Below are 56,009 nucleotides of genomic sequence, written 5' to 3' on the forward strand. Positions count from 1 at the left end.
GCTGCCGCCCTCTCCACGGCCGCCGTCACGTCCGCCTGGCGCACCTCGGCCCCCATCACGCGAGCGACCAGGTCCGCCGCCGCCATCGCGGCCACCACCACCAGGCCCGCCGCCAGGACCGCCGGGGCCACCTCGACCACCGCCTGGGCCACCGCGACCGCCACCGGGGCCGCCGGGACCACCGCGCCCGCCGCCGCCACGTCCGCCGCGGCCGCCAGGACCGCCAGCGCCGCCACCGCTGCGCGCGCTCCGGCCGGGACCACTGCGCGCAGCCGGCGCACCAGCTGGACGCTCGTCGCCTGCTGGCGCTGATCCTTCCTGATTCTCTTCAGCCATTGCCTAAAACTCCAGCCCGCCTTCGCGGGCTCCGTCGGCCACTGCTTTCACGCGGCCGTGATACTTGTAACCGCCACGGTCGAAAACGACCATCGTGATGCCGGCATCCTTCGCCTTCTGGGCGATACGCTTGCCGACTTCGGCGGACTTCTCTGTTCTCCTTCCTTCCAATCCTGTATCTGAAACCGTCATCAGCGTCCGCATCGACACATCGTCCACGAGCTGCGCGTAGATGTGCTTGAGCGAACGATAGATCACCAGCCGCGGCCGCTCGCCCGTGCCGTTCACCTTCTTCCGAACCCGGAAGTGGCGGCGCGTGCGCAAGCCCGACCGGGTGCGCGGAATTGCCATCTTGCCCATTACTTGCCTCCGGCCTTTCCGGCCTTACGCCGAATCTGCTCGCCTGCGTACTTGATGCCCTTGCCCTTGTAGGGCTCGGGTGGGCGGAGACTGCGAAGCTCGGCGGCCACCTGCCCAACGATTTCCTTGTTTGCACCCTCGACCAGGATCTGCGTCGGCAACGGGGCCTTGAGGGTGATTCCCTGCGGAGCCTTGTACTCGACAGCATGCGAGAAGCCGAGGGCGAGCTGCAATCCGTACGGGCGGGTTTCTGCCTTGTAGCCAACGCCAACGATGTCGAGTTGTTTGACGAAACCCTTCGTCACACCTTCCACCATGTTGGCGATCAGCGTACGGCTGAGGCCATGAAGGGACTTGTGGCGCGCTTCGTCAGACGGGCGTGCAACCGTGAGCTTGCCATCTTCATGGGTGACCTTCATGTCGCCGGGGATCGTACGCGACAACTCGCCGCGCGGCCCCTTTACAGTGACCCTGTTACCGTCGAGCGTAATCGTGACGCCGGACGGAACATCGATCGGATTTTTTCCAATTCTTGACATTATATGGGCTCCCTTATTACCAGACGAGAGCGAGGATCTCGCCACCGGTGCGCTTCTGGCGCGCCTGGCGGTCCGACATCAGGCCCTGCGAAGTGCTGAGAATCGCCATGCCAAGCCCGTTCCGCACCCGCGGAATCTCGCCAACTCCGACATACTTGCGGAGTCCCGGCGTCGACACGCGCTGAAGCTGGCGGATAACCGGCTGACCACCCTGCGCGTACTTGAGTACCACGCGCAACGTCTTCCGCCCCGTCTCTTCCTCGAGGGTTCTGTAATCCTGAATGAAGTGGTTCTCCTTCAGGATCTTGGCAATCTCGACTTTCATTTTCGAACCCGGCATATCTACACGGCGGTGCTTTGCCCCCTGGGCATTGCGGATGCGTGTCAACATGTCGGCTATCGGATCTGTCATGCTCATGTAATTCGTGTCCTCGTTCTGACGTTTCTGTTACCGTTAACCAGTCCGCAGTTCGCAGTCAGTCCGCATTCCGCAGTCCGCAGTCCGCACCTGCTATTAGTCCGCAGTCCTCGGTCAACCCGCCCCAGACAATCAGAAAGTGATTGTTTACCAACTCGCCTTGCGCACGCCCGGGATCAGTCCCGAAAGTGCCAGCTCGCGAAAGCAGATTCTGCATACGCCGAAAGTTCTCAAAAACGCGCGCGCTCGCCCACAGCGTCCGCACCGATTGTGCTGGCGCGCCATGAACTTCGGCTTGCGCTTGCTCTTCTCCACCATGGCTTTGCGTGCCATCAGATATTCTCTCTGCTGAAGTGTGTGCTGCGCATCAGGCCTGCACGATCACGGGCTTTTCATCGCCCTTGAAAGGCATGCCCAGCTCGCGCAACAAAGCGAGGGCCTGATCGTCCTTGCTCGTCGTGGTGACGAAGGTGATGTCCATTCCGTGAACCTGATCGACCATGTCGTAGTTGATCTCGGGAAAAATCATCTGCTCCTTTACACCAAGGCTGTAGTTGCCCCGACCGTCGAACGACCGCGTATTGATGCCCCGAAAATCACGAATGCGTGGAATCGCGACAGTGATGAAACGATCCATGAACTCCCACATCCGGGCGCCTCTCAGCGTAACCGCCGCGCCGATTTCCTGACCCTCGCGTAGCCCGTAGTTGGCGATCGACTTCTTCGCCTTCCGGCGAACCGGACGCTGCCCGGTTATGATCGCCAGCTCCTCTACAACCTTGTCGAGAACTTTGGGATTCTTGATTGCTTCGCCGACACCACAGTTGACCACGATCTTCTCGACCGTCGGAATTTGATGGATGTTCTTGAGGCCCAGCTGCTCCATGAGGCGCGGACGAATGGTATCCTGATAGTATTTTTTGAGGCGCGGCGCAGGAATGGGAAGTCCAGCGCCCGTGTGCTCGGGCTGCGTGTACTCCTCGCGTTTCTTCGCCGCGGCCTTCGCGGTCTTGCTCTGCTGCGCTTCCTTGGGCGCGCCTCCGCCCTTGGCCCCGCCCTTCCCGCCAGCCTTGGAATCCTTCCCGCCCTTCGCGCCTTTAGCGCCCTTGCTGTCTTTAGTCGCCATTTATTCCTCTCCGGTCAGCGTGTCCGGGGGATAGGCTCCCCCGTACGCACGCCGACACGTTCTTTCGTACCATCGGTGTCAATTCGAGCCTTGGTGCGCGTCGGCTCCCCGGTCTTCGCGTCGATCAGCATCAGATTCGACGAGTGCACCGGTGCCGGTGCCTCGATGATCCCGCTCTGATCCTCAGGCCCGCGAGCCTTGCGGTGCTTCTTCACGATATTGATGCCCTCGACGAGCACGCGGCCGGTCTTGGGATAAGTGCGCAGCACCTTGCCATCCCTGCCCTTGTCGTCTCCGCGCATCACCCGCACCGTATCGTTCTTCGACACATGCATCTTCACCCGCTCGGCGTTGATACCGTGGCGGACGCGGCTGCGCTTGCCCGCTGTCTTTCTGTGCTTCAGATCTCTCATGCTAGATCACCTCTGGCGCAAGCGACACGATCTTCATGTACTTCTTCTCGCGTAGCTCGCGCGCCACTGGTCCGAAAATGCGGGTGGCACGCGGCTCACCTGCTTCATTGATGATGACAATGGCGTTCTCGTCGAAGCGGATATAGGAGCCGTCCTTGCGGCGGGTTTCCTTCGCCGTACGGACGACAACGCCGCGCGCAACCTCCGACTTCTTCACCGTTCCGTTCGGCAGGGCGTTCTTCACGGCGACGATAACGATATCGCCCAATCCCGCATACCGTCTTCGGGTGCCGCCAAGCACACGGATGACGAGCGCCGTCTTGGCACCCGAATTATCCGCGACCTTGACCACCGATTCCTGTTGAATCATTGCAAATCCTGGGTTCTTTGAGCGTCAGTTGAATCGAACGGCTATCTGGCCCGCTCGACGATTTCGACGACGCGCCACCGCTTGTCTTTGGACATCGGACGGGTCTCCATGATCCGAACCGTGTCGCCGGTCTTCGCATCGTTCTGCTCGTCGTGCGCCTTCAGCCGTTTCGTCCGCCGCACCATCTTGCCGTATACCGGGTGTTGAACCCGGCGCTCGATCGAGACGACAACGGTCTTCTCCATCTTGTCGCTGACCACGAGACCGATCCGCGTCTTGCGCGCGGAGCGTGCTGCAGCCGTCGTGTTCTGCTGTGTCTCAGCCATTCTTCCCTGCCCTCTTGCTCGTGCGAGTACCAGCAGTCCTGGCGCGGCGGATGCGGCGCGTCTTTGCGCCCCTCGCCTTCGGAAGCGATGCCGATGTGCCGGCTTCCCTGATTCCGATGATCTTCTCACGCAACACCGTCTTGAGCCGCGCGACGTTCTTTCGAATTACACGCAGCCGAAGCGGATCTTCGAGAGTCTCCGTTCCCGCGCGAAACTTGAGACGAAACCGTTCCTCTTCCATTTCAGAGATGCGGGCGAGAATGTCCGCCTCGCCCATCTCGCGAATATCCTTACTCAGCATCTGTATGCGCCTCCTCACGAGCCACGAACTTCGTTTTCACGCCGAGCTTGGCACCGGCGAGCGCCATCGCCTTCTTCGCTATCTCGGGCGTCACGCCTTCGAGCTCGAACATCACACGGCCGGGCTTCACCACCGCCACCCAACCCTCAGGTGATCCCTTACCCTTGCCCATGCGCGTCTCGGCAGGCTTTTTGGTGATCGGCTTGTCGGGGAAAATCCTGATCCACACTTTTCCGCCACGCTTGATGTGGCGCGTAAGAGCCACACGAGCCGCTTCGATCTGACGGTTGGAAATCCATCCTGGCTCGAGTGCCTGCAGGCCGTACGCGCCGAACGCCACGGTCGAGCCGCGCGTCGCAAGGCCCTTCATGCGCCCCTTGAACATCTTTCGGAACTTCACTCTCTTCGGACTCAGCATCGCTTCGTTCTCCTAGACGCCGGTCGAGTAGGTCTTGCCGCGACGGTCTTCGACAATCTCGCCCTTGAAGATCCAGACCTTCACTCCAATGGTGCCGAAGGTGGTCTTCGCCGTGGATGTCGCGTAATCGATGTCGGCCCGAAGCGTGTGCAAAGGCACGCGCCCTTCGTGGTAACCCTCGGTTCGCGCGATTTCAGCGCCACCCAGACGTCCGCCGCACTTGATCTTGATTCCACCGGCGCCCATTCGCATGGTGCTCTGCACCGCGCGCTTCATGGCTCGGCGGAACGAGATGCGCTGCGCAAGCTGATTGGCGATGTTGTCCGCCACCAGCTGCGCGTCGAGCTCCGGACGCTTTATCTCTTCGACATTGATACCGACTTCCTTGCCACTGATCTGCGCCAGCTCGTCGCGAAGCTGATCGACTTCGGTGCCCTTCTTACCGATGACGACGCCCGGACGTCCGGTGTGAATCGTGACGACGACCTTGCCCGGCTTCCGCTCGATGCGGATGTCCGCGATCGCAGCATGCCCAAGACGCTGCTTGAGATAGTTGCGAAGCAGCTCGTCCTCGCGCAGCAGCGCTGGAAAGTCACGGTTGTTCGCGTACCATGTGGAGCGCCACGTCTTGGATATTCCAAGACGGAAGCCGATCGGATGTGTCTTCTGTCCCATTACTTGCCTTCCTTCGCGCCGACGACAATGTGGATGTGGCTCGTGCGCTTCTGAATTGGAGTTGCGCGCCCCTGGGCCGCGGGCATGAACCGCTTGATCTTCGGACCTTCGTTTACAATCGCGTGCTTGATGAAAAGCGTATCGACGTCCAGTGACTCATTCGCTTCACGCGCCTTGTACTCGGCATTTGCGACCGCGCTGTTCAGCGTCTTTGCGATCTGAACCGCAGCGTGCTTCTTGGAGAACTTGAGAAGGCCAAGTGCCTCATTCACGTTCTTGCCGCGAATCTGATCGATCACGAGACGCATCTTGTACGGCGACTGGCGTGTGCCACGCTGAATTGCGCGGACATCGGCCATTACAGGAGCGGACTTCGCCACCTTGCGAGCGCCCGTCTTCTTCGTCGTCGTTTTCCGGGCGCCCGTCGCTCCGGCTGTCGACTGCTTAGCCGCGGTCTTGCGGGCGGCGGATTTTCCGGTGCTCGCTTTCTTCTCCGCGCCCCCAGTTCCCTTCCTGCCTCCCTGCTTACGCGCCGCCATCGCTACTTCCCGCCCTTGTTCGGCACGCCGCCAGCCTTCTTGTCGGTGGCCTTCGATCCGGTATGGCCACGAAACAACCGCGTCGGCGAAAACTCGCCAAGCTTGTGGCCGACCATGTTCTCCGTGACGTACACTGGAATGAACTTGTTGCCGTTATGCACCGCGAAGGTGTGGCCGACGAAGTCAGGGATGATGGTGCTCGATCGCGCCCAGGTCTTGATCACCCGCTTCGCGTTGTTCGAGTTCATCGTGTCGACTTTTTTCAGCAGCGCGTCCTGAATGAACGGCCCCTTTTTAACGCTTCTCGCCATTTACGATATCCGTTGTTTGTGGCTACTTCGTCGCTTTGCCGCGCTTGCGGCCGCGTACGATGAGACGCTCTGACGGCTTCTTCTTGTTGCGCGTCTTCACGCCTTCCTTATTCCCCCACTTGTCCACGACGTTGCGTCCACCGCGCGTACGTCCACCGTGCGGGTGATCGACCGGGTTCATGACTTCACCGCGAACCTTCGGGCGCTTGCCAAGCCACCGGCTTTTGCCGGCTTTTCCGTGCGAGAGCAACTCGTGCTCGGAGTTGCCGACGACACCGATAGTCGCGAGGCAGCTGCCGTGGATGAGACGCATTTCGGTCGAGCGCATGCGAACCGTGACGTAATCGCCTTCCTTGGCGACGACCTCGACCGACGTCCCCGCGGATCGTGCGACCTGGCCGCCCTTGCCCGGCTTCAGCTCGACGTTGTGCACGTCGGTACCCAGCGGTACTTCACGAAGCGGAAGCGCATTGCCCAGCCGTGTGTCAACCCCGGAGCCCGAGACAATCTTGTCCCCAACCGAAAGACCTTTCGGATGCAGCACGTAACGCTTGTCACCATCCTCGTAGACCACGAGCGCAATCCGCGCCGAGCGGTTTGGATCGTACTCGATGTGCTCCACCGTCGCCTGCATGCCGTGCTTGTTGCGCTTGAAGTCGATGATGCGGTACTGGCGCTTGTGACCGCCGCCGATGCGGCGCATCGCGATGTGACCATGATTGTCGCGTCCGCCCGATTTCTTGAGAGGCGCGGTAAGCGACTTCTCAGACGTCGTGCGCGTAATCTCGGCGAAATCCGAAACGCTGCGGAAACGCGAGCTCTTGGTCACTGGCTTGAACTGACGAACTCCCATGACCTAACCCTCGAAGATGTCGATGGAATCACCGTCGCGAAGCTTGACGATGGCCTTCTTCCAATGCGGCCGCCGACCGGCGGACTTGCCAACCTTGCGAGCTTTGCCACGCTGGTTGGATGTCCAGACACCGGTGACTTTCACGCCGAACAGCTGCTCGATAGCAGTCCTGATGGACGTCTTCGTCGAGTCACTGGCGACGCGGAACGTGTATTCGCCGCGCTCCTGGTACGCCACCGATGACTGCTCGGTGACGATCGGGCGGACGACCGTGCGATAAAGTGAGCTCACTGTCTACCTCCCCTTCTTCTTGGCCACGCGCTTCGTGGTTTTCTTTGCGACGCGTTTCGTAGCTGGCTTCTTCTTGGCCGCGGTTTTCTTCGCAGCCGTCTTGCGGCCGACAGTCTTCGCCACCGCCTTCCGGGTTGCCTTTCGCGCCGTCCTGGTCGCCTTCTTTGCGGTCCGCGCAGTTTTCTTCGCGGCCGTAGTAGTCTTGGTCGCGGATTTCGTGACCTTCTTTGCCGCTCTCGTGCGCTTTGCAGACTTCTTTCGCGCCGGTTCCGCCTTTACCGCTATTTCCGCCTTGTCTGCTCTTTCCCCTTGAGCTTCCTCGGTGGTCTCGGTGGTCTCGGTGTCCGTAACACCCGCCCCAAACGCTCCAGACTCGACGATCACCACGTCCGACCAAAGCAGGTGATATGTCGACACATCCGAGTACGGGAGCACGTGAGTGCGGGGCAGGTTCCGCCCGCTCATGTAGACGTTCGGATTCACTCCATCGGTCAGGATGAGGACTTTCCTGTCCCCGACGCCGAGCGTGTTCAGCAGGCCGAGCAGCTGGGAGGTCTTGGGAGACTTGTAATCGAATGCGTCGATGACGATGACCGCGTTCTCGCGAGCGCGGGCATTGAACGCGCTCTTCCGGGCAAGTGCTCTGACTTTGCGCGGGACCGATTGCGCGTAGCTGCGCGGCGTCGGGCCGAACACGGTGCCACCGCCAACCCACTGCGGCGCGCGGATTGAACCCTGTCGCGCACGACCGGTGCCCTTTTGCTTCCAGGGCTTGGCATTGCCACCGATCACGAAACCGCGGGTCTTGGTCGAAGCGTTGCCTTGGCGCTGGTTCGCGAGGTACGCTTTGACCGCCTGGTGCATCACCGGCATGTTGATCGTACCGTCGAACAGATCGCCGGGCAGTGCGAACGCATCGCGCGCACCACCCGCGGAATCGTATGAGGCTGCATTCATTGAAGTATTCTCGGCCATTCCTCTAACCCTGCTTCTTCACGAGAACGATGCCGTTGGTGGGGCCGGCGATCGAGCCGCGGATGTAGATCAGATTCCGTTCGGTGTCGATCTTCTCGATGCGGAGGTTCATCTGCGTGTGGCGGTGATCGCCGTAGTGACCGGGCATGTGCTTGCCCTTGATGACTCGTGACGGATTCGTGCCCGCGCCGATGGAACCCGGCCGGCGGTGCTTGGTGTTACCGTGGGTATTTGGCCCACCGTGCATGCCCCAGCGCTTCACCACGCCCTGAAATCCGCGGCCCTTTGAAGTACCGGTGACCTTCACCTCGTCGCCGATCGCAAAGATTTCGACCGTCACCTTGTCGCCAAGTGCGTACGTGGGAATTTCTGCATTCTTGCCGCCCGGGCCGTCGTCGATCCGGAAGCTGCGGAGCACACGCGGCGCGGTGGTGAGACCAGCCTTCGCGGCGTGACCCACTTCAGCCTTGTTCGCCCTGCGGCCGCGTGGAGTGCGCTCGTTTTTCTTCGACTCGCGCGCCAGGCGCTGCTCGCCATAACCCAGCTCGACTGAGGCGAAGCCCGCCTTCTCCTTCTCGATCACCTTGGTGACCGGGTTGGGCGGCGCTTCGACGACCGTGCACGGGATCTGCTGGCCGAGTGCGTTGAAGATCTGGGTCATCCCGACCTTCTTTCCAATTATGCCAATCATCGTTCTCTACTCGACCTTGATTTCGACGTCGACGCCAGCCGGGAGATCCAGCTTGGTGAGCGCATCGACTGTCGCAGCGCGGCTGTCGAGAATGTCGATGAGCCGTTTGTGCGTCTTGAGCTCGAACTGCTCGCGGGATTTCTTGTCCACGTGCGGGGAGCGCAGCACCGTCCAGCGCTTTGTCTTCGTCGGGAGCGGAATGGGCCCCGATACCTGAGCACCCGTCTTTTCCGCCGTACGGACGATGTCTGCTGACGCCTGGTCGATCACTGCGTGATCGAACGCCTTGAGACGGATGCGAATTCTGCCTGCCATGTGGATTGACCTCGGGATAGCTTCACTGCGTGATGGCGCTTGCTCTGGCCACATTCAACAAAAACGCGGCTGGACCTGGCGCCCTATAAAGGGCCGGTATCCATCCGCTGCCGCCGGGTGCACCCGCAACTGGAACGCGGATGGGGACTCGAGGCGCGCCGGTGTTCGTAGCTTCCGGCGTTGAGTTGTGGTGTAGCCTTATCAATTTACTCGGCTTCGGATGGGAGTCAATGGACGGGGTGTCAATAGTCATACGCCGTTAGAAGTGTCACCCATCAATCTGGCTGTATGTAGTCCGGAGTAATCCGCAGCGGTTCGTAGCGGCCGGTATTGACAGTGAACTGAGAACCCATAACAGGCCATGAATTCTCAGTACGAAGTCCCTCTTTGAGATCCGAACTCGGCCCCGACGCTTGCCGATTGCACTCCGGGCTTTAATGGAGCGATCGATCCACGCGCCCTGAATTCACTGCCTTGTCTTAACAGATGCTGTTGGACAATCCACCGCTAACTGTTGAGTTGTCCTGCCCAGCCACCCTCAACCGGCCGGGTCGTTGAGTCGGCCCATCAGAGCCGCCATGTTGGCCCTGACAACTACGGTCAGCAGCTCGCGTGCCGTCTCCGACGAAAAAACCCTCTGATTCACCGTAGCGCGCCCGGCAAGCGCTGTCCCGGCGATACTGGCTACCGCGCTTCGCATGACCATCACCGGGGCCCCTTCCGGAACGGTGGGCAGTCCGGCCCCCACAATCACGAGACGGACATTCTTCTCGAGTCCCGCGGGAGCAAAAATGGTGTGGAGGGCTTCGCCGAATCTCGGATCGGTAGCCAGGAAGTAGACCGGCCCCTTTTTGAGGCTCTGGGTGAGATTGCTCATGATATCCCTCCGCAGCCGCGTGACCACGACCGGCTTTCGCCACTTGGCTCCGAGTTGTTGCGCAAGCGTCGCGTGCAGGGACGTGGCGACGATCAGGTCTGTTCGCGTCAGCGTTGTCTGAGCTGCCCGGCCCTCTAAGGTTTCCGCGTCGATCGAGTCGCTCTCGATACCGTAGTCCTCTCTGAGCTCCGAATACAGTTCGTGATATTGGTCATGATTTCCGGTAATACATGCGGCCCGCATGCGGAGAGTTTCGAGGCACCGGCGGACGCGCTCCGGAAACCCAATCGGCGGGATCTCGCGGCCACGTGCCTCCACGAGCACCTCGACCAACCAGCCGGCGAGCTGCGTGAGCATCGCACCTTCAGGCACCCGCGCGGCCGCAATGTAGATTCCGGACCGCTCCCGGCGCTCTATAAGGCCTTCGGTTTCGAGGGTGCGGTAGGCCGCCATCGCGGTTCGTGGCGCGACCCCAAACTCCTCGGCGATGTCACGCGTACTCGCAAAGCGGTCTCCAGGGCTCAATATGCCCAGATGAAGCCCGCTTACGATCCGCTGTCGAAGCACATCGGTGATCTCTCTGCGTTGATCCATCAAGTCATACCTCTCCGCTTGGTGGGCACTGCGTTTCAAAGTGTAAATAGCTTGCAGGGGCGATATCGCTCACCCCTCGTTACATCACCAGATCCGCTAATTCATCCCAATCTGATACACTTCTACATCACCAGAATGGCCCGTCACTTGCAAATGCGTTGCAGGGTTCCCCCATTCGCGCGCCGCTGCGACACCATGGGTACCCCAGACTTCGCCAGCACCCACTTCAAAGGAGGCCACATGCTCACGATTCAGACTCGACGCTTGACTCGTCCGATGTTTTTTGCTTCGATCATCGCGATGGCAGGATGTGCATCGGGAACACAAGGCGGTTCCGGCGGAGGCGTCAATGGCATGGCCAATATGCTCTCATCGTGGCCGGAGAAGCAGCGCGAGACAATCACGATGATGACGACAAAATACGGACAGCCGGCCGTGATTGCCGATCGCATGGTCGTCTGGCATGGCACGGGTCCCTTTACGAGCACCATGGTACTTCGCGATGCCGTGCCTCACAACTTTCCGATGCCGCACATGGACTATCTAACCCAGACGGTGAGACACACAGTGCCGTCGGGCAAGGTGAATCAACTCCACGAATACGATGGCAGCGTCTGGGTACACCGCACACGAGGGGAGATGTCGGCACAGTGCGATCTCGAGCCGATGAACTTCCTGGCTCTCAACCTCGCGCACGATATCATCACTGGGCAGCGGACCGTGGCCGACGCACGGGCCTTCTACGCGAAAACAGCGATGGCATTCAAGGGGGGCGACCGCTCGAGTCCCTATGTCAACGGCCTGCGGTTCCAGGCGGAACCAGGTGCAGCAGATCCGGACAAACCGCACAGTATGTGAGACGAAACCCGACAGCCGCTGGACTTGACTGAACTGCTCGCGGAGGCGCCGACGCTCGGTGAACCCAGTCACGCAGGTGTCGGTATTTTTTCACATTCGAGGAGGAAGCATGAAAACCGGAAGAGCTATCCTCGCCGGCGCGATCGGCGGTCTCGTGATGACGGCGCTCGCCTGGACAGCACGACAGCTCGGCATGGATCTGAACGCTGAAATGATGCTCGGCACCATGGTCGTGAGCCCGCCCGGCGGTGCCGCGTGGCTCGCGGGTTTCGTAATGCATATGGTGCTATCGGTTCTGATCGCACTCATTTACGCATGGGGATTCGAGCGTGTAACTCATCGCGCCGGCGTTGGGATCGGGCTGGCGTTCGCTTTGGTGCACATCGTCATCGCCGGAATGGTGATGGGGATGATTCCGGCCGTGCATCCAATGATTCCCGAGCAAATGCCAGCTCCTGGAGCATTCCTCATGAACATGGGAGCGGTGTTCACCGCGTTGTTCGTTGTCGAGCACCTGCTTTATGGAGCGGTCGTCGGCGGTATGTACGGTGCGGTAGAGAATCCACGGCGAGTCGGTACGAATGTACCGGGTACGGTATCCTGAATCGCGCCGGATCATCGGCGAGGCCCGATCAAGGCCTCACGATGACTCACCAGGGACTCTCACTTCTGCGCCTCAGAACGTCAGTCCGATGGCGCCGCTCATGTTCGATTCGTTCATACGATTCGATCAGCGCGCCGAAGACCCTTCGTGGCCGAGTGGGGCGATCCTGTCTCATTCCCCCCCCCGGTATCGCGGCTACTGCGAAACTCTATTTGCGAGCGTCGCACACCGGAACGCCGTTCCGGGAGCGGGCGTATCCGACCATCAGAGCATCCACCGTCACAAGCGGAATCCCGTGTAACTGCGCTGACGAAATCAGTATCCTGTCAGCGGGATCACCGTGGAGCTCGCCTTGCAGCTGCGCGCTGAGAATCAGAATCGTCCGATCAGTCGGCAGATAGCTGACGCCTGGCGCGTTCTCAGCCTGGCGAAGCCATATCGCCGGATCGAGCGATAGCAATAGTTTCCCCTTCGCGGCCTTCACGGCCACTTCCCAAAAGGATATGTCGGAGACGTAAAGCTGTCTGGATGCAGCGGCCCGTTCCATGAGGGCGACCGATTTCGGTGACATTCGGCCGATGTTGCCTTCGAGCATCCACACCCACATGTGGGTGTCGAGCAGAAGTGGACCATCGTAGTCAGGCCGGGCGGCCGGTCGCCACACCATATCGCCACGGGGTTTCCCGCGGGTGTCCCTTGTTTTCGCGGTGACTCCGGTCTCAGCCAGCGGCCAGCGGATCGGACACCGACTCGGTCCATGCCTCGAAGTCCGGCTTCACAATGTCACGTGAGTCGAGGACCGTCCCACGCAGGAAACCGAATGGGCTCGGCGACACGGAGTCGACCGGGCCGAGCTTTGCAACCGGCTTGCCCCGCTTGGTGACGATGTACTCAGCGTGACGCTCCTTGACCTTGTCCATCAATTCGAGACATATGGCCTTGAACTCACCCGCGGCTATTGTCGGCGTCTGGGGCTTGCGGGTCACTTTCGGCTTGGTTTGGCGCTTCTGGCTCACGGAAACCCTGGATGTCTATGGTCATGACATCATAGTCATATTTGCCCGGTTGAAGTTACGCGAGCCTCTGTTTTGCTGTCAACCGTCAACAACGGCGATTCGGCGGTGAGGTGCGTAACAAAAGCGGCATCGCGGGCTCTAGCTCCGGTGGCGGCGTCGGCCGCGGAATCTTCGAAGTAGCGCGCCCTCGGTAACCGCTGCCCTGCCCGCCTCACGTCCCGCGGCGGCACTAAGAGGTAGAACTTTTGACTTGTGAACGCGCGGAGGTCGGCTGAACTCCGACTGGTGGATCTCAGGCTAGCGGAGCCAGCCCCTTCTGGATGGCTGCCGCTCGGGTTGCCGCAAGGGTTGCCGCAAGGGCTGCCGCAAGGGCTGCCGCTCCAGCTCCCTCTGTAATTCCTCGATCCGCGAGGCACCGGCGTCCCCACTCTGTTCCAGCTCCTCGATGCGAGCCGATTGAGCATTCAACTCTCGTTTCAGCGCTTCGGTGACGGGCACCCGGGAGTCAAGATCGCGCCGGAGCGTCTCCATTTCCGCCTCTCGGGCGCTAGAGCTCTGGAGCAGCTCCTGCTGCAGTTCATCAATTCTCGCCTTGCCGGTGTCGAGCTCCGTACGCAATGCATCGGTCTCGATCTCGCGGGCCCGTGAGATTCGCTGCATGTCTTCCTCCAGCTCGGCCATTCTTTGCAGACCCGCGTTCAGTTCCCACTTCAGCGCCTCGTTGTCAGCGTCGCGCGCCCGCAAGGCGAGATGCAACTCTTCTGTCTGAAGCGCCTGAGCGACTGGTGTCTGCTCGTTCAACCTCCGCTGAATTGCTTCGCTCTCGGCTTCCCAGGTGCTGGAGGCACGCTGCAATTCCTCAATCCGGAGAACGCGTTCAGCCAACTCCTGCTTCAGCCCGCCGGCCTCTGCAGCGTGAATATCGCTCTCCCGCTTCAACGCATCGAACTCTGCGGCGCGAACCTCGCTCTCCCGCTTCAACACGTCGAAACCCGCGGCGCGAACCTCGCTCTCCCGCGTCAACGCATCGATCTCCGCGGTGCGAGCATCCAGCTCTGTCTGAAGCGCCTGAGCCAGTGGTGTCTGCTCGTTCAACCTCCGCTGAATCGCTTCGCTCTCGGCTTCCCAGGTGCTGGAGGCACGCTGCAATTCCTCAATCCGGAGAACGCGTTCAGCCAACTCCTGCTTCAGCGCTTCGACCTCTACATCGCGGGCACGTAAGTCACTCTCGAGCTCGCTTATCCGGGATCCACGAACCTCTAGTTCCTTTTTGAGATCATCGATCTCCACTGTGCGGTCGACCAACTCTTTCTGCAGCAGAAGAGCGATGAATGTCTGCTCGTTCATCTTGCGCTGAATTGCATCGCGCGTGGCCTTCAGGGCGCTCGAAGCCCGTTGCAACTCCTCAAGACGGGCCTCGTGAGCCTGATGCTGCTGTTCGAGCGCATTGGCCTCGCTCTTTCGCGCCTCCGAGTCGGGCCGCAACTCCTCGCGCCGCAGTTCCTCGAGCCTGGACTCGTGGGCGGCAACTTCAGACCGCAGTTCCACCGCGAACTTCGCGTGGGCGGCAAGCTCCTGCTGCAGCTCCTCGATCCTTGCGTTGCGGCTGGCGAGCTCGCGGTGCAGCGAGTCGGTCTCGTGATGCAGCTCAGTGAGGAACTCGCGTCGCGCCGTCGCCTTTTCGAGCGCTTCATCAGCCTGCTCAGCGACCTTCAGGTAGGCGCGCGCAAGCTCCGGGAGCGCTTCGCGCGCAAACGCGACGTATTCCTGCTGATAGTCAGCGCATACCTCGCATTTCGTGAGGTCATGCCTGATCGCCGACGACAGTACGTCGAGTTCGAGCGCCTGTTGCGCGAGAGACTGGTGGTTTGTTCCCATGGCGTGAGTGCGGAAGAGTATATCACAAACGTAGCCTTCACGCAACGCCATCCCCGTGGCCGCGGCTCCTCTCGGGGCGGCGGAGCAGTGCTGCAAGTCTCTTGTACTACATGACGGACGACTGTCCCATCCTGCTGCAACACCGCTCGCCAGCTAATGTAATTAACGTATGTTATTAGACCCGGGTGACCCTCTCCTCATCCCGACCGGGGCACTGACCGACTAAGGGAGGCTGGTGTCTGCCGAACCGGCCAGCGCCGCACCCAGCGTCAAGCACCCATTTTCCGGCGATGTCGCGTGAAGTCCAGTCCGTTGCCGTCCAGAACCGATTCGCGGAAATCGGGTGCCCCCAGTGGCTGTCCAGCTGGGTGTGCGGGAATTTGTTCCACACCATTCCGAAGCTGTCCGTATAGTTCGACGCCACGACGAACCGTGGAACGAAGTCCCGCGCTGGACAGTGATGCCGTCGATCCGCCGAGGCAAGCCATCCTGTATGGATGCGTCCGTCGCGGTACTTTGCCTGCTCCCGAAGGAGCTGTTGCCCTGTTTCGGGGCAGCGCAGAAGTTCGGTTAATTCAACGTGGAAGCTTAGCCTGGACTTTGCGACTATTGGCAGTGGCGTTGAGCCGCGATGGAAGCTTCCCAAGGGCAAATTCGGTGCAGTGCTCGTGGACGAGCCGGCTGACCAAATAGGTGGGAATCATCAACGAATTCACAATCGGCTCATCGAGCGGCCGCGCCAGGATTGGAAGAAGATCTCGGGAATCGGTGTCCGCGAAGCGATTCCTAGGATGCCGCACATGACCGCGTCATCCATTGCCGCGCGAGCAGCTTCGGCAGCGAAGAGCCGAACAGCCTATGGGCTACGAGGGACGTGACGTGCCCCGACCGGAGAAGACGCACACCCGATTTTACCGCGCCCGCCAATCTATGTTCAGTGCCAAAGAATTCCGCGCGAGCATCAATCCACGCTCGACTTCTTTCATATGCCCGCTCCTCGAGCAGTCGTTCGTCCAGCCATTTCATAAACTCGCGCCAGGCCGTTACATCGTCGCTCGTGGAAGGGTCAGTGAATCCATGTCGCCGAAGAAAGTGACAGGTCACCGCGACGATGCCGTACCGGGTCTGAAGATCTCCTCCGTCGATGTTGGAAATGTTCTTCCCATGCTTTCTGCATTTTACGAGCGGCTTAGTCAACGCTCCAAGCCTTCCAACCTCCGAAAGGCGCAGCCACAGGTCGTAGTCTTCCGACTGGACGAATCTCGCGTTGAACCCCCGGACCCGCGCCACTGCGTCCCGGCGGTATATCATCGACGAATGAGGCAGGAAAGGCTGTAGCGCATGCAGGCGACGCACGAGCGCCCGATGATTTGTGGGATAGCTATGCTGCTTTATCATCTCGCCACGACTGTCCATGGAGATGAAGCCGGCGCCTATCATCACCACGTCGTTCCCAGATTCTGCGAGTGCCAGCTGTTCCTCGAACCGGGTGGCGATGGCGACGTCGTCCGAATCCAGAATACCCAGCCACTTTCCGCAAGCCGCCCGGATTCCTGCGTTTCGCGCTGCCGCCGGACCCGAATTAACCGGGAGCGATATCACGACAACGCGGCCATCTGCTGCCGCGTGCCGTCTGGCGATCTCAAGTGTGTCGTCGGAAGAGCAATCATCTATGACGATCAGCTCCAGATCTCGCAGCGTCTGGCCCCGCACGCTGCTGATGGCTTCGTCGAGGTATTCGGATGAGTTGTAGCAGGCCATAATGGCCGTAAGCCTGTTGCTTCGAGGGCTCATGAGGTTTAAAAGCGGATTACGCCGAGTTTTTCGTGCACTATCTCCGGCTGCCGGTAGTTCTCTCCGCACCATTCAGTGTACGCCTGAAGGGCGCCGTCAAAGACGTTGTCCGGATGGCAGTCGTCGACGACGATCCTACTACCCGGCGTCATGAACTGCGCGATCGAGTTCAACGCCCGCGACACGGGTCGGTATAGGTCTACGTCGATCAGCGCAAATGCGATCGGCGCGAACTGGCCATAGTCGAGAGCCCCAGCGTCCCCTTGAACCAACTCCACGTCCCCGTGTCCGCTGAGCGCGAGTGAACGCTCGACCCAGCTTCGGCGATTCATGCTAAATCCCGTGTAGTCCAGGCTTCGGCGCTCGATGACCGGCGCGCGCACGCGGATCTCGTGGCCGACGTCGGCCGCGAGGAACCCGTCGAACGTGTCGATCGCGACATAGCGCCTGCGCCTGCCGAGGTCCGCGAGATGTTCTCGTAGATAGATCGTCGTGGCGCAGGCGAAACACCCTACTTCAACCACCGCGCCGTCTACGGACCTTACCTCGTCGAGCATGGATACCAGAAACCCGAGCTGGGCGGGTCGGAAATTGTAGTGGTAACGGGGCATGAGAAACCGCGCCGCTGGAGTCCGAAAGGCGAGATCCTTGAAAGCGCGCTGAACACCTCGAAGCAGCATGAGCCAATGGGTCGTTGTGGGTATCAGTTCGTTCGATCAGCCAACGTAAGAACCCCCCGATGCACCGCGGGGCAACACGTGTCACGCAGGGTCTCCAGCGGCAGTTATCATTGTCGGCGAGCCCGTGTGGAATCTACGCCGTGTCAACGCGATCCGGCGGCATCAACGGATTCATTCCTGCGAACGGCGAGCCAGTTGGAGTATTTGAACGTATCTAGACTCTGTCTGTATTTCTCCATGACGGGGCCTTTGGGATACAGTTTTGACATGGCGATTCCATGCTGTTCCTGCAATTCCCAAATATCCCTTAGGCTCACGCGTGCATCCAGATGCAACCCCCGTATTCGAACTGTATTCTGCCTACACGCGCCCTGGCCAGCACCTCGCCCGCGCCTTCGAATACAACCATTCGTGCCCCTCGACGACAACCTTGAGGAGGTCGATCCGGGGCACCGCATTGCGCCGGCAGTATGCGTCGATCGTGGTAGCGTTAATTCTCTCGATCGAGCGGTTTTCGACCCCCTCCACCCCCCGCCGTAGATACACGGAATTCATTCCTGATTCCAATTCTACAACATTTAGGTCCAGTACGCCCTCGGCATCTCCCAGGCCAACATTGTTCAGCCGCACATCTTCCGGCCAGTGTCGCTGGGCCAGCCTCGCGTAGGTCGCCCTGCTCGGCTCGAAACAGTGGAGATTGATGCGTGGATTGATGCCCAGCGCGAACCTCGCCCAGTTTCCAACGTTGCCCCCGCGTCGAATACGATCCCCCGGTTCAGCTTCGGCAACTCGCTGCGCACAAACAAGTACTCTCCGTTCACTTCCGGATCCGTCTCATTGTCGCCGTTGAAGCGATCCACATAGCGCGAACAGACTGTGTTTGAGACTCGGTGTGAGGGAATCAGGGCGAACAGTCGCGGGGTAAACTTCCTTGGACTTCACTTTCCGCACCTGTCTGATGAAGCTTCTTGGGGAGGAGGCTTCCTGCCCCACACCAGTTGGATTTGCCATAGTCGAGAGCTCCAGCGACCCCTTGAACCAGCTCCAAGTTCCCATCTCCACTGCGCATGCGTACGCTAGAACCCAGCTTCGCCGGTTCATACTGAATCCGGTCTAGTCCAAGCTTCGCCGGTTCATGCTGAATCCGGTCTAGTCCAAGCTACGCCGCTCGGTGGCCTGCATGCTGAACCTGTCGAAGCGGCATGAGCGAATGAGGCGTTGTTGGGCGAAACTCATCGGGCCTCCTGCACCGAGCTCGGGGAGCGGCACCTCTCCTGAACTGTTTTCGGACCCAAGACCTCCAACTGCTCCCACCGCTCGGGAATCGTTTCCGGATTCGGGAAGAGATCAGCCGCCCAGACTCTTACTTCCGGCAGCGTCTTTTCGGCCAGCCAAGCGCCCCACCAGTAGAACGAGCTATTCGAGATAACGTGGCACCGGAATCGGGTCAGCAACCAAAGCCTGTTGAGCTCCCCGGTGTAGCCGTCGTCGTGCGTGACGTAACGGATATCACCGGGAAGGTCGAGTTTGCCGTCTATCGGCTCGCGCATCGTGCAGAACAGATAGAACACCGGGTTCTCGACATCATTTGCGACCCTGCGCGCCGCCTGTTCGTAGAACGAGAAGGGTGCCGCGTCGTGCGCGCCCGGCGGTGCTTCCTCGTAAAGACGAATCCCTATCGCGATCGCGTTTCGCTGCCTTATCTCACTGACGAGCGCGACGAATTTCTCTTCCCGGGGTTCGGGGATCCTGAACCTGTCCGCGACCGGCTCACCCATCTCTTCGAAGTATTTCTCGGTTTGCCAGCCCCCATCGAGCCAGATGCTGCGATCGTATCTCCGCGATATTAGTTCCGGGTAAATCTGGAATTGCTTCTCGACGATGTGCAGACCCCATGGCCGGTTCCCGGAGAAATCTCGTGCTCGAGGAATAAACCGGTCGGCGATCGCCTCCAGCCAGAAAGGCATTTGCTCATAGAATGACGCGTGGCGATCACTGACGTTGAACTTGTCCAGGGAAAAACTCCGCCGATACAACCGGTCCCTGGCGAACCCGGTCCTCGTGTCGACCACCAGCTCCATGCCATTTCTTGCGGCCACGGCAAAAGCGGCCGCATACTGGAACATCTGGTTACCCAGCCCTCCCTTGAGCCTGACGACTATCTTGCGTGGCTTACGCATGGCGTCCGTACCAGCCCTCCACGATGTCCTCGAAGATTCTTTCAAGAGTGATCGTGATATCCCAGCCGGGATAATGATTTTTCATCTTTCCGAGATCGGATATGTAACAGATGTGGTCTCCCTCGCGATTTTTCTCGACGTATTCGTAGATCATTTTCTTGTCGGTCAGGAGCTCCACCATGTCGAACGCTTCCAGAATCGAGCATGAATTCCGGCGTCCTCCACCGAGATTGTAAACCTCGCCGCTGCGGGGGTTCGCCGCAAATGCGGCGATGAACGTGGCGACATCGTGAGAGTGGATATTATCGCGAACCTGTTTGCCCTTGTACCCAAAGACCCGGTATAGCTTTTCTTCGAGATTGACTTTGACCAGATAGCTGAGGAAACCGTGCAGCTCGACGCCTGAGTGACTCGGACCAGTCAGGCAACCGCCGCGAAGACAGCAGGTCTGCATTCCGAAATAACGACCGTACTCCTGAACCATGACATCGGCGGCTACCTTCGAGGCACCGAAAAGCGAATGCTTCGATCGGTCGATGCGGAAGGTTTCGGGAATTCCCTTTGCGTAGGCGGGATCTGCGTAGTCCCACCGCTTCTCGAGCTCGACAAGATCGATCTCATTGGGGGCGTCGCCGTAAACCTTGTTGGTCGACATGTGGACAAACACTGCCTCTGGCGCGTGTCTCCGGGTTGCCTCAAGCAGGTTTAGAGTTCCGACGGCATTCACGTCGAAATCGTCGAAGGGCCGCGAGGCTGCGAGGTCGTGGCTTGGCTGAGCAGCGCAGTGTACAACAAGCTCTGGTCGCAACATCCGCAACAGGGCGACGACCGTTTCCCGGTTTCTCAAGTCGATTTCGTGGTGCCGGTAATTTCGGTACTGGCGGAGAAGGCGCGCCTGATTCCAGCGAGTGTCTCCCTGCGGACCGAAGAAGTCCGCCCGCATGTTATTATCGAGGCCGTGAACATCGTGTCCTTCGAACGCGAAATGAGAAACCACCTCGCTTCCAATGAGACCATTGGCGCCCGTGACCAGCGTTTTCTGTATCAGGTTCTCGGGTCTCCGTCGAAGGTCAATTCGCCGGCTCTGCATGAATTTGCCGGCACCTACCTGCGTTCTCCTCCAGCCTCATGTTTCGAAAGCGCCGCCATCCACACAAGATAGGATATGGAGAAAACGATTGCGGCGCCGACGACACCGGCGACCCCATACCAATATGCACCGGCGAAGTTCGCAGCGATACCAAGCATGCCGGTGACGACCTTGACCGGGATCAACTTGCGGGTTTTCATCTGGCTCATCAGGTCAAAGGAAATGGCCTGTCCGGCCGCAAATGCTCCTCCAGCAAGCATCATCCAGGGGAGCAGATGCGACACCGACCGATATTCGGGCGCTACGAAAATCCGAAAGATCAACCCGTGCAGTACAAGAGATAGCAGAAAGGCGACGCCGGTCACGCCCAGCGCCATCCAGCCAAGGCGCCAGCTGAGCCTGTTCACGCCAGCATTTCGGCGCCTGTCTGTGCCATCCCCCGCTCGCTGGTACAATATGGGAATGAACAGCTGCATCGCCATCGTGGTGGCCATCGCAACCGGGTAGGTACCAAGCTGAAAGAGTACGGCGTACAATCCCACGTCTCCGGTGGTCGAAAAAAGCTCCAGCGCCCATCGATCTGAAGCCAGCTGAGCCCATGTGAACATTCCATAGGCCGAGAAAGGCCAGGAATACTCCCACATACTCCGCCGCCAGGCGCGCGCGGATGCGTCCACACTGCCTTGATCTCCCTGGTTGATCTTGCGAAGGAACAGGTACTGCGAGCACAGCACGAGAGCGCTTCCCATCGCATAGCCGGCCATCGCCGCGGAACTCGTGGCCCCCACCGACAGCATCAAAACTGCTGCCGCGCCGAAACGAGCCCATGACTCAGCCCCCTGATGAAGCGCTACGATGGAACGCCGCCGAGCGGCATTCTGAACGGCGTTCAGAATGGAGCTGTATCCGCTGAGCATCGCGAAGACGAACGCCGCCGCCGCGAGGGCGATCCACTGCGCCCGGCCCGTGATCAGCAGCCCCGCGAATGTCAGGACGGCTACCAGCGCAATGATCCCTGCTGACTCCGAGAAAAGACGGCGGACGGCGCGCAGATAACCTCGCAGCTCGCCTTGCTCGGCCGCCGGTGTGTAGAACCGGGTCACCCCGTTGAGCAGAGGTCCGAGAACAATCTGGTTGATCAGGATGGCCAGAGTCATCCCGAGTGCCAGCTCGCCGTATTCGCCGGCATCGAGCATTTCGGTAGTCAGGCGCACGCCAACCAGCAGACCGGCGACGGCCAGTACCTGGCCTAGTAGGATCCAGACGCCCTCTCTCGAGAGACGCCGGACCCGCTCGGTTCGCAAGGGCTTGATACTTCTTTACCCGTGGCCGCTCTACGCTCGGCTCAGCTGATCGGTCTGCCTCAAAATCGTGCGTACCAGTCGGATCATCGAAACCACGAAGATTAGAGGGAGAATGATCTGATAGATCTGCAGAGCGATGTCGGATACCCAGATCTTCGGTTCCATGTAAGCCCAGGGCTTGAAGACCGCGACCATTAGCGGCAGAGCGACAAGGCCAAGCTTGGAGAAAAAATGCGCGCAAAGAGCGACGTAAGTCCCGGAGATCGCGCTGAGGATAAGTACACCCGCGACGCCAAACTCCCAATAGAAATGCCCACCTGTCGGGAAGTCGACCATGGAGTCGGAATCGTGTCCGTTGATCTCCCTGTAGATCAGGTAACTGCCCTGCGAGTAGATATCATAGCCGTCAAGAGTGCTCGGATGAGGCTTCTCCGGATTGAGCGACCGAGGGAGGAATCCCAAGAGCGAATTTGCGATCGGATTGAACCCCGCTGGATTGCCGCGATCATACATCCGTATGAAAGCGGTGCCATGCCGGGTTGCTGCACCGAACCGCCATTCGACCTCCTCCATACTGGAACGCGCGCCCTTCTTTTCAGAGGCAATACCGGTTGTAACGGCCACGCCTCCCTCTTCATCGACTACAAACGCGCCGGTGATCAGCCCGCCAAACGTGAAATAGACCGCAGTCAGGAGAACGAGCGCGCCAGCGAAAACGAACTTCGCCGTTCTCTGGCGCAGGACAAACCAGGACAGAAAGATGCTGAACATCGCGAAGGATACAACGGCTGCACGCGTGGCAAGCGACAATAGCCCGAAAATCGAGGAGATGACGCCCAGGAGGAACAAGGCTTTTCCGTAATACCTAAGACCCAGGATCATGAGAAACGGCCCGGCTGCCAGGCCCGCATAGACGAATAACCCGCTGAAAATCGCGAAGAAGGGATTGAGCTCGCGCCCAGCCAAGGGAAGTATGATTGCCGCTAGAACACCCAATGTCAGCACCCAGAGCAGTATTCTCGATTCCGCAAGCCGAGCATAGAAAAAATCGCCCTCCGCTATTTTCCGGCTTCCTTTGCCGACGATCTTGAATACCGCGATCAGTGCAATCATCCAGGCTGCCCACGAGATGACCTCGATCAAATAGACAAGCGGGAGCTCCGTAATGGCGACTCGATCTTCGCGTTCGAAGCGGTAGTCGCTCGCGATCCTGAGAAGTGTCGGCAGAGCGTAGAACAATGCTACCTTGACGATGACGAAGAAGAAGATCAGGTTCACGATGATCGGCACGTCGAATCGACGTCTGGCGATCCGCCACCCCCCAAAGGTCAGGCCGAGCAGCGCGCCGCTAAGAAACAGCAGGCTCAGCGAGGAGAGGAGGTACTCGCTCATCGCGGTTGAGACACCGCCGGGACGCTCGTGACGTTGGCGACACTGTCGTGCCGCAGCCTCCGCGCGAGCCGGTGGCAGGGCCGTTCCACGGCGCGGAAGCACAGTTCCGCCATTAAGAGGACGAGCCCCAGCGAGCCCCACCGTACCACTGGTGCAGACGCCGCGCTCCACCACCAGATAAAGAGGACGAGGACCGGGGTATGAACCACGTACAGGCTGTAGCTCCGCTCGCCGATCCGCCCGCAGACTTCCAGGAGCCGGCGCCAACGCGAATCGGTTTCAAGGCGTGTTTCCTCGAGCACCAATAGCCCGAGGGTGATGGAGGCGCAGATTGCGAGGAGAAGCGTACCACCGAAATGAGCACCCCTTACCTCTATGAGGAGATTGTAGGCGAGATAGGCAGATGCACTGACAATGGCCGCCACTCTCCACCTGCCAGTTCTCCTGACCGGTGCTCGCATCTCGTAAATGGCGAACTCCACCGCTACGGCGCCAAGAACCCAATAGAGGAGGAATTCGAGAAACGTACCGTGCAAGAGCTCAGCCGATATGCCGTGAAATGCAAGGGATGCCCAAACTATATAGAGAAGTAGGGCAAGAGCGCTGACCACCGTTGCTCCGATTCGTCGAGCGAGAACGAGCAGACCGGGATACGCGCAGTAGAGAAGCATCTCCACGGCCACGGTCGACAATGGCCCGTTTCCGGCCCAGACGTCCTTGGGCCAACTAGAACCGGCGATTGCAGCAAGCTGGGCCAGCGCTCCTGTACCAGACCACGAAATCAGGAGACCGTCGCGTGTGATCGAAGGCTCTGCGACTATAAGCGCGGACATGAGTCCCAGCGCCAAGCCCACCACGTAGACAGGGTAGATTCTCACAAAACGCCTGAGCGCAAAATTGCTCCAGAATCCACTGCGCTCCGTCCGCTCCAGACCAGCCGCCACCGGGAGATGGATGCAGAACCCGCTCAGGACGATGAAAATGACCACGCCCGGGTGAATTCCAGCGCCTTTCCAGCCAAGTGACAGCACCCGCGCCAGGGCGCTGATTGCTGTACTCTGCGCGTCACGGCCGACCGCCTGACTCGTCCAGAGACTCCAGTGCAGGACCAGAACAGATGAGGCAGCGAGGCCGCGCACTACGTCCAGGGAGTATGCTCGCTGGCGTGTGAAAGGTGTCGTCAAAACAGACTGCTGTCTCCGTCGTAGAGCGACGTGTACCACGCCTCCTCGACTTGCAGCGCCGCCCGCAATTGGGGGGAATGCGCTATGTAGTGAACTGGAAAACTGGAGAACCGGCGCGTGAACGGGTTGTGCCGGCAGAGCTGCGTCCGAACAGTTGCGGGGAACCCCACCGCTTCCAAAACGTGACAATTGCCATTTCTCGCAACAGCAATTGCGGCTGAAAGAAGGCCTTCGACTACCACAGATTCGTCTCCGGCGACGAATAAATCGAGGATCTTCGCTCGAATCAAACCAATGCTCTTTACCTCCTCGCGGATCATGACGAGATAGCCCTCGAGCTGGCCTCCGCGGCGGCAGCGCAGGATTGTCAACGTCCCCGCCTCCGCATGGGGTCCGAAATGCCACCGCAGGTCAGCCGCCTCGCGAGAGGCATAGAGTCGACCCTCGCCGCCCTTGCGCTGCCACAACTCGTCAAAATCGTCGCCAACGTCCGCGAGCGCGATCATCTCGGGCTCAACCACTCCGATCCGGCGGCCTGCGCGGTGCCGCTTAAGGCCTATCACGGCAGCCATGGCTGGTGCTGCCAATATTGAGGCGGCTACTGCCAGTTTGCTGTGAGTCTGCTTGCGCCTGAGCGCGGCACGCAGAAATCCCGCAGCGTCGAGTACCCAGAAAAGGACCTCGGCATAGGTTGGCTGGGGCATGGGAACCCCACCGTAACGAGCGAAAATTCGCGCAGTCGGCTTTATGGCTGTTGTAACCAGAAGCATATCAGCCCGCGGTTGATCGAAATACCGCTGCGCTAACTCATCGGTGTGTGAGCGAAAGGGCTTCTCCACCGCCCAGGAGCTCGCGACCGCCGCGACGAGCGTTCGATCCTTCATGCGGTATCGCATGGGGATTGTACCGAAAAAACCGACCGGCGTATGTTCGGATTCCATCACCCATCCAATCGGCGAGCCCGGAGACCAAGCGGGGTTATTTATCCACAGTCGTTCCCAGATTCGGCGGGGGGCGTCAGGGTCGGAGGGAAACTCGAGCCCGAGCCTGCGAAGAAGCCGCGTGATCTCCACAGCATCCGCAAGCGCGGCTTCTCGGACAGTGACTGGACGCCCAGCGGCTTCTTCGGGGGCCGTTTGAACTTTCACTTGCCCTCGCTACCGGGAGAAAAAGTAACGGAGTTGAGCAGTTCCCCACTCGGCCAGCAGATGGTCCCGTTCGAGCAGGAAGGGCCGACTCATTCGATGGATACTGCCTCGTTGTGTGGTCAGAAAAGACCGGTACCCCACGCGCTCCGCAATTCCGGGCTCGCGGTCCGGCATGAAATCGAAACCAGGCCTGCCGCGTGGACAGGAAAAGTGATCGCACGGCTTCCTGACTTCGCGCTCGATGGTGGTCTTCGAGTCGCGCAGCTCCCGCTCGACCGCCCCCTCTGCCATCGCCGAGAGGATGACGTGGTTGACGGTGTGTGAGCCGATCGTCATGCCGGCAGCCGCCATCGCGCGGCATTCATTCCAGTTCAGGAAATCCGGCACACTGTCACCACCGTTACTGACTCGGCGAATCAAACCCGGATCATTGACCGGGCTGTCGATGAACCTGGTCGGCAGAAAGAAGGCTGCTGTAGCTCCCATGTTCGAGAGGGCCGGAACCGCGTTCGTCAGGCAATTTTTAAACCCGTCGTCGAAGGTAATGCAGAAGTATCTTCCATCTATTCGTTGCCCGGACTTAAGGCAAGCCACGGCATCGTCGAGTGAAATGAACTCGCCCCGATTGCGGAACCAGCGGAGCTGCGTCGCGAAACCGACCCGCTCATCGTCAAAAACATAGTGATAGTATGGGAATCGTATCCAGCTAGTGACCTGGGCACGCGGCACCAGAGAAAGCGCATTGATGACAGTGTCGCGGGCGAGGCGGCGGAGGCTGTCTCGCATGGTCGAGCCCTTCCGGAAGTGTTTCAGAGTGCGCACAGGAGCCCGTTCCGGTGTTGGGTCGGCGTCGTACATAAGTTTTGCGGGCTCGGTCCCCTTCGGAGCACACCGAGGAGGTTGGCGCGGAATCCGGCCAGCAATTCGGAGCGGTTAACCACCCGCTCGTACAACATGAAAGTGAGAAACAGCACGCGGGAGGAACGCCCGTACCACGGCTCCTTTTCCAACAGGCGAAGAGTGTCGACTTCAAGGCCTGCCGCGGCAACCGCCTGCAGGATTGCACCGCGGGAATTCATCCGGTAGTGGGTAGGGTAGGGGTCGTGGCTTCCGCGAGGAAGGTTGCGCAGCCGGTTCGCTATGAGCTCGTGAAACCAATGCGGAGTGAGCCGGGCCGCAAGTGCCACATAGTGGAACCGGTTCGGCGTGCGGAACACGTAGACACCGTGCGGCTTAAGTATCCGACGCACTTCGTTAAGGTGGCGGAGCGGATCCTTCATATGTTCGATGACATAGTCGGACACGCATGCGTCAAAAGCAGCGTCGGGGACGGGATACGTGTCGTTGCTCAAGACGAGCGCCGTATCGAGAGCATCATTGGTGAGCACCTCCCGATCGACGTCGACGCCCGTCACTCGTCCCAAGGTGCTCAAGAAGCGGGAAGTCGGGTTGGATGGGCCGCTTCCGATTTCCAGGATGGCGCTTCCGGCCGGGATCGAGGCGGTACACAGCCGGTGAAACTCGGTAATGCCGTCGAGCCAGCCAGGCTTGCTGGAGTAGAATCTCTCCAGATACACTTCCTGCCACGACTTCTCCTCCATTTCTACGAGGCGACTTCCGCACGAAGACCGAATCTCGACTTGCGAGTGCAGTGGGAACCGGTCGTCAGACCGGAGCGAGGGACGACTCCAGTCACGTCGAAGCTGCATCTTTGTAGCCCTGAGGGGATGAGTAACCGCACGCCCTGCGAACTGTCACCCAGGCATGTCGCCGAATAGCTGAGCAGACTCTTGCCCGCAGGCGCGATCACTACAGCCCGGCTGACCCTCCGGTAAGTGGCGTAGCGTCCGACGGCCAAGAAGGTCGGCAGGCAAGTGTGCATCAAAAGCCCTGGCGTTGAATTGGAGCAGCCCCAGATTTTGGTGGCTGCTCAATTATCATAGTTGCACCACGGGGAAGCAAGGATTCCTGTCACTGGCGCACCTGCGTACGCCGTGCGGACCTCCACCTGGCGCGAGTCGACCTGCCGCGAGTGTCATGTCAGCCGCCCCGACTCGACGGATGCGTTCTGGCGTTACGAAGACGCACTCGTGACCGCAAGATTGCGGACATACCACTCCATGGCCTCTTTCATCCCCTCACCGGCCCGGTGGGTCGGCTCATATCCCAGATCTGCCCTGGCCCGGTCGATACACGCCAGCGAATGGCGCACGTCCCCACCACGAAAATCACGATACTCAGGCTCGGCGATCCGCAGACCCGGTACTCGCAATTCGAGCTCAGTCCTGATCATGCGATAGAGCTCGTTCAGGGTCGTAGATTCACCAACTGCGACGTTATATACGCCGTTGACCGCTGCTCCATTCCTCACCGCGGCGAGGATGTTGGCCTGCACGGCGTTTGCGATGTAGCAGAAGTCACGGCTGGTGTCGCCATCCCCGTTGATATGGACCGGCTCCCCGTGGAGCATGGCTGACGTCCACTTGGGAATTACTGCGGCGTACGGTCCGTTCGGGTCCTGGTGAGGTCCAAAGATATTGAAGTATCGCAGTCCGACCGCTTCCACGCCGTATGTCTTCGCGAATACGGCGGCGTATAGCTCGTTCGCGTACTTCGTGACGGCGTACGGAGAGAGGGGCTTGCCGATCCTGCCCTCTGTCTTTGGCAGGTCGGGGTGATCACCATAGGTCGAGCTTGAAGAGGCGAACACGAAGCGCTTCACACCCGCGTCGCGGGACGCCACCAGCATGTTGAGAAACCCGTCAATGTTCGCCTGATTGGTACGGATGGGATCCTCGATAGAACGCGGGACCGAACCAAGAGCGGCCTGATGGAGAACGTAATCCGCTTCACGAACTGTTTCCCGGCAGACATCCAGATCTCGTATGTCGCCGCCCACGAAGCGAAAGTTCGCCCACTGCTGCGGTTGCACGGTGGCTTCGACCTGCTCCAGATTTTTTCTCTGTCCGGTCGCGAAGTTGTCGAGTCCGACAACCCGCTGATCCAGCCTCAGCAACTCCTCGAGCAGGCTGCAGCCAATGAAGCCCGCAACCCCGGTGACAAGCCACGTCCGCGGCTCCAAAGCAAGTTGCCTCCTCAAACTTTGATAGGACTGCATGCGCGAGCCTCGTCTGGAAGCTTTCGTGAAAACCTCGACCGACACGCCTGCTGCCAGTCACGCCGAACGCATACCGAGCAGGTCCGCAGGGTGGCTCGAAAATGACACTTGCGTTCCGCGTGGTAGCGGGGTAGCGGGGTAGCGGGGTGGCGGGGTGGCGGGGTGGCGGGGTGGCGGGGTGGCGGGGTGGCGGGGTGGAATATATAGTCAGGGGTACGCTGGACACCAACCTGCTCGCGACCGAGAACGTAGGAACGCCACAGATGCCTGCTCGCGAAAGCTGGTATTCCCACAGAAGCCCCATCGGGCGGCAAAGAACGAGGCATCCATGTGTGGCATCCTAGGCATCGCGTCGCAAACCCGCATTTCCAGCTCAACCTGGCTCGCTGCAGGTTGCGATGCTGTCTGCCGTCGCGGACCTGACGATTTCGGAGAATGGTGGTCAGAGGACCAGCGGGTCGGCCTTGGCCATCGACGGGTTGGCGATAATCGATCTCTCTCCGGGAGGACATCAGCCGATGGACGACGCAGGGGGCGATCTCCGCATCGTCTTCAATGGCGAGATCTATAATTTCGTCGAGCTCCGGGCCGAACTAAGATCGAAAGGCTACGCTTTTCGATCCGAGTCCGATACTGAAGTTATTCTGGCCTCATATCGCGAATGGGGCCACGATTGCCTGTCCAGGCTTAACGGGATGTTTGCCTTCGCTCTCTACGACGGCCGCCGCGCTCAGCTTTTCATGGCGCGCGATAGAGCGGGGGAAAAGCCGCTCTTCTACTCGCTGACTGATGGCGTTCTGCGATTTGCCTCCGAACTCAAGGCGCTGATGGCAGATCCTGCGTTTGTACGGCACATCGAGCCTGAGGCGCTTGATTGTTATCTGACCATGGGATTCGTTCCCGGCGACCTTTGCATACTGAAGGGCGTGAAGAAGCTTCCGCCCGCCCACGCGTTCGTGTTCAATATCAGGACCGGAGAGTCACAGGCATGGCGCACTGGAACGTTCCTCGGCTGAACGCATCGGGGGAGTCAGGCGAGGCTGACGAGGGCGCACTTCTCCATGAGCTGGAATCCTTGCTTGAGGACGCGGTGTCTCGCCAGTCGGTAGCCGATATCCCGGTTGGGGTCCTGCTCAGCGGTGGCGTGGACTCCAGTCTGGTGACCGCAATGGCGGTGCGGGCCATCCCCAAGGTGAAAACGTTCACAATACGTTTTCTGGGTCATGGCGCATACGACGAGACGGAACATGCGCGGCTGATCGCGCGGCACTTCGGCACGGAGCACTTGGAGTTGACGGCCGGAGATTCCACATTGGATCTCCTTTCGATTCTGGCACGGCAGTTCGATGAGCCCATTGTGGATTCATCGATGATTCCCACTTATCTGGTCAGTCGGCTTGTTCGCGAGCATTGCACAGTGGCGCTCGGCGGAGACGGTGGCGACGAGCTGTTTGGCGGATAGCCGCATTACAACCGTCTTCTCTGGATGCAGCAGAAGCTGGGTTGGATACCGGGATCCTTGCTGAGGCCGGTGAGCAGGACGGCCGAAACGTTGTTGCCGGTTGGGTACAGGGCACGTAACTGGTTGCAGGGATTGAGCGTCGATCTGCGGACAGGACTCCCGCTGATTGCCTCGTACTTCGACCCCGGCACGCGACGGCGTCTGATTAACGAAGGCGGAGACTGGAAAACCGTTGCCGAAGGCGTCTGGAAACGGCGGATTCCTGATTCGCGGGACCTGCTTCAAAGGGCAACCCGAATGGACTTCGAAAAACTTTCTGCCCAGCGATATCCTGGTGAAAGTAGATCGTGCAAGCATGCTCAACTCGCTCGAGGTACGGTCGCCTTTGTTGGACTATCGCCTGATCGAGTTTGCCTTTGGCAAAGTTCCATCGCGGCTCAAAACCACTGCCAACAGTCGTAAAGTCCTCTTGAAAACGCTCGCCACCCGGCTTTTGCCGCCGGAGTTCGACCGTCACCGAAAGCGTGGATTCGAGATTCCCCTTGCTTGGTGGCTTAGCTCGGGTGCCTGGCTCGCGTTCTTCAGGGAGGTTCTGCTGGGCTCCAGCCATAACCTGTTCAATCGTAAAGTGGCGAGCGAATTGCTTGAGGGTCAGGCAAGGGGTCGGATGAACGGCGAAAGACTTTTCGCGCTTGTAATGTTCGAATTGTGGAGTTGGGAATACCGCGTCACTGTGAGACTATCCGGTGCGGGCTCCACTTGGCGCGAGTTGACCGGGAGCAAGTGTTATAATTAGCCGCCCGGCTCGGCGCATCAGTTGTGGATGCCTCGCGCGAAATCATCTGATTATCCAAAATACGGGCTTCCGGTAGAATTTTGATCGCGGCTCTTTTTCGTGTCCAATGAGCGTAATTCTAGGGATTAACACGTTTCACGCCGGGTCTTCGGCGGCGGTTATCGTTGACGGCGAACCCGTCGTCGCACTTGCCGAAGAACGGCTGAACCGCGTCAAATATTTCGCAGGATTTCCGAAACTGGCTATTCGAAAGTGCCTGGAAGTTGCAAATCTGGATTTCTCGGATCTCGATGCGATCGCCGTGGGCGCTGACACCTCGGCAAATCGCCATCAAAAGGTCGGATTTGCTCTCCGAAACCCTTCAAAGCTTCTGAACTTCGCCAGGATGCGGATGAAGAAGAAGACATTTGACGATATGAAGTCGCTGGTCGCGAACGAATGCGAAGTAGATCCCGCAATGCTCAACTTTCGAACGTTCAACATCGAACACCATCTTGCTCATACTGCGAGTGCTTATTTTGCCTCCGAATGGGAAGACTCGGCCGCAATAACGATTGACGGTTCGGGCGATTTCGTCTCGTGCCTGCTCAGCCGCTGCACCGGCAGTGAGATCCGTCCCCTGAAGCAGGTTTTTGTCCCGCATTCCCTCGGCACGCTCTACACGGCTGTTTGCCAGTTTATCGGTTATCCGAAATACGGCGACGAAGGCAAGGTCATGGGCCTTGCACCGCTCGGCAGCGACGTTTACGAAACGTTCTTCGAGAAAATGCTCAACACAACCGCAGACGGTTTCGAACTGAATCCCGCGTATTTTCTGCCGTTCGGTTCAGATCAGGGCAGAGAGATCACGGAGTCCGGCGAGATGGTTGTCCACCGGCTTTACTCCGATCTGTTCATAAAGGAGTTTGGCGAACCGCGTGAGCCTTACACGGAGATCACTCAGCGTGATATGGACCTGGCATTCGGAATTCAGAGAATATTTGAGAAATACTATTCGTATATGCTCAATTCGCTGCACTCGATTGTTCCGACCGAACGTGTCTCAATGGCCGGCGGATGTGTCTTAAACAGCGTTGCGAACGGGAAAGCCCTTCTTGAGACCCCGTTTCGCGAAACCTGTATTCAGCCCGCAGCCGGTGACGACGGCCTTGCACTCGGTGCCGCACTCTATGTAAGCAACTGCGTTCTCAAAGAAAAGAAGCGTTGGGTGATGAGAAACGCGTATCTCGGTCCCGATTATTCCGATAGTTTTGTTAAATCGGAGCTGGACAGATATAAGATCGAATACCGCGAGCTTGACCGGGAGAACCTGCTCGACACTACCGCCGACGAGATAAAGCACGGGAATGTCGTCGGCTGGTTTCAGGGGCGCATGGAATGGGGCCCGAGAGCGTTGGGCAACCGTTCGATTCTCGCTCATCCCGGATATCCGAACATGAAGGACATCCTGAACGCCCGCATCAAGCACCGTGAATCGTTCAGGCCGTTCGCGCCCTCCGTGCTGGTCGAACGCCAGAGCGACCTGTTCGAACAGGACCATCCTTCGCCGTTTATGCTGCACGTCTACAAGATACGTCCCGAATGGCGTGAGCGACTTTCCGCCGTCAATCACGTCGATGACACCGGTCGGCTTCAGACCGTGGCACGCGAGGAAAACCCGCTTTATTACGATCTGATAAGGGCCTTCGATTCGAAAACGGGTATTCCTGTGATCCTGAATACGAGTTTTAACGAGAACGAGCCGATCGTGTGCGAGCCTTCGGAGGCGATCGAATGTTTTCTTCGCACAAAGATGGACACGCTCGTTATCGGTTCGTTTTTCTGTAAGAAGGTGTAAGTCCGCGTTTAGGGTTCACAGGCAAAAACTATCGATGAAATGGAAAGTCGAACAATTGCGACAGCTTCGCGGTTACGCTGTCGAATGCGCGGAGCCGGGCAATTTTCTCCTTTCGCGACGCAACTGCCTTTTCCACTCGACGACGCTTGAGCCGCCCTTCGAACTCGTCGCGGGCATCGACGCTCCCTTCTGGAAACGGCTAGCGTCGAATTCCCGCCTTGCCCAGCGTTTACTGCGGTTCATGGTGACGAATGTGATTCCTCTCGCAAATGGCGAGATCTTCGTTACGTTCGATAAATCGGTCGGTGTCGTCCGAAGCGGCAAATACTGTGAAGTCAAAGGTCTATTTCGCCCGTGCCGTGTCTTGCGGGGCGCCTGTGCAGTGGACAACGCCGGAAACGTCTTTTTCGGCGAGTATCTTGCCAACAACGAACGCGGTGGGATGCGTGTATACAAATATTCGCCCGGTTCAAGCAGGCTCGAAAGCATCTTCACATTCCCGTCGAATTCGATAAAGCACATTCACGGGATCTACTTCGACCGTTTTACCAACTCGCTGTTTTGCCTGACTGGGGACGACGACAAGGAATGCCGGATCACTCAGACCTTCGACGAGTTTCGCACACTGGAAACGGTCGGCGAAGGCGACGAAACCTGGCGTGCAGTCAGCCTTCTTTTTTCCGCGGAATCGCTGTTGTACGGAATGGACGCCGAATTTCGCGATAACCACATTTTACAGTTCGACCGCCAATCCAGGGAACAACGGAGCTTAGGGCAGGTGAGCGGCCCAGTCTATTTCTCGAAGCAATTCAGCGGCGAGATGTTCTTTACCACGACCGCCGAGAACGCACCCAGTCAAAAGGAGAATGTTGCAGCGATTTGGAACGTCGATGCCCAGGGAAAATGCGAGGAAATCGCTAAATTTCGCAAGGATCGGTGGCATCGGGCGTTGTTTATGTTCGGAACCATCCACTTTCCGTATACAAACACGGTAGAGGACGGGCTGTATTTCTATGTCGTGGGTGCAAAAGGGGACGGCCGGAGCTACAGAATCCGCCGAAGTGAAACGCAATCTTAGAGAATTTTACTGCCACTACCGCAGCGCTTCAGGCAGGGTGTACGGTTGGCCCTTGGGAGGAATACGTGGTGCCCGTTCAACAGCCAGAATACCTTCTCGATGTAACGCCGAATGCACGCTGAATTGCTCGAGATTCTCCGCTGCCCGGCCACTGGTGACCGGCTTGCTCTCGAACAACCGGAATATCTCGATCGGCAAATCCGTTCCGGTTGTCTGGTTTCGGAAAATGGGGGACATCGTTATCCGATCCGGGATTTCATACCTCGATTCGTCCCTAAGTCAAATTATGCCGATAACTTCGGCATGCAGTGGAATAAGTTTCGGCAAACCCAGCTCGACAGCTACACGGGCCATTCGATTTCCGCGAATCGTTTCTGGAAGGCGACCGCGTGGCGAACCGAGGATATTGCGGGACAATGGGTACTCGACGCCGGATGTGGTGCCGGACGCTTTGCGGAAGTGGCTTTGAAGGCAGGGGCAAAGGTTATCGCACTGGATTATTCAAGTGCTGTCGATGCCTGCTTCGCCAACCTGAAGCAGCATCCCAGTGTGCATGTGGTGCAAGGGGATATCTATGCTTTACCGTTCACCCGGGATTTCTTTCCGTTTGTGTACTCGCTGGGCGTTCTGCAACACACCCCGGACGTCGCCGCGGCGTTCGAGGCCTTGCCGCCAATGGTCGCCGCAAAGGGGGGCCAGCTGTGCGTCGATTTTTATGAGCGATCGTGGAAGACCTGGTTGTGGCCGAAATACTGGCTCCGTCCCCTGACCAAACGACTGTCGCAAAAATTCCTGTTCCAGCTATTGGAGCGGCTGGTTCCCCCATTGCTCTCCATCAGCATGACGCTGGGGCGAATTCCCTTCGTCGGGCCATCGATCAAGCATCTGGTGCCAGTGGCCAACTATCAGGGCGTTTATCCATTGTCCCAACAACAGCTGAGAGAATTCGCACTGCTCGACACCTTCGATATGTTCGCTCCCAAATACGATAGTCCCCAGACAGCGGCCACTGTCGAGAGACTTCTCCGGCAGTCTGGATTGCGGGAGACCGCAGTCCTGAAGGCCGGGCACCTCGTAGGGCGCGGCCGGAAAGTTTAATGCTCCTAGGCATCGATGCCTCCAACCTTCGGGCGGGCGGGAGTCTGACTCATCTAGTCGAACTTCTGCGGGCGGCGGTTCCTGCGGCCCACGGCTTTGAGAGGATCGTCGTGTGGGCGGGAGCCGCGACCCTCGAGGCGATAGAGGAGCGCCGGTGGCTGCGGAAGTCGCACGACCCTCTGCTGGACCGTGCGCTACCGTATCGCCTCTTTTGGCAGCGATTCAGGGTGCCCCGACTGGCGGCCCTGGCGGGGTGCGATGTGCTGTGGGTTCCTGGTGGGTCCACGGCCAGCAGCTTTCGGCCCATGGTCACCATGAGCAGAAACATGCTGCCGTTCGAGTGGCGCGAAATGCGACGCAACAGATTTGCATGGAGAACCTTAAAAAACCTGCTGCTGCATTTCGCTCAGCGAAGCTCCTTTCGCAGGGCAGAGGGCCTGATCTTCCTCTCGCGGTATGCCCGCGACGCCGTGATTGGCTTCGCGGGCGACAAAACGAAGGTGACCATCATCCCGCACGGGATCGAGAGTCGTTTTTCCTGCCGGCCGCGGGCACAACAGCCGATCGGGGAATACACCACCGACAAGCCGTTCAGGCTGCTCTACGTCTCCATAGTGGACGTCCACAAACACCAGTGGCACGTGGCGGACGCTGTCGCTCGCCTGCGCACATCCGGTCTCCCGGTTGCAGTCGACCTGGTCGGTCCGGCCCATGGGCCAGCTCTGGCGAAGTTGAATGCGACCCTGAGGCGGGTGGATCCGACTCGCCAGTTCGTTCGTTACGTCGGCGCGGTTCCACACCGGGAACTCCATCGATTTTACGCGGCGGCGGATCTGAACATCTTCGCGTCGAGCTGCGAGAACATGCCTAACATACTTCTCGAGGCCATGGCCGCCGGGTTGCCCATCGCATGCTCACGAAGGGGTCCGATGCCGGAGATTCTTGGCGAAGCCGGAATCTATTTCGATCCTGAGAGGCCGGACGAGATAGCCGATGCGATTCGAAGGTTGATCGAGTCTCCCGATCTCAGGAGAGAGAAGGCTGAGGCTGCATTCGAGCGGTCGGCGGATTTTTCATGGGCTCGATGCGCGCGAGAGACCCTGGCGTTTCTTGCTGAGGTTGTGGACGTGGACCATCTCCGGTCGAAACGCTGACAATATAAACAGCTTCGTCGCCTGAAACCCCGCTCAAAGGTTCCTTTCGAAATTGGGAGACGCACAGGGCTTGCAAAATGCCGGGCGCCTATGACATTGTCACGCGAACTGTTGTTTAAAAGTGGCTTCGGGACCAACCGCCCGAACAATATCTGATGTCGCAGATGACGCCTGCTGCACCGGAATCCTAAGAATTGGGGGTTGCGGGGTCGAGAAGTGACTCGTCATTCTCGGGTGGAATTGGAATTGCTTGTTTTTAGGATTTTTGGCTGTGGCTATTTGCGATAACGCCGACTAAAGGGACCGATGAACATTGAGCTGATGGCATATCGCGGACATCAGGGCGTCTCCGGCCTTGATGCACAAGACAGGAGACGCGGAAGGCCGGCGGGTGTGACCGTCGCATCGATCGAGCCATTATGAGGCTCCTTGTGCTAGGCGCCAACGGCATGCTCGGGCATCAACTCGTCGAGTCGCTACGCAGTAGGCACGAGGTCCAGGGGACCGTGTGGCTCGGTGAGGCTGCATACTCCGGGATTCGTAAGTTTCTGCCTGAAACGGTTCACTACGGGATCGACGTCAGGGACTACTCGACAGTTGACGATCTCCTTCATCGCGTGCGGCCTGATGCAGTGATCAACGCAGTCGGCATCATCAAGCAGCGTGACGATGCGCATGACGCCGTCCTATGCGTGGAGGTGAATGCCCTGCTGCCACACCGCCTGGCTGCGACCTGTGCCGAAATCAGTTCCCGCCTGGTCCAGATGAGTACCGATTGCGTGTTCTCCGGGCGGAGTGGTATGTATTCCGAGTCTGATCTTACGGATGCATGCGACCTCTACGGACGCTCCAAGCTCCTCAGCGAGGTCGTCTCGCCGGGCGCCCTGACTCTCCGCACTTCGATAATCGGTCTGGAGCTGTCCCGGAAGGTGAGCCTGATCGAATGGTTTCTCGCCCAGCAGGGTCCGGTCAAAGGGTTTAGAAAGGCGATCTATTCAGGCTTCACCACTTTGGAGATGGCTCGCATCATCGAGCACGCGCTCGTGAGGCATCCGACGAAGAGCGGGCTTTATCACGTCAGCAGCGAGCCCATCGACAAGTACTCACTGCTGTGCATGCTGCGCGACCGGTTGGGAAGGCCAGCCGATATCGTACCGGACGATGAATTCATATGTGACCGAAGTCTTGACTCCACGCGTTTCCGGTCTGAGTTCGGCTACACGCCCCCCGACTGGGGAGTGATGCTGGACGATCTCGCCGCACAGATCCGGGAGCGATATTCATGCTGATGGATGGAGCCGTCGTCTTGATAACCGGGGGAACCGGATCCTTTGGCAACGCCGTCGTGAGGCGCTTGCTGGCAATGGCCGTGCGCGAAATCCGGATCTTTAGCCGGGACGAGAAGAAGCAGGAAGACATGCGCGCCATCTTCAAGGCGAACACGTTGAAGTTCCACATCGGGGACGTACGCGATTACAACAGCATCAACCAGGCTCTCAAAGGGGTGGATCACGTCTTCCACGCCGCCGCACTGAAGCAGGTCCCGGCCTGTGAATTCTACCCGATGGAGGCGCTGCGCACCAACGCGCTGGGAGCCGAGAACGTGATGGACGCCGCCATTGCGAATCGCGTGAAGACCGTCGTCATGCTGAGCACGGACAAAGCCGTCTACCCTATCAACGCCATGGGCTTGTCCAAGGCATTGATGGAAAAACTGATGGTTGCCAAAGCGCGCACGCAGGGGGCGGGCGACACGGTCATTTGCTGCACACGCTATGGGAACGTCATGGCTTCGCGTGGTTCAGTCATCCCCCTTTTCGTCCAGCAGGCCAGGGAAAACAAGCGGCTTACTATCACCGACGGAACTATGACCCGGTTCATGATGTCACTGGACGACGCTGTCGCCCTCGTGTATCACGCGTTCGAGTTCAGCCGTCCGGGAGACATCTTCGTCCAGAAAGCCCCCGCCGCGACCATTCTGGATGTTGCCAACGCGGTCCAGGAGGTCTTCCAGAAAGACAACCCACTGGAGACGATAGGCACACGCCATGGCGAGAAACGTTACGAGACTCTCGTCTCGCGTGAGGAGATGGCCCGGGCGGAGGATCGCGGCCGCTATTTCCGCATTCCTGCCGACAACCGCGACCTGAACTATGACACGTTCGTATTCCAGGGCGAGACGAGTATTTCCGAACTGGACGATTACACGTCCCACAACACCGAGCGATTGACCGTTCCGCATGTCGTCGACTTGCTGCGCAATCTCGACTTCATCCAGAATCAGCTAAGTGCCTGAAGTGATGACCGTTGTCGGCACCAGGCCCGAGCTGATCAAGCTTTCACGTGTGATCGCGGAACTGGATCACCAGGTCGATCACGTCCTCGTGCATACCGGCCAGAACCACGACTTCGAGCTGAATGAGGTGTTTTTCCAGGATCTCGGGATTCGCCGGCCCGATCATTTTCTCAACGCAGCAGGGGCGAACGCGGCCCAGACGATCGCGCGCGTCATCGAACGGCTGGATGCAATACTCGAAGTTCGCCGCCCAGATGCCGTGCTCGTCCTGGGCGACACCAACTCCTGCCTCGGGGCGATCGCCGTGAAGCGGCGCAAGATCCCGATATTCCACATGGAGGCCGGCAACCGCTGCTTCGACCTCCGTGTGCCCGAAGAGATCAACCGGAAGATCATCGATCACCTGAGTGACATCAATCTCGTCTACACCGAGCACGCTCGCCGCTACCTGCTCGCCGAAGGCATCCGCCCGGACACGGTGATCAAGACAGGCTCACCAATGCGAGAGGTTCTCTCACATTTCTCCAGCGTTATCGAGGCGTCGGACGCAATGTCGGCTCTGGGCCTCGAACCGGACGGATTCTTCATCGTCTCCGCTCATCGTGAAGACAACGTTGATGATCCTGTTCGCCTGGCGACGCTGCTCAGGAGCCTCGACTCGCTTGCCACGGAATTCGGAAAACGCGTGCTCTTTTCGGTGCACCCGCGAACGCGCGCGCGGATGGCAACGTACGGGCTTTCTTCAAGCCCGTCCGTCGCATTTCTGAAGCCGCTGGGATTCTTCGACTACGTCAAGCTCCAGATGAACGCCTTCTGCGTAGTGTCCGATAGCGGAACCCTCACAGAAGAGGCGTCGATCCTCGGCTTCCCCGCGATCACGATACGTGACGCCCACGAGCGGCCGGAGGGCATGGACGAGGGGACGCTCATCATGACGGGCGTGGATGCGGAGCGAATGGTCCATGCAGTCCGGGTTCTCCGGTCACAGCCCCGGAGCGGTACGCGCCAGATCACGGATTACGGGGCCGACAACGTTTCAATCAAAGTCGTGCGGATCATTCTCAGCTACATCGATTTCGTCAGGCGAACCGTGTGGTATCAGTGACCGAACGCCTGATGCGCATTGCACTCGTCGCCGATGCATACAAGCCTCTCCGCTCGTCGGCGGCCGTACAGATCCGGGATCTGGCTCACGAGCTGGCGGCACAGGGTCACTCCCCAACGGTAATCGTGCCCGCAATCCAACTCGAGCGCGACTGGAGTCTGGAGAACGACGACGGTGTAGAGGTCCTGCGCGTTTCTGCACCACGCACCAAGGACGTGGGAAATGTGCGCCGCGTCTTGTCAGAGCTGCTGCTCCCCTATGTCATGCTGAGAAGATTCTCTCAGAGCCCGCTGTCCGGCCGCCAGTGGGACGCAGTCGTCTGGTATTCTCCTTCCATTTTCCTCGGGCCGCTGGTAAGCCGGCTGAAGCGGGCCTACCATTGCCCGAGCTATCTCATTCTTCGGGATATGTTTCCGGAGTGGGCGGTGGACACGGGCGTGATCGGAAGAGGCCCCGCTTTCCACCTCTTCAAACGAGTGGCCCGATATCAGTACTCGCTGGCCGACACGATCGGAGTTCAGTCTCCGGCCAATCTCGGACTGTTCGATGGTAGCGACGGTTCCGGGCAGCGGAGGGTTGAAGTCCTCAACAACTGGCTCGCTGAACCGAGGAACGCTCAGAGCCCTGTCTTGGTGTCAGAGACCACCTTGGCAGGCCGGACCATCTTCGTATACGCCGGCAACATGGGAGTATCGCAGGACATGCCCGCCGTGCTACGGCTCGCCGAGCGCATGCAGAGCCGGCAAGATGCCGGTTTTTTCTTCGTGGGGAGAGGCACCGAGGTCGATAAGCTTCGGGCGCTGGCAATGCAAATGAAGCTGGACAACACCCTCTTCCATGGCGAAATCGAGCCTTGGGAAGTCCCCGGAATGCTCGCGCAGTGCCACATTGGCATCGTCACTCTGGATCTCCGCCACAAGACACACAACGTGCCCGGCAAGTTTCTCAATTACCTGCAGGCGGGTTTGCCGGTCCTTGCACGACTGAATCCAGGTAATGACCTGGAGAAACTGATTCGGGACGAAGGGGTCGGCCTTTCCTGCAGTGATCCATCGATCGAGCTGTTCCATGAGTTAGCGGTTAAGCTGCTGGACGATCGTGGGTCGTTCGAACACGCAGCAGCGAGAGGAAAGGAACTGGCACAACGCATGTTCTCGGTGCGGGCAGCAGCTGCGCAAATCGTCGATCGGTTGCAGAACTCCAACGGCCAGTGACGCCGAATCGAGGGCGCACGTGCTTAGTCAGGTCTGAGTCTTCCGGCATTCATGGACGGAACGGGATCGGTGCCGTGAGACACAGAACGCAGGGGGCGATAGAGCTGTTACATGTTTCCTGAGGCCGTTCTGCCCGCCTCTCTACTCAGCGCGTTCCTTGTGAGCGTGCTGGTAGGGCTCCTTTTCGTCGGCCGAGGCGGCCAGCTTCCGCTTTTACGGGCAAATGTTTTCCGTGGCCGCCGCAGCCGAGCAGATCATCGAGGTGCTGAAGAGGTAGCAGGAACCAGGCGCCGGGCCGGGAACCCGCCACCGCGACCCGCATTTTAGACGGGCAACCGGTGGCGAACCGGGCTCATTTCGTATGGCCATACGCATACGGATGGCCCTGAGCGTAACCGTAGCCGTATTCGTATCCATACCCGGGCTGCCTGGGATCGAAGCCATTTACAACCGTACCGCCGACCTGCACGCGCAGGTGATGCAACTGAGCTGCCGCGTGGTGTAGCGCCCTCTTGTCTGTAACTCCGGCACGCGCTACCAGAAACGTCGAGTCGGCAAGTGTTGCCAGCACGGCCGCGTCGGACACGAAGTTCAGGGGCGGCGTATCTATCACAATCATGTCGAACTGCTGCCTCAACTCCTCGAGTAGATTCAGCATCTGGACGGATCCAAGGAGCTCCGCCGGGTTGGGTGGAAAGCGACCCGATGCCAGAAGATGAAGCACGTTCCCTTCACCGTCGACAGGAACTGTCTGGAGCGCCGCCGCGACAGTCGATTTGCCGATGAGAAGCTGCGTGAGACCGGGCTCACGCGATACGCCAAACAGCTTGTGGAGGACGCCCTGCCGCAGATCGGCGTCGATCAGCAGGGTGCGTGTCCCGCGGCGAGCGAGCGTCAGGGCAAGATTGGACGCGGTCGTGCTTTTTCCGTCGCCGGGAAGAGCGCTCGTGATGAGCAATACCTGATTCGGGTGATCAGCGGGGACGAAGAGGATGTTTGTCCGGAGGCCGCGATATGCCTCGGCGAATACGTCTCCTGAGTCAAGCTGCGTAATCAAGGCTGTGCCTGAAGCGGCGCCCGCGGGTGCAATCGCTGCCGCAGCCGTCCCACCATTGGTACCCTTCAGTATTGCACGCCCTGTGGCTGGCATGACGGGGATGGCGGCCAATATGGGCAGCCCGCCGGTGACGCTCTGAACGTCTTCTCTTGTTCTCACCTTTGTATCGAGCGCATCCCTGGCAACCGCCAGCCCGCCGCCAAGAAAAAGTCCGAGCAGTGCTCCAAGCACTATGTTGCGTACCGGCTTCGGTGAAGTCGGGCGATCCGGAATCAGCGCGCGATCTATCACGCGAACTCCTCCCGGCTGCACAGCTAACTTGATCTCAGCTTCCTTCAGCCGGGTCTGCAGGAGAGTTGAGATATCTTCGAGCAGCTTCTGCTCGCGCGAAAGGCGGGCAAACGCGATCTCCCGCGCAGGAATTTTTTCTACCTGAGCGCCGAAGGACCGAATGGTGGTATTGATCGACGAGAGCTTGCTGTCGAGGCCAACGAGATAGGCCCGGGCCATCTGGGTCAGCTGGCCATCGAGATCGCCGATTCGCTGCGAAACAGCCACCACGTCAGCGTTCCCGGGATTGCGGCGAACGAGGAGCTGAGACCGTTCGTTCTCCAGCACAATCAGGGATTGGAGAATGTCCTGCATGCCCCGGTTCGTGATGAATGAGGGGAAAGCGGCTATGTCCCGCGCGGCGCTCGCCCCGGGCGCCGGCTGCTTCGCGAGCACGCTGGCGAGTGACCGGCTCTCCGACTCTATCTGCTCGCGCTCGGCTTGCAGCTCCGCCATGCGCCTTACCTGGGCCTGGGCCTCGTCGGCAATGCTCACAACTTTGGCTTCTTCCCGATATCCACCCAGGGCCGACTCTGCCCCCTTCAATTGGCGCTCATAACTCCCCACCTGCTCTTTCAGAAAAGAGACTGTAGTGGTGGCCTCGGACTTTGTGGTCTGGGCCTTGTAAAGCATGAATTCGTGGAGCAGAAGATTCGGCACCGCCGCGGCCTCCAAACGGCTGTTGCTCTCATACCGGACGTTGATAATCTGTGCCTCTCTGCTTGCCCTTGAGACATTCAGGTTTTTTCGCATCGCGTCAACCGCACGCCGCAAAGGGCGAACTCGAAGGGTGAGCTCCGGCGGGAGAGAGGCGCCGGCCGGCTGCTCCAGAACGAGCGCCGCCCTTCCAATCGAAAACGGCTTGCCTTTTTCCACCATTGCGGGAAGAGCGGCGCGGGCCCCGCCGCTCGTCTGACGTATCGCGTAGATGCCGTTCGCCTTTCTCGTCAGCACGAACTCTGATTCGGCCATGTCTGCCGGAATGTTGAGCACGCGTATCGCGCGACGCGCGTCAGATGGGCCTGGCACCTCGAGATTTAAATGCAGTGCCTGCGCGACGTTCTCGGCAAGCTGCCGGCTGCGCAACACTTCGATCTCGGTCAGAATAGCCCCGCCATTCATTCCCGGGAGGGCCACGGCTTCGCTAAGCGGAGATCGTCCGCCGTCCTTGTCCTCGATTCGGATGGTCGCGCTGCTCTGGTAAACTGGATCAGCCATCTGCGTGTAAATCGCAGCAGCGGCCACGGTGGCCACCGCAACCCCGGCAACGAGCCAGCGGTTTCTTCGAAAGGCGAGGGAGAGTTGCCCGAATGAAAGCGGGTCGCTTTCCACCCTGATTGCCTGAGCAAAAGTGGTCTCTTGGTCATCCATCGGCCCGGGGCCACGGTTATCCGCAAGCCGGGGTTGCGACCCGGACGAAGTGACGGCCACATCTACGCGGGAGTTTCTATTCATCGTCAGCGAAGGAGGAGCGTGAGGGCGACGGTTGCAACAGAGAGCCCAGCGCTGATAGCAAGCGCGCCGTTACGATCGAGCCAGCCTCGCCGGTCAACGAATATCTGGTCGTCCGACCGTATGTCGATTACGCTCAGCGACGAGCCGGCGGCTGCCCGGTCAAGGATGGCGGTGCCGTTGCGCACCACACGCAGACGATTCAAGTCACCGGCAGGTGTGGCTCCTCCCGCCATGGCAACCACACCCGCAAGGCTCATGGTGGGGTCAACGGCATAAGGGCCAGGCTTGGTCACCTCGCCCAGCACATACACCCGCCTCAACGGCGTGACGGTAATCGACGGATTTCGGAGCTCGACAGAGTACCCCGCAACCAGCATGTCCCGAAGCTTCGACATCGGGATATCGAGAAGCGTGATCTTACCAAGCAGCGGAAGCGTAACGACTCCGAGTTCATCCACCACAAAATCGCCGCTAAGGTCTGGTTCGCGCCATACCGATATTCGAACTATGTCTCCTGGTGCCAGCGCAATGGCGCCGGATTGCGACCCGCTGGCCGGAACCTGGGCGTCGACGGTCCCGAGGGACGCGAGGAGCAGGAGTGTGATACATGCGACCCTGCGAATTTGCATACAACCCGCCTAAATAGGAAACGTGGTAAACAGAGCGTGCACTTAAGACACCGATGGCGCCCTTATGTAACCCTTTTTGAAAACAATTTCCGCCGTTTACTGCCGCTTGACGTGACGAGTGTCGCCGGTGCGGTCGTCGATTCGCTGACCTTTCCGCGAGTGTGTCTGGAATGACCGCGTACGCTGCCGACTGGCAGAGGCAAGTCTCATTCCCGATAAACATTCGTTGCCAAGCCTAGGATCGGGCATCAGATAGCAATGTAGCGAAAAATCATGCCACCACCTAACACCTGCTCCGCAGATCCCATCGAGATCATCCAGCCCCTCGTACAGGAGTCCGCCCGCTTCTTTCTCGGCGCCGCTGTGGAACTCCACATAACGAACCGGCAAGTCGCCGGAATAATTTCCGGTTGGGCGTGGGCTGCCGAACCCCGCGCTGCAGGATTGCCGTAGAAGCGTACTACGCGTATGCTTATTCCTATGAAAACTACGCTGATTCTTCCCGATAGTCTCGTGCGCACTCTCAAACGCCGAGCCGTGGAGCGCGGCACGACGCTCTCTCACGTCGTGGCCGAAGCATTGCACCGCGGCCTGCGGAAGGAGCCGAAGACAGCTTTGCCGCCGCTGCCTTTGCATCGCCTGGGCGTCGCCCGCGCCGACGTCGCCGATCGCGATGCCCTGTATCAGGCAATGGAAGGCCGCTAGCATGTTCGTCGTCGATACGAACCTGCTCCTTTACGCGGTCAATCCGGATGCGCCCGAGAATCCGAGCGCCCGTGCACTCGTCGAGGAGTGGCGGCGCGGAGATCGCTCGTGGTTTCTGACATGGAGCATTATTTACGAGTTCCTGCGCGTGAGCACGCACCCGAGAGTGTTTCCTCAACCGCTCGACCTGCCTCGCGCTCAAGCCTGGATAGCGACGCTGCTCGCCTGCCCCCCGGCCGGCTTACTGGTACCAACTGACCGTCACATGGCGGTGCTCCAGGAGCTGGCAGAGCGTCTTCCACGCCTGCGCGGCAACATCGTCCACCACCTGCATACCGCCGTGCTCATGCGCGAGCACGGCGTCTCCGAGATCCGCACCGCGGACGCGGACTTTCACCAGTTCGCGTTCCTCGAGGTCACCAATCCGCTTGCCGACGTTCGCCCGTAGTCCACGGTTCCGATCATTGCAACGTGTTCGCGGTCGGCCTCGCCGGGACGATCATCAGCGACACCGGTCAGAAGCTCAGGGGCACGCAGTCGTCCGGCCGCTTGACGCCGATCAACGACGTATCGACCGACAATCCTGAAAAGCAGGACCAAAGACCGCGCGGGTGACACCGCGCGGTCTTTGGTGTTTGTTACTTGAGGATCTTTGTAACTACGCCGGCACCGACGGTGCGGCCGCCCTCTCTGATTGCGAACCGGAGACCCTCGTCCATCGCGATCGGCGTTATCAGCTCGATCGTCATCTGTACGTTGTCGCCCGGCATCACCATCTCCATCCCTTCCGGAAGCTCTACACTCCCCGTTACGTCCGTCGTCCTGAAATAGAACTGCGGACGGTAACCCTTGAAGAACGGCGTATGCCTTCCACCCTCCTCCTTCGTCAACACATACACCTCGGCCAGAAAGTTCGTGTGAGGCGTGATGCTGCCCGTCTTGGCCAGCACCATTCCGCGTTCCACATCGTCCTTCCCAACCCCACGAAGCAACAGACCAACGTTGTCGCCAGCACGTCCCTCGTCCAGCAGCTTCCGGAACATCTCGACACCCGTGATCACCGTCTTCTTGTCAGCGTTGAAGCCGATCAGCGAGACTTCCTCGCCCACCTTGACGATGCCTCTTTCAATTCTGCCCGTCGCTACCGTACCACGACCAGTGATCGAGAACACGTCCTCGACCGGCATGATAAAGGGCTTCTCCACCTCTCGCTCGGGCTGCGGGATATAGGAATCAAGAGCGTCCATCAGCTCCGTGATCTTCTTCCCCCACTCGCTCTCGGGGTCGCCTGACTCCAGCGCCTTGGTCGCACTCCCCTGGATGATCGGCGTATCGTCGCCCGGGAAGCCATAGGACGAGAGGAGCTCTCTCACTTCCAGCTCCACCAGCTCCAGCAGCTCCGGATCGTCGACCATGTCGACCTTGTTCATGAACACCACGATGTAGGGCACGTTCACCTGCTTGGCCAGCAGGATGTGCTCTCGCGTCTGCGGCATCGGGCCGTCAGCAGCACTCACCACCAGGATCGCACCATCCATCTGCGCGGCACCGGTGATCATGTTCTTCACGTAATCGGCGTGGCCCGGGCAGTCGACGTGAGCGTAGTGTCGCTTTACGGACTCGTACTCGACGTGGGCGGTAGCGATGGTGATGCCGCGCGCCTTCTCTTCCGGGGCTTTATCGATCTGGTCGAAGGCCACCGACTGAGCCAGGCCCTTCTTCGCCTGAATCGCCGTGATCGCCGCGGTAAGTGTCGTCTTCCCGTGATCGACGTGGCCGATAGTGCCAACGTTTACGTGCGGCTTGTTTCGCTCAAACTTTGCTTTTCCCATTCTCTATATCCTCTTCAGTGCGTTCGTTACGGTTTGACTTTGGACATGATCTCTTCAGCCTTGCTCTTCGGAACGTCCTCGTAATGACTGAACTCCATTGAATAGACAGCACGCCCCTGCGACTGCGAGCGCAGCTTGGTTGAATAACCAAACATCTCCGACAGTGGAACGCTGGCCGCGATTACCTGCGCCTCTCCGCGCTGCGTCATTCCACCGATCTTTCCGCGGCGAGATGACAGATCACCGAGGATGTCGCCCATGTAATCGTTGGGGCAGACGACTTCGACGTTCATGATCGGCTCGAGGATAACCGGGTTGGCGCGCTTCACGGCTTCCTTGATCGCCATCGACCCAGCGATCTTGAATGCCATTTCGCTGGAGTCGACGTCGTGGTATGAGCCGTAGATCAGCTGTGCCTTGACGTCCACCATCGGATACCCGGCGATGACGCCATTTTCCAGCGCTTCTCTCATTCCGTTCTCCGCCGGGCCAATGAATTCACGCGGAATCGTGCCGCCGACAATCTTGTCCTCGAAGACAAATCCTTCACCCGGCTTGGCTGGCTCGACGTTGATCACAACGTGGCCGTACTGGCCCTTACCACCTGACTGACGGACGAACTTTCCCTCTACCTTCTCGACGCGCTTCTTGATCGTCTCGCGATACGCAACCTGCGGTCGGCCGATGTTCGCATCGACTTTGAACTCGCGCTGCATGCGGTCGACGATGATCTCGAGATGCAGCTCGCCCATTCCGGAAATGATCGTCTGCGACGTTTCCTCGTCGGTGTGGACGCGGAAGGTCGGATCTTCCTCGGCCAGCTTCTGCAGCGCGATGGCGAGCTTGTCCTGATCGGCCTTGGTCTTGGGCTCGATGGCGACGTCGATGACGGGCATCGGGAACTTCATTGCCTCGAGAATGATCGGATGCTCGTCGTCGCACATTGTGTCGCCAGTGCGAGTGTCTTTCAGGCCAATTGCTGCCGCAATGTCGCCAGCGCGTACCTCGTCAACTTCCTCACGCTTGTTGGCGTGCATCTGAAGCAGCCGGCTGACACGCTCGCGCTTGTCCTTGCTCGAGTTATACACGTAAGAGCCCGACTTGAGGACGCCGGAATACACGCGGAAAAATGTCAGCTTACCGACGAACGGATCGGTCGCAATCTTGAACGCAAGTCCAGCGAAAGGCGCGTCGTCCTGAACGTCCCGCGTCTCGATATTTGTGTCGTTGTGCGGCGTGTGTCCGGTGATCGCCGGGACTTCATTCGGCGCCGGCAGAAAATCGATCACGGCGTCAAGCAGTGCCTGCACTCCCTTGTTCTTGAACGATGCGCCGCAGAGCACGGGGACGATGAACCCGCCAACCGTCGCCGCGCGGACCGCGTGCCTGATCTCGGCCGGCGTAAGCTCGGCGCCGTCGAGGTATTTCTCGATGAGAGTGTCATCATGATTTACCGCGGCGTCGATCAGATCGTGGCGTGCCTTCTCAACCGCTTCCTTATATATGTCGGGAACGTCGACCACCTCGAATTCCTTGCCGAGGGTGGCGTCGTCGAAGATGTACTGCTTGCGCTCGATGATGTCGATGTGGCCCGTGAACAGCTCGCCTGACCCAACGGGAAGCTGGATCGGGTACGCGTCCTTGCTGAGCCGGTCGCGGATCATAGCGAGGCAGCGATCGAAATTCGCGCCAACGCGGTCCATCTTATTGGAGAAGATGAGACGCGGAACATTGTAACGGTCAGCCTGGCGCCAGACGGTTTCGGTCTGCGGCTCTACGCCGGCGACTGAATCGAGAAGGGTAACCGCGCCATCGAGCACGCGGAGCGACCGTTCCACCTCGACGGTGAAGTCGACGTGACCAGGCGTGTCAATGATGTTGATGCGGTACTCGATGTCGTTCCTCGTCCAGAAGGCCGTGGTCGCCGCGGACGTAATAGTGATACCACGCTCCTGCTCCTGCTCCATCCAATCCATCGTCGCTGTTCCTTCGTGCACCTCGCCGATCTTGTGCGACTTTCCCGTGTAGTAGAGGATACGTTCGGTGGTAGTCGTCTTCCCGGCATCAATGTGCGCCATGATGCCGATATTCCGATAATGCGTAACCGGAGTAGTGCGGCCCGAAGTGTTCGTATTTGCGCGGCCCTTGCCGTCTGAGGGGCGGGCAGGTGTTGCGGCGTGTGTCATCGGATACTCGAAGGCTTGTTGGGTGCGATCTGTTCAGGATCAACAAAAACGCGGGTGGACCATTTCGCCCCGCGAAGGGCAGGTATCCATCCGCAGCCGCCGGGTGCGCCCGTGGCTGTAACGCGGGCGGGGACTCGAGGCGCGCCGGACTCAACGATGAACCCGGCGGTAAGTTTGTGAACAGCCTTGAATAATCACATTCGCGTGAGCTGGTGTCAACACGGAACTGGCGCTGGTAGTGGTACCGTTTGAATCTGTGCGGGGTGGGCGATCGCCTATAACCCTGCGGCGCGTGTTTACCACTACCACTGCGAAAAGCCTGAATTTGCGTCGAGGCGGGCGCTGGCGTCTCTGTACTACGCTATGTTTCAACCGGCGACCTGCCCGCAGAGCCCTCGGTTGCAAGAAAACACGATTCGGGTCCTAAAGTGCCTCCTGAAGGAAACTCAGATCGACTGGCGGGAGAGCGAGCATTGGCTGCGTTACAACTGGCGGAACCAACTCGCAGTTCGCAGAGCAGCGCAACTGTTGCGAATCGCCGCACCAGAAGGCCGCGCGGCGCTCCATGAGCTCCGCGAATCTTATTGCGTTTCTCCGATCATCCCCGAAAAGCCGCTTTTTTTCGCCACGCGATCGGTCGTAAGTGAAAGCAACATTTCCCACAGTCAGCGTTCTCATCACGGCGTACAATCGCGAGACGTTCATCGGCGAAGCGATTGAAAGCGTGCTTCGCTCGTCCCTTGAGGATCTGGAGATCGTAATCGTCGACGATGATTCGAGCGACCAGACCGCAGAGATCGCACGCAGGTACGCGGCCGCCGACCCGCGAATAAGACTGTTTGTCAACCAAACGAACCTGGGCGACTACCCGAACCGGAATCGCGCCGCGAGCCACGCGAAGGGCATATATCTCAAATACGTCGATTCCGATGACGTAATCTACCCCCATGGGCTCGAGGCGATGGTGAGATGTATGGAAGCGTTCCCTGACGCCGGGCTTGGCCTCTCGGCTCTGCCGGATCCCGCTGGCCCGTGTCCACGGCTGCTCTCGCCCGTAGAAGCGTACCGGGAAAATTTCTTCTATCGCGATCTCCTTGGCCGTGCCCCCGGATCGGCAATCATAAGGCGGTCGGCGTTTAATGCGGTTGACGGCTTTTCAGGCCGTAAGCAGGTTGGGGACCATGAGCTTTGGCTCAAGTTGGCCCGTCGTTTTCCGGTTGTTAAAATGCCCACGGATCTCGTCTGGGACAGGCAGCATCCCGATCAGGAACAGAATTACGACAGCACGGTCGAGAAGGCCGTTATGCACGAAGGGGTGCAGATCGCCGCACTCGCAGCGCACGACTGCCCCTTGTCGGAGCACGAGCGGGACGACGCTCTGGGCCGCCTCCGCGAGGCCAGCGCCAGGAAATACTGGTATTTTCTGCGAAGCGGCGGAGGGTGGCGCATCGCTCAGGAGTACCGCGGCCGCGCTTCAGTACCCTCTCGCGCGATCCTGAGTGTAGCGTGGAATCGCTTAGCGAGGTGAACCCGAATCGCCACGACCGCCACCATCCTGGTCAGCGACGTATCGGCGGAGCGCTTCGACGTCTCGGGGCGTCGTTTCTGACGTTTTGAAAGGGCAAACGAACTCCTGCATAGCGATCGTCGACTACGACATGGGCAACGTTGCATCTGTCCGAATACGCTGAAGCGAATCGGTGCCCTCCTGCCTTTTCACCACGACGAACCCGTCACTGGTGCGCGCGGCCACTCAACAGGATGGATCTACAAGTGTGATCGGATCAATCGATCACAGGAAGGATATCTATAGAAGGCAGCAGGTCTACTCGGCAACTGGCGTCAAGACGCGACGCAAGCTTGTCGATCATTGTAAGTTTCTCGCTGACGAGCTGGGGCGACAGCGCGTGCGCTGCACAGGTCATCCGCTGATGGCGGATTCGGAGTGAACTCTTTTAGATGAGAATTGTGCCCACGCCGGACCCACTCTTTTCCGTTCTTGTCGCAAGCTATTGCAATGGCCCCTACCTTGAGGCGGCAGTTGAATCGGTACTGCGGCAGTCTTACGCCAACTGGGAGCTTGTAATTGTCGACGACGCGTCAACTGACAACTCGGTAGACGTCCTCTCACAATGGCGAACGGACCCCCGTGTTCGAGTCATGACGCATGCGGTCAATCAGGGCGCAGGTGCTGCTTTCGCCACTGCGGCAGCGGCGGCGTCTGGAGAATTGATGGGCATGCTGGGGGCCGACGACGCTCTGACAGCCAACGCACTCGAAAAAATGGCCGATGCCCACGCCCGCCATCCGGCAGCGAGTCTCATAAACAGCGACCAGACAATATGCGGCGTCAATCTGGCGCCCCTGGGAATCGCAAGTCCGTTTGGCCCGCGGCTTTCTGGAAGTAGTTTGATTTACGATTGCTCAGTATCCAATTTTGCGACTTTTAAGCGTTCGGCCTACGTTCGTACGCGTGGATTCGACCCGGCATTTCGCAGGGCTGTCGACCATGACCTCTACCTGAAACTCGAAGAGGTTGGCGAGCTGGAGTACGTGGCCGAACCGCTGTACCTGTATCGCACTCATTCAGGCGGTATTTCACAGGGGACGAACGGCATCCTTGCTGCTCAGTACGCGCTTGTGGCGCGAGCAAATGCATACAAGCGCCGTCGGGGAACAATCGTACCGAACCTTACACGCAGGGAATTCCGGGAAGCGATGAGCACCTACCACGCCAGGCAGGCAACGCTGCAGGTGAGCGCTTCGCGGCTCGAACGTCTTCAGCATCGGATCAGGTCAGTGCTGTTTCGGCCACTCGGTGTCCTCGCCAGCTCATTCTGGCTCCACACGGTTCGTCGCTTTTCATTGCGGCGAGCATAGAGTCCTCATTCCATATGGCCGCTGGTGGATCCCCGCAAGTCTGCATTTTTGTTAACGAGATCACCGGAGGCATAGCTTCGATGATGTCGCGGTGGGCTGAATTTTCCGAAGGTACCATGGACATGTCCATCGTCCTTCTCAGAGACACGAGCCGTCCATTCACGCCACTCGACCAATTGCTTCGGGGCCCGAATTCGGCCCGGATAATATTCGATGCCAGGCGCGACAACCGCCGCCTGGTGTACGAACGCATCGCGGCAGCTATTCCCAGCTCCTGTGCCTATCTGGTCGCAAATGACGGAACCGAGCTGGGGATGGTAGCCGCTCTCGGCCCTCCAAACCCGGTCGCTTATGCTCTGCACGGAGACTATGAGTTTTATTATGCGCTTGCTGTTAGGCATTCCCGTGACATCGGCAGCTTCCTTTGCGTCAGCCGTCGAATACAGGATAAGCTGGGTGAGCTGCTCCCGCAGCGGGTTGCGGATATTCACCTTACTCACCCGATCGTGGCGAATCCTTCGGGAAGAAGTTTCCGGGTCTCTAATCAAGAGCCGCTTCGGTTGCTTTTCGTCGGTCGGCTGACAGAAGAAAAGGGATTTTTCGACCTCCGACGAATCGACATGGCGCTGCGAAAAGCCGGGACGCCGGCGCAGTGGACCATAATGGCACCCCGATGCGGACAACTTTCGGGCGAAGCGGCCGAGTGGCTGAGCGCCGTTCATGTGATACACCGCCATGTGGTGCCTGAAAGAGAAATGGAGGGTATTTACCTCTCTCATGACATTCTCGTTTTTCCGTCACGCGCTGAAGGATTCAGCATGGCCGTGCTGGAATCAATGAAATGCGGGATGGTCCCGGTTGTGTCGCGGTTAGACTCAGGGATGCCAGAAATGGTGGACGATGGAACAACAGGGTTCATAACTGACGCGGGTGACCACCAGGCGATGGCGCTACGAATCGCCAGTCTTTCGCGTGACCGGACGCGACTGAGATCCATGGGCGAGACGGCACTCAGTTTTTCCCAGGAACGTTTCGACTGCAGCGAGGCGGTTAACCGTCTGAGCCAAGCGGTCACTGCGGCAGCCCCACGGGGAGATTTCCAATCCGAGGCACCGACCTATATGAGCCGCCTTGATCGGAAATGGCTTCCGAACTCGTCAGTTCGGTTCATGCGCCGGATGGCGGGCGCTCTCCGCCCGAAAGTCATTTTATGACTCAGCCGGTCGGGCCGGCCGCTTCGGGGCAAATCGCGAAGCGCGAGCAGACCGCCCTCGACGAAACGTCGCTTCCAGCGCGCGACAAAAGCGTCAGTTACACCGAGCGCACTGGCGATCGAGTCGTAGCTATCGCTGTCAGCCAGAGCGAGTATGACGCGGCGGGCGGACCCGGCGGGGATGGTAGTCGAGCGCAGCATGCCTGTAAGCACCTTGCGATCGTCGGCGGGAAGCATGAGAGCTATCACTACTTCAGTTACAAGCCACTAGAGTGTCTTTTATGCTAAAAACATTAGATCTGGTATTTGAAACGGGAACTATAGAAACTGACGCTGAAGGAAACAGAATAGAAATAAGTTCTCATATATCAAAAGAGCAGGGACTTTTTCTTCAAAAATTGTATGATCAGGTAAAACCTTCAAGGTCATTAGAAGTAGGTCTGGCTTATGGAATCTCTACTCTTTTTATTTTAGAAAAGTGTCGGGAAAACAACTGTGCGGAAAAATCACATATTGTTATTGAACCATTTTCATGGGGCGATGCAGCTGAATACAATATAAAAAAAGAAGGATTAGAGAGATACATTGATATACGAAAAGATCTTTCAGATGTAGTCATTCCTACCATGTATTTAAACCAGGAACGTATCCAGTTTGCATTTGTAGATACTACTAAAATTTTTGATACAGTAATGCAGGATTTTTACTTTATCGATAAAATATTGGATGTTGGGGGGATAGTGGTATTTGATGATGCAACACTGGGAGGTATAAATGTTGTTATGAGATTTGTTAGGTCGTTACCACATTATGAAATGATTGATAAATTTGAAAAGGTGAGAGTCAGTAAGGCCTATGATTTGGGAGCTGGGTTTTTTGAAAAACTATTATCTATTTTACCGTTTCAAGCAAAATATTTGGGTTTTTATTCCTTGAAGACAAGTCGTCAACTTGGGATAAATTATAGATGTATTGCATTCAGGAAATTAAGTAACGACCCAAGGACATGGGATTGGGATGTGCCTTTTTAATTTATGGTCTTCTCGCTTTTTCTGATCGACAAGATAGATCGAGCCGCGCTGCTTCCCAACCGTGCGAGGCCGGCATGCTCGTCGTCGTGCGCATAGCGCGGACCCGCGAGCGCCGTCACTTCGGCAATCAGCGCCTCTTCAACTGCTCTCAACCCCAACGGTATCAACGCCTGAAGCATCGCCAGCGTCAACGGTGTCGTGACGCTTCCGTCGTCCCAACGGAAAGGCTTGCTGCACCGCGGCTGTCCCACACCGGTTCGAGCCAGTGGAACCTGGACAGAGGAAGATTGATCATCAGCTCACCGGCCGTGATCAAAGTGCGCGTCACACGTTGCCAGAGCGCGATGGCCGAAAGCTCGCGCGGATTCATTCGGTAGCACCTCTTGCATGTAGCGCGGAAGACGCTGCAGACATGCGACGGTACGCGTCCGCATTGTTCACGGGCGCTCTACTTCAGCGCCCGCACCAGCACCACGCCGTCCAGCCGCTCGAGCGGGGTCGCGCCGAGAGCGGCGGCCACCGTCGGCGCGAGATCCACCGTTCTGACAAATTCGCTGTAACGCCCCGCCCGGAACGCAGGCCCGTAAAAAATCAACGGAACGTGGGTATCGTAATCGTATGGGGACCCATGCGATGCGGTGATCGTACTGAATAACGTCATCGGCGTCTGCGTCACGACGAGCTCGACCCCGGCGTCCGGCGGAAACTGATGCGCCCATCGCCGGGCGGTGACATTCCGTATCGTGTCCGACTTCAACAGGTCCGCGAATCGATCGACCCGCGCCACACCGGGGGTTGCCCGGATTACCTTCGCGAATTCTGCAAGGACATCGTCCGCGGTGCGACGGCCGCTCGCGAACGCGGCCCGGTTGGCCGTGATGATCTGCTGGTCGACGGTGATCGCCATTGTGTCGACTCCGGCGTTGCGCAACGTCGCCCGAAGACCGGGAACGAGCGAAAGCATGTTGACCCGCGCCGGCGGCGGTCGCGTGCTGTCCGCCGCGAGCTCGGGGATTCTGCCTACCCCGTGATCCCCCGTCAGCACCACCAGAACCCGCGTCGGGTCCCTCAGTTTATAGAGCGAGTCGAGGAAGGCGCCAACTGCGCGGTCGAGGCGCAGTGCCTGATCGTGAACCTCACGCGAGTCAGGCCCATATCGATGGCCGATCAGATCGGTTGCCGACAACGACACTGCCATGACGTCGGTGTGCTGTCCCTTCCCTATCGACAACGCCTCGAGACCGTTCAGCGCGAAGGCCAGCACAAGGTCGTCCATCCATGGAGTGGACCGCACTTCGCTGGCGGCGATGGCACTATCAGCCGAGAGACGATGTGGAAAGACGATGTCCGCGCCTCCGCCCTCGAAGACCACGCTGTCCCGTTCGCTGTAAGCGTTGCTCTCGAGAAGGAGCTCCCAGCTGTGCCCCGCGTAGCGCTGCGCGAGCCTGCGCGCGTTGAACCTGTTCACCCACTGCGGCAGCGAGTCCGCATAATAGGCGCTGGTCGTGAAGCGACCGTCCGGCACATACCAGTACACCTGCTCGGCCAGCCTGCCGATCGGCAGGATTGCGCCGCGGTCCTTCAGCGAGACTGAGAACGCCCGCGACTGCGGAGTGCGCGCTTTCAGCCAGTCGATCAGCGTCGTCCCGCGAAACTGCCTCGGCGAAGCACCTGGTT

Annotated in this window: 63 protein-coding genes (1 of these 63 running past the window's edge); 21 read left to right on the top strand and 42 right to left on the bottom strand. The window is 59.1% G+C overall.

Going from position 1 to position 56,009, the window contains the following annotated elements; translation table 11 throughout:
* The 20 genes from WKF55_07235 to WKF55_07330 form a co-directional block, all read right to left on the bottom strand.
* Positions 1 to 236: hypothetical protein (locus WKF55_07235; protein ID MEJ7759372.1), on the bottom strand; the 236-nt coding region annotated here is incomplete at its 3' end.
* A gap of 103 nt (positions 237 to 339) precedes the next feature.
* Entirely contained in the window at positions 340 to 687 is a 348-nt protein-coding gene (rplR, locus tag WKF55_07240) for a 50S ribosomal protein L18 (GenBank protein MEJ7759373.1), read from the bottom strand.
* 8 nt (positions 688 to 695) lie between these two features.
* Positions 696 to 1,235: a 50S ribosomal protein L6 gene (rplF, locus tag WKF55_07245; protein ID MEJ7759374.1), complete on the bottom strand. Its 540-nt coding sequence runs from the start codon at positions 1,233 to 1,235 to the stop codon at positions 696 to 698.
* Positions 1,236 to 1,251: 16 nt separating this feature from the next.
* The gene (gene rpsH / locus WKF55_07250) at positions 1,252 to 1,653 is read right to left on the bottom strand and encodes a 30S ribosomal protein S8 (GenBank protein MEJ7759375.1); all 402 of its coding nucleotides are present in this window, start codon (positions 1,651 to 1,653) and stop codon (positions 1,252 to 1,254) included.
* 147 nt (positions 1,654 to 1,800) lie between these two features.
* Entirely contained in the window at positions 1,801 to 1,986 is a 186-nt protein-coding gene (locus WKF55_07255) for a type Z 30S ribosomal protein S14 (GenBank protein MEJ7759376.1), read from the bottom strand.
* A 34-nt stretch (positions 1,987 to 2,020) separates the two neighbouring features.
* Positions 2,021 to 2,593: a 50S ribosomal protein L5 gene (rplE, locus tag WKF55_07260; protein MEJ7759377.1), complete on the bottom strand. Its 573-nt coding sequence runs from the start codon at positions 2,591 to 2,593 to the stop codon at positions 2,021 to 2,023.
* Positions 2,594 to 2,793: 200 nt separating this feature from the next.
* Positions 2,794 to 3,192 (bottom strand): 50S ribosomal protein L24, encoded by a 399-nt coding sequence (gene rplX / locus WKF55_07265; protein ID MEJ7759378.1) that lies wholly within the window; start codon positions 3,190 to 3,192, stop codon positions 2,794 to 2,796.
* A 1-nt stretch (position 3,193) separates the two neighbouring features.
* Complete coding sequence (rplN, locus tag WKF55_07270) at positions 3,194 to 3,562, bottom strand: 50S ribosomal protein L14 (GenBank protein ID MEJ7759379.1); 369 nt, start codon at positions 3,560 to 3,562, stop codon at positions 3,194 to 3,196.
* A gap of 41 nt (positions 3,563 to 3,603) precedes the next feature.
* Entirely contained in the window at positions 3,604 to 3,888 is a 285-nt protein-coding gene (gene rpsQ, locus WKF55_07275) for a 30S ribosomal protein S17 (protein ID MEJ7759380.1), read from the bottom strand.
* The gene (rpmC, locus tag WKF55_07280) at positions 3,881 to 4,189 is read right to left on the bottom strand and encodes a 50S ribosomal protein L29 (GenBank protein ID MEJ7759381.1); all 309 of its coding nucleotides are present in this window, start codon (positions 4,187 to 4,189) and stop codon (positions 3,881 to 3,883) included. Before rpmC ends, rpsQ begins: the two co-directional genes overlap by 8 nt.
* Positions 4,179 to 4,607: a 50S ribosomal protein L16 gene (rplP, locus tag WKF55_07285; GenBank protein MEJ7759382.1), complete on the bottom strand. Its 429-nt coding sequence runs from the start codon at positions 4,605 to 4,607 to the stop codon at positions 4,179 to 4,181. Before rplP ends, rpmC begins: the two co-directional genes overlap by 11 nt.
* A 12-nt stretch (positions 4,608 to 4,619) precedes the next feature.
* Positions 4,620 to 5,282 (bottom strand): 30S ribosomal protein S3, encoded by a 663-nt coding sequence (rpsC, locus tag WKF55_07290; protein ID MEJ7759383.1) that lies wholly within the window; start codon positions 5,280 to 5,282, stop codon positions 4,620 to 4,622.
* The gene (gene rplV / locus WKF55_07295) at positions 5,282 to 5,641 is read right to left on the bottom strand and encodes a 50S ribosomal protein L22 (protein ID MEJ7759384.1); all 360 of its coding nucleotides are present in this window, start codon (positions 5,639 to 5,641) and stop codon (positions 5,282 to 5,284) included. The genes rpsC and rplV overlap by 1 nt, the downstream gene beginning before the upstream one ends.
* A 182-nt stretch (positions 5,642 to 5,823) precedes the next feature.
* Positions 5,824 to 6,132 (bottom strand): 30S ribosomal protein S19, encoded by a 309-nt coding sequence (gene rpsS, locus WKF55_07300; protein ID MEJ7759385.1) that lies wholly within the window; start codon positions 6,130 to 6,132, stop codon positions 5,824 to 5,826.
* Between the two features lie 22 nt (positions 6,133 to 6,154).
* Positions 6,155 to 6,985: a 50S ribosomal protein L2 gene (rplB, locus tag WKF55_07305; GenBank protein MEJ7759386.1), complete on the bottom strand. Its 831-nt coding sequence runs from the start codon at positions 6,983 to 6,985 to the stop codon at positions 6,155 to 6,157.
* 3 nt (positions 6,986 to 6,988) lie between these two features.
* Positions 6,989 to 7,276 carry a 50S ribosomal protein L23 gene (gene rplW, locus WKF55_07310; GenBank protein MEJ7759387.1) on the bottom strand — a complete coding sequence of 96 codons (288 nt, stop codon included), beginning with the start codon at positions 7,274 to 7,276 and terminating at the stop codon, positions 6,989 to 6,991.
* A gap of 3 nt (positions 7,277 to 7,279) precedes the next feature.
* Positions 7,280 to 8,233 carry a 50S ribosomal protein L4 gene (gene rplD / locus WKF55_07315; GenBank protein MEJ7759388.1) on the bottom strand — a complete coding sequence of 318 codons (954 nt, stop codon included), beginning with the start codon at positions 8,231 to 8,233 and terminating at the stop codon, positions 7,280 to 7,282.
* Positions 8,234 to 8,255: 22 nt separating this feature from the next.
* A complete protein-coding gene (gene rplC, locus WKF55_07320) occupies positions 8,256 to 8,942 on the bottom strand; it encodes a 50S ribosomal protein L3 (GenBank protein ID MEJ7759389.1) in 687 nt (228 codons plus the stop codon).
* A 6-nt stretch (positions 8,943 to 8,948) separates the two neighbouring features.
* A complete protein-coding gene (gene rpsJ / locus WKF55_07325; GenBank protein MEJ7759390.1) occupies positions 8,949 to 9,257 on the bottom strand; it encodes a 30S ribosomal protein S10 in 309 nt (102 codons plus the stop codon).
* Positions 9,258 to 9,795: 538 nt separating this feature from the next.
* On the bottom strand, positions 9,796 to 10,728 hold the full coding sequence (locus WKF55_07330) for a GntR family transcriptional regulator (GenBank protein ID MEJ7759391.1): 933 nt from the start codon (positions 10,726 to 10,728) through the stop codon (positions 9,796 to 9,798).
* 195 nt (positions 10,729 to 10,923) lie between these two features.
* Between WKF55_07330 and WKF55_07335 the strand changes: the two genes are divergently transcribed.
* Positions 10,924 to 11,586, top strand: a complete 663-nt coding sequence (locus tag WKF55_07335) for a hypothetical protein (protein ID MEJ7759392.1) — start codon at positions 10,924 to 10,926, stop codon at positions 11,584 to 11,586.
* Positions 11,587 to 11,695: 109 nt separating this feature from the next.
* Positions 11,696 to 12,190 (top strand): hypothetical protein, encoded by a 495-nt coding sequence (locus WKF55_07340; GenBank protein MEJ7759393.1) that lies wholly within the window; start codon positions 11,696 to 11,698, stop codon positions 12,188 to 12,190.
* 208 nt (positions 12,191 to 12,398) lie between these two features.
* On the opposite strand, the gene WKF55_07345 is transcribed toward WKF55_07340, so the two are convergent.
* From WKF55_07345 to WKF55_07410, 14 genes are all read right to left on the bottom strand, one after another.
* Entirely contained in the window at positions 12,399 to 12,857 is a 459-nt protein-coding gene (locus WKF55_07345; GenBank protein MEJ7759394.1) for a type II toxin-antitoxin system VapC family toxin, read from the bottom strand.
* A gap of 52 nt (positions 12,858 to 12,909) precedes the next feature.
* A complete protein-coding gene (locus WKF55_07350) occupies positions 12,910 to 13,176 on the bottom strand; it encodes a type II toxin-antitoxin system prevent-host-death family antitoxin (protein MEJ7759395.1) in 267 nt (88 codons plus the stop codon).
* Between the two features lie 327 nt (positions 13,177 to 13,503).
* Positions 13,504 to 15,084: a hypothetical protein gene (locus WKF55_07355; GenBank protein MEJ7759396.1), complete on the bottom strand. Its 1,581-nt coding sequence runs from the start codon at positions 15,082 to 15,084 to the stop codon at positions 13,504 to 13,506.
* A 786-nt stretch (positions 15,085 to 15,870) separates the two neighbouring features.
* The gene (locus tag WKF55_07360) at positions 15,871 to 16,878 is read right to left on the bottom strand and encodes a glycosyltransferase family 2 protein (protein MEJ7759397.1); all 1,008 of its coding nucleotides are present in this window, start codon (positions 16,876 to 16,878) and stop codon (positions 15,871 to 15,873) included.
* Between the two features lie 5 nt (positions 16,879 to 16,883).
* The gene (locus WKF55_07365) at positions 16,884 to 17,558 is read right to left on the bottom strand and encodes a class I SAM-dependent methyltransferase (protein MEJ7759398.1); all 675 of its coding nucleotides are present in this window, start codon (positions 17,556 to 17,558) and stop codon (positions 16,884 to 16,886) included.
* A 1,232-nt stretch (positions 17,559 to 18,790) separates the two neighbouring features.
* Complete coding sequence (locus tag WKF55_07370) at positions 18,791 to 19,738, bottom strand: alpha-1,2-fucosyltransferase (protein ID MEJ7759399.1); 948 nt, start codon at positions 19,736 to 19,738, stop codon at positions 18,791 to 18,793.
* Complete coding sequence (locus tag WKF55_07375) at positions 19,731 to 20,828, bottom strand: NAD-dependent epimerase/dehydratase family protein (GenBank protein MEJ7759400.1); 1,098 nt, start codon at positions 20,826 to 20,828, stop codon at positions 19,731 to 19,733. The genes WKF55_07370 and WKF55_07375 overlap by 8 nt, the downstream gene beginning before the upstream one ends.
* Positions 20,829 to 20,842: 14 nt before the next feature.
* On the bottom strand, positions 20,843 to 22,132 hold the full coding sequence (locus WKF55_07380) for a lipopolysaccharide biosynthesis protein (GenBank protein MEJ7759401.1): 1,290 nt from the start codon (positions 22,130 to 22,132) through the stop codon (positions 20,843 to 20,845).
* 30 nt (positions 22,133 to 22,162) lie between these two features.
* Positions 22,163 to 23,524 (bottom strand): hypothetical protein, encoded by a 1,362-nt coding sequence (locus WKF55_07385; GenBank protein MEJ7759402.1) that lies wholly within the window; start codon positions 23,522 to 23,524, stop codon positions 22,163 to 22,165.
* Positions 23,521 to 24,708 carry an acyltransferase gene (locus tag WKF55_07390; protein MEJ7759403.1) on the bottom strand — a complete coding sequence of 396 codons (1,188 nt, stop codon included), beginning with the start codon at positions 24,706 to 24,708 and terminating at the stop codon, positions 23,521 to 23,523. Before WKF55_07390 ends, WKF55_07385 begins: the two co-directional genes overlap by 4 nt.
* Positions 24,705 to 25,856, bottom strand: a complete 1,152-nt coding sequence (locus WKF55_07395; GenBank protein MEJ7759404.1) for a hypothetical protein — start codon at positions 25,854 to 25,856, stop codon at positions 24,705 to 24,707. Before WKF55_07395 ends, WKF55_07390 begins: the two co-directional genes overlap by 4 nt.
* 9 nt (positions 25,857 to 25,865) lie before the next feature.
* The gene (locus tag WKF55_07400) at positions 25,866 to 26,642 is read right to left on the bottom strand and encodes a polysaccharide deacetylase family protein (GenBank protein ID MEJ7759405.1); all 777 of its coding nucleotides are present in this window, start codon (positions 26,640 to 26,642) and stop codon (positions 25,866 to 25,868) included.
* Between the two features lie 23 nt (positions 26,643 to 26,665).
* Positions 26,666 to 27,565: a methyltransferase domain-containing protein gene (locus WKF55_07405; protein MEJ7759406.1), complete on the bottom strand. Its 900-nt coding sequence runs from the start codon at positions 27,563 to 27,565 to the stop codon at positions 26,666 to 26,668.
* 365 nt (positions 27,566 to 27,930) lie between these two features.
* Entirely contained in the window at positions 27,931 to 28,974 is a 1,044-nt protein-coding gene (locus WKF55_07410; protein ID MEJ7759407.1) for an NAD-dependent epimerase/dehydratase family protein, read from the bottom strand.
* 398 nt (positions 28,975 to 29,372) lie between these two features.
* Here WKF55_07410 and WKF55_07415 point away from each other — a divergent pair, with 398 nt between their 5' ends.
* From WKF55_07415 to WKF55_07435, 5 genes are all read left to right on the top strand, one after another.
* Positions 29,373 to 29,990, top strand: coding sequence for a hypothetical protein (locus WKF55_07415; GenBank protein MEJ7759408.1), 618 nt, complete (start codon positions 29,373 to 29,375; stop codon positions 29,988 to 29,990).
* A complete protein-coding gene (locus tag WKF55_07420; protein MEJ7759409.1) occupies positions 29,963 to 30,436 on the top strand; it encodes an asparagine synthase C-terminal domain-containing protein in 474 nt (157 codons plus the stop codon). The genes WKF55_07415 and WKF55_07420 overlap by 28 nt, the downstream gene beginning before the upstream one ends.
* A gap of 232 nt (positions 30,437 to 30,668) precedes the next feature.
* Positions 30,669 to 31,232, top strand: a complete 564-nt coding sequence (locus WKF55_07425; protein MEJ7759410.1) for an asparagine synthase-related protein — start codon at positions 30,669 to 30,671, stop codon at positions 31,230 to 31,232.
* 106 nt (positions 31,233 to 31,338) lie between these two features.
* Complete coding sequence (locus WKF55_07430) at positions 31,339 to 33,069, top strand: carbamoyltransferase C-terminal domain-containing protein (GenBank protein ID MEJ7759411.1); 1,731 nt, start codon at positions 31,339 to 31,341, stop codon at positions 33,067 to 33,069.
* A 253-nt stretch (positions 33,070 to 33,322) separates the two neighbouring features.
* On the top strand, positions 33,323 to 34,147 hold the full coding sequence (locus WKF55_07435; GenBank protein ID MEJ7759412.1) for a hypothetical protein: 825 nt from the start codon (positions 33,323 to 33,325) through the stop codon (positions 34,145 to 34,147).
* 15 nt (positions 34,148 to 34,162) lie between these two features.
* Here the strand turns inward: WKF55_07435 and WKF55_07440 are convergent, their stop codons facing one another.
* Entirely contained in the window at positions 34,163 to 34,384 is a 222-nt protein-coding gene (locus WKF55_07440; GenBank protein MEJ7759413.1) for a hypothetical protein, read from the bottom strand.
* Between the two features lie 66 nt (positions 34,385 to 34,450).
* On the opposite strand from WKF55_07440, the gene WKF55_07445 reads away from it, so the two are divergent.
* The 6 genes from WKF55_07445 (at position 34,451) to WKF55_07470 (ending at position 41,014) form a co-directional block, all read left to right on the top strand.
* Positions 34,451 to 35,245 (top strand): methyltransferase domain-containing protein, encoded by a 795-nt coding sequence (locus WKF55_07445; protein ID MEJ7759414.1) that lies wholly within the window; start codon positions 34,451 to 34,453, stop codon positions 35,243 to 35,245.
* Complete coding sequence (locus WKF55_07450) at positions 35,245 to 36,399, top strand: glycosyltransferase family 1 protein (protein ID MEJ7759415.1); 1,155 nt, start codon at positions 35,245 to 35,247, stop codon at positions 36,397 to 36,399. Before WKF55_07445 ends, WKF55_07450 begins: the two co-directional genes overlap by 1 nt.
* 419 nt (positions 36,400 to 36,818) lie before the next feature.
* Entirely contained in the window at positions 36,819 to 37,688 is an 870-nt protein-coding gene (locus WKF55_07455; protein MEJ7759416.1) for an SDR family oxidoreductase, read from the top strand.
* Positions 37,682 to 38,695 carry a polysaccharide biosynthesis protein gene (locus WKF55_07460; GenBank protein MEJ7759417.1) on the top strand — a complete coding sequence of 338 codons (1,014 nt, stop codon included), beginning with the start codon at positions 37,682 to 37,684 and terminating at the stop codon, positions 38,693 to 38,695. Before WKF55_07455 ends, WKF55_07460 begins: the two co-directional genes overlap by 7 nt.
* Positions 38,688 to 39,800, top strand: a complete 1,113-nt coding sequence (gene wecB, locus WKF55_07465; GenBank protein ID MEJ7759418.1) for a UDP-N-acetylglucosamine 2-epimerase (non-hydrolyzing) — start codon at positions 38,688 to 38,690, stop codon at positions 39,798 to 39,800. The genes WKF55_07460 and wecB overlap by 8 nt, the downstream gene beginning before the upstream one ends.
* On the top strand, positions 39,797 to 41,014 hold the full coding sequence (locus tag WKF55_07470; GenBank protein MEJ7759419.1) for a glycosyltransferase family 4 protein: 1,218 nt from the start codon (positions 39,797 to 39,799) through the stop codon (positions 41,012 to 41,014). Before wecB ends, WKF55_07470 begins: the two co-directional genes overlap by 4 nt.
* 352 nt (positions 41,015 to 41,366) lie before the next feature.
* Here the strand turns inward: WKF55_07470 and WKF55_07475 are convergent, their stop codons facing one another.
* Together WKF55_07475 and WKF55_07480 are read right to left on the bottom strand one after the other, a co-directional pair.
* Positions 41,367 to 43,772 carry a polysaccharide biosynthesis tyrosine autokinase gene (locus WKF55_07475; GenBank protein ID MEJ7759420.1) on the bottom strand — a complete coding sequence of 802 codons (2,406 nt, stop codon included), beginning with the start codon at positions 43,770 to 43,772 and terminating at the stop codon, positions 41,367 to 41,369.
* Positions 43,773 to 43,858: 86 nt separating this feature from the next.
* On the bottom strand, positions 43,859 to 44,485 hold the full coding sequence (locus tag WKF55_07480) for a polysaccharide biosynthesis/export family protein (GenBank protein ID MEJ7759421.1): 627 nt from the start codon (positions 44,483 to 44,485) through the stop codon (positions 43,859 to 43,861).
* Positions 44,486 to 44,953: 468 nt separating this feature from the next.
* Between WKF55_07480 and WKF55_07485 the strand changes: the two genes are divergently transcribed.
* Together WKF55_07485 and WKF55_07490 are read left to right on the top strand one after the other, a co-directional pair.
* Positions 44,954 to 45,190 carry a hypothetical protein gene (locus WKF55_07485; GenBank protein MEJ7759422.1) on the top strand — a complete coding sequence of 79 codons (237 nt, stop codon included), beginning with the start codon at positions 44,954 to 44,956 and terminating at the stop codon, positions 45,188 to 45,190.
* A 1-nt stretch (position 45,191) separates the two neighbouring features.
* A complete protein-coding gene (locus WKF55_07490; GenBank protein MEJ7759423.1) occupies positions 45,192 to 45,638 on the top strand; it encodes a TA system VapC family ribonuclease toxin in 447 nt (148 codons plus the stop codon).
* A gap of 190 nt (positions 45,639 to 45,828) precedes the next feature.
* On the opposite strand, the gene tuf is transcribed toward WKF55_07490, so the two are convergent.
* Entirely contained in the window at positions 45,829 to 47,022 is a 1,194-nt protein-coding gene (gene tuf, locus WKF55_07495; GenBank protein MEJ7759424.1) for an elongation factor Tu, read from the bottom strand.
* Positions 47,023 to 47,048: 26 nt separating this feature from the next.
* Complete coding sequence (gene fusA / locus WKF55_07500; protein MEJ7759425.1) at positions 47,049 to 49,208, bottom strand: elongation factor G; 2,160 nt, start codon at positions 49,206 to 49,208, stop codon at positions 47,049 to 47,051.
* Between the two features lie 643 nt (positions 49,209 to 49,851).
* Between fusA and WKF55_07505 the strand changes: the two genes are divergently transcribed.
* From WKF55_07505 to WKF55_07530, 6 genes are all read left to right on the top strand, one after another.
* On the top strand, positions 49,852 to 50,736 hold the full coding sequence (locus tag WKF55_07505) for a glycosyltransferase family A protein (protein ID MEJ7759426.1): 885 nt from the start codon (positions 49,852 to 49,854) through the stop codon (positions 50,734 to 50,736).
* A 172-nt stretch (positions 50,737 to 50,908) separates the two neighbouring features.
* Positions 50,909 to 51,157 carry a hypothetical protein gene (locus WKF55_07510; GenBank protein MEJ7759427.1) on the top strand — a complete coding sequence of 83 codons (249 nt, stop codon included), beginning with the start codon at positions 50,909 to 50,911 and terminating at the stop codon, positions 51,155 to 51,157.
* A 10-nt stretch (positions 51,158 to 51,167) separates the two neighbouring features.
* A complete protein-coding gene (locus WKF55_07515) occupies positions 51,168 to 52,088 on the top strand; it encodes a glycosyltransferase (protein MEJ7759428.1) in 921 nt (306 codons plus the stop codon).
* Positions 52,089 to 52,168: 80 nt separating this feature from the next.
* The gene (locus WKF55_07520) at positions 52,169 to 53,302 is read left to right on the top strand and encodes a glycosyltransferase family 4 protein (GenBank protein ID MEJ7759429.1); all 1,134 of its coding nucleotides are present in this window, start codon (positions 52,169 to 52,171) and stop codon (positions 53,300 to 53,302) included.
* Entirely contained in the window at positions 53,299 to 53,589 is a 291-nt protein-coding gene (locus WKF55_07525; protein ID MEJ7759430.1) for a hypothetical protein, read from the top strand. Before WKF55_07520 ends, WKF55_07525 begins: the two co-directional genes overlap by 4 nt.
* On the top strand, positions 53,583 to 54,332 hold the full coding sequence (locus WKF55_07530; protein ID MEJ7759431.1) for a class I SAM-dependent methyltransferase: 750 nt from the start codon (positions 53,583 to 53,585) through the stop codon (positions 54,330 to 54,332). Before WKF55_07525 ends, WKF55_07530 begins: the two co-directional genes overlap by 7 nt.
* Here the strand turns inward: WKF55_07530 and WKF55_07535 are convergent.
* The 3 genes from WKF55_07535 to WKF55_07545 all read right to left on the bottom strand — a co-directional run.
* Positions 54,329 to 54,523, bottom strand: coding sequence for a hypothetical protein (locus tag WKF55_07535; protein ID MEJ7759432.1), 195 nt, complete (start codon positions 54,521 to 54,523; stop codon positions 54,329 to 54,331). The genes WKF55_07530 and WKF55_07535 overlap by 4 nt on opposite strands.
* Complete coding sequence (locus tag WKF55_07540; GenBank protein MEJ7759433.1) at positions 54,520 to 54,702, bottom strand: hypothetical protein; 183 nt, start codon at positions 54,700 to 54,702, stop codon at positions 54,520 to 54,522. The genes WKF55_07535 and WKF55_07540 overlap by 4 nt, the downstream gene beginning before the upstream one ends.
* A gap of 78 nt (positions 54,703 to 54,780) precedes the next feature.
* Positions 54,781 to 56,009 carry the 3' portion of an alkaline phosphatase family protein gene (locus WKF55_07545; GenBank protein ID MEJ7759434.1) on the bottom strand. It continues 256 nt past the right edge of the window, so the window shows 1,229 of its 1,485 coding nt (coding positions 257-1,485); its start codon lies beyond the right edge, outside the window; it ends in the stop codon at positions 54,781 to 54,783.

Source organism: Gemmatimonadaceae bacterium, from assembly GCA_037721215.1.
Taxonomy (GTDB): domain Bacteria; phylum Gemmatimonadota; class Gemmatimonadetes; order Gemmatimonadales; family Gemmatimonadaceae; genus UBA4720.

Bases quoted from the DNA above. Each gene is read 5' to 3' on its own strand.
- WKF55_07330 (MEJ7759391.1), bottom strand. From the start codon at position 10,728: ATGGATCAACGCAGAGAGATCACCGATGTGCTTCGACAGCGGATCGTA.
- rpsC (MEJ7759383.1), bottom strand. From the start codon at position 5,282: ATGGGACAGAAGACACATCCGATCGGCTTCCGTCTTGGAATATCCAAG.
- WKF55_07530 (MEJ7759431.1), top strand. From the start codon at position 53,583: ATGCTAAAAACATTAGATCTGGTATTTGAAACGGGAACTATAGAAACT.
- tuf (MEJ7759424.1), bottom strand. From the start codon at position 47,022: ATGGGAAAAGCAAAGTTTGAGCGAAACAAGCCGCACGTAAACGTTGGC.
- WKF55_07540 (MEJ7759433.1), bottom strand. From the start codon at position 54,702: ATGAATCCGCGCGAGCTTTCGGCCATCGCGCTCTGGCAACGTGTGACG.
- WKF55_07525 (MEJ7759430.1), top strand. From the start codon at position 53,299: ATGACTCAGCCGGTCGGGCCGGCCGCTTCGGGGCAAATCGCGAAGCGC.
- WKF55_07450 (MEJ7759415.1), top strand. From the start codon at position 35,245: ATGCTCCTAGGCATCGATGCCTCCAACCTTCGGGCGGGCGGGAGTCTG.
- WKF55_07385 (MEJ7759402.1), bottom strand. From the start codon at position 23,524: ATGAGCGAGTACCTCCTCTCCTCGCTGAGCCTGCTGTTTCTTAGCGGC.
- rplC (MEJ7759389.1), bottom strand. From the start codon at position 8,942: ATGATTGGCATAATTGGAAAGAAGGTCGGGATGACCCAGATCTTCAAC.
- WKF55_07490 (MEJ7759423.1), top strand. From the start codon at position 45,192: ATGTTCGTCGTCGATACGAACCTGCTCCTTTACGCGGTCAATCCGGAT.
- WKF55_07475 (MEJ7759420.1), bottom strand. From the start codon at position 43,772: ATGGATGACCAAGAGACCACTTTTGCTCAGGCAATCAGGGTGGAAAGC.
- WKF55_07370 (MEJ7759399.1), bottom strand. From the start codon at position 19,738: ATGCGTAAGCCACGCAAGATAGTCGTCAGGCTCAAGGGAGGGCTGGGT.
- WKF55_07340 (MEJ7759393.1), top strand. From the start codon at position 11,696: ATGAAAACCGGAAGAGCTATCCTCGCCGGCGCGATCGGCGGTCTCGTG.
- rpsH (MEJ7759375.1), bottom strand. From the start codon at position 1,653: ATGAGCATGACAGATCCGATAGCCGACATGTTGACACGCATCCGCAAT.
- WKF55_07430 (MEJ7759411.1), top strand. From the start codon at position 31,339: ATGAGCGTAATTCTAGGGATTAACACGTTTCACGCCGGGTCTTCGGCG.
- rplB (MEJ7759386.1), bottom strand. From the start codon at position 6,985: ATGGGAGTTCGTCAGTTCAAGCCAGTGACCAAGAGCTCGCGTTTCCGC.
- WKF55_07400 (MEJ7759405.1), bottom strand. From the start codon at position 26,642: ATGCGAGACAGCCTCCGCCGCCTCGCCCGCGACACTGTCATCAATGCG.
- rpmC (MEJ7759381.1), bottom strand. From the start codon at position 4,189: ATGCTGAGTAAGGATATTCGCGAGATGGGCGAGGCGGACATTCTCGCC.
- WKF55_07440 (MEJ7759413.1), bottom strand. From the start codon at position 34,384: ATGTCCCCCATTTTCCGAAACCAGACAACCGGAACGGATTTGCCGATC.
- WKF55_07345 (MEJ7759394.1), bottom strand. From the start codon at position 12,857: ATGGTGTGGCGACCGGCCGCCCGGCCTGACTACGATGGTCCACTTCTG.
- WKF55_07365 (MEJ7759398.1), bottom strand. From the start codon at position 17,558: ATGCTGCTTCGAGGTGTTCAGCGCGCTTTCAAGGATCTCGCCTTTCGG.
- WKF55_07375 (MEJ7759400.1), bottom strand. From the start codon at position 20,828: ATGCAGAGCCGGCGAATTGACCTTCGACGGAGACCCGAGAACCTGATA.
- WKF55_07515 (MEJ7759428.1), top strand. From the start codon at position 51,168: ATGAGAATTGTGCCCACGCCGGACCCACTCTTTTCCGTTCTTGTCGCA.
- WKF55_07485 (MEJ7759422.1), top strand. From the start codon at position 44,954: ATGCTTATTCCTATGAAAACTACGCTGATTCTTCCCGATAGTCTCGTG.
- WKF55_07455 (MEJ7759416.1), top strand. From the start codon at position 36,819: ATGAGGCTCCTTGTGCTAGGCGCCAACGGCATGCTCGGGCATCAACTC.
- rplX (MEJ7759378.1), bottom strand. From the start codon at position 3,192: ATGAGAGATCTGAAGCACAGAAAGACAGCGGGCAAGCGCAGCCGCGTC.
- rplP (MEJ7759382.1), bottom strand. From the start codon at position 4,607: ATGCTGAGTCCGAAGAGAGTGAAGTTCCGAAAGATGTTCAAGGGGCGC.
- rplN (MEJ7759379.1), bottom strand. From the start codon at position 3,562: ATGATTCAACAGGAATCGGTGGTCAAGGTCGCGGATAATTCGGGTGCC.
- fusA (MEJ7759425.1), bottom strand. From the start codon at position 49,208: ATGACACACGCCGCAACACCTGCCCGCCCCTCAGACGGCAAGGGCCGC.
- rplF (MEJ7759374.1), bottom strand. From the start codon at position 1,235: ATGTCAAGAATTGGAAAAAATCCGATCGATGTTCCGTCCGGCGTCACG.
- rplV (MEJ7759384.1), bottom strand. From the start codon at position 5,641: ATGGCCGATGTCCGCGCAATTCAGCGTGGCACACGCCAGTCGCCGTAC.
- rpsQ (MEJ7759380.1), bottom strand. From the start codon at position 3,888: ATGGCTGAGACACAGCAGAACACGACGGCTGCAGCACGCTCCGCGCGC.
- WKF55_07520 (MEJ7759429.1), top strand. From the start codon at position 52,169: ATGATGTCGCGGTGGGCTGAATTTTCCGAAGGTACCATGGACATGTCC.
- WKF55_07480 (MEJ7759421.1), bottom strand. From the start codon at position 44,485: ATGCAAATTCGCAGGGTCGCATGTATCACACTCCTGCTCCTCGCGTCC.
- WKF55_07460 (MEJ7759417.1), top strand. From the start codon at position 37,682: ATGCTGATGGATGGAGCCGTCGTCTTGATAACCGGGGGAACCGGATCC.
- WKF55_07405 (MEJ7759406.1), bottom strand. From the start codon at position 27,565: ATGCAGCTTCGACGTGACTGGAGTCGTCCCTCGCTCCGGTCTGACGAC.
- WKF55_07420 (MEJ7759409.1), top strand. From the start codon at position 29,963: ATGGCGCACTGGAACGTTCCTCGGCTGAACGCATCGGGGGAGTCAGGC.
- WKF55_07335 (MEJ7759392.1), top strand. From the start codon at position 10,924: ATGGGTACCCCAGACTTCGCCAGCACCCACTTCAAAGGAGGCCACATG.
- rpsS (MEJ7759385.1), bottom strand. From the start codon at position 6,132: ATGGCGAGAAGCGTTAAAAAGGGGCCGTTCATTCAGGACGCGCTGCTG.
- rpsJ (MEJ7759390.1), bottom strand. From the start codon at position 9,257: ATGGCAGGCAGAATTCGCATCCGTCTCAAGGCGTTCGATCACGCAGTG.
- rplR (MEJ7759373.1), bottom strand. From the start codon at position 687: ATGGCAATTCCGCGCACCCGGTCGGGCTTGCGCACGCGCCGCCACTTC.
- WKF55_07355 (MEJ7759396.1), bottom strand. From the start codon at position 15,084: ATGGGAACAAACCACCAGTCTCTCGCGCAACAGGCGCTCGAACTCGAC.
- WKF55_07255 (MEJ7759376.1), bottom strand. From the start codon at position 1,986: ATGGCACGCAAAGCCATGGTGGAGAAGAGCAAGCGCAAGCCGAAGTTC.
- rplD (MEJ7759388.1), bottom strand. From the start codon at position 8,233: ATGAATGCAGCCTCATACGATTCCGCGGGTGGTGCGCGCGATGCGTTC.
- WKF55_07445 (MEJ7759414.1), top strand. From the start codon at position 34,451: ATGCAGTGGAATAAGTTTCGGCAAACCCAGCTCGACAGCTACACGGGC.
- WKF55_07415 (MEJ7759408.1), top strand. From the start codon at position 29,373: ATGCTGTCTGCCGTCGCGGACCTGACGATTTCGGAGAATGGTGGTCAG.
- WKF55_07360 (MEJ7759397.1), bottom strand. From the start codon at position 16,878: ATGAGCCCTCGAAGCAACAGGCTTACGGCCATTATGGCCTGCTACAAC.
- WKF55_07410 (MEJ7759407.1), bottom strand. From the start codon at position 28,974: ATGCAGTCCTATCAAAGTTTGAGGAGGCAACTTGCTTTGGAGCCGCGG.